Source organism: Kribbella orskensis (assembly GCF_004342085.1).
In the GTDB taxonomy this organism is placed as follows: Bacteria; Actinomycetota; Actinomycetes; order Propionibacteriales; family Kribbellaceae; genus Kribbella; species Kribbella orskensis.
Genome location: NZ_SLWM01000009.1, coordinates 227,855 through 283,208, shown reverse-complemented (window position 1 = coordinate 283,208; position 55,354 = coordinate 227,855). Strand labels below are relative to the sequence as shown.

57 protein-coding genes (2 of these 57 cut by a window edge) are annotated in these 55,354 nt (G+C 69.0%); 30 read left to right on the top strand and 27 right to left on the bottom strand.

Translation table 11 applies throughout. The features are described from left to right. Together EV644_RS24730 and EV644_RS24725 are read right to left on the bottom strand one after the other, a co-directional pair. Positions 1–195 carry the 5' end (the start) of an AMP-binding protein gene (locus EV644_RS24730; RefSeq protein WP_132190873.1) on the bottom strand. It extends 1,248 nt beyond the left edge of the window, so 195 of the gene's 1,443 nt are visible here — the first part of the coding sequence; its start codon is at positions 193–195; its stop codon lies beyond the left edge, outside the window. Then, on the bottom strand, positions 195–1,079 hold the full coding sequence (locus EV644_RS24725; protein WP_132190874.1) for an SDR family NAD(P)-dependent oxidoreductase: 885 nt from the start codon (positions 1,077–1,079) through the stop codon (positions 195–197). Before EV644_RS24725 ends, EV644_RS24730 begins: the two co-directional genes overlap by 1 nt. A gap of 36 nt (positions 1,080–1,115) precedes the next feature. Between EV644_RS24725 and mce the strand changes: the two genes are divergently transcribed. The 5 genes from mce (at position 1,116) to EV644_RS24700 (ending at position 7,531) form a co-directional block, all read left to right on the top strand. Continuing rightward, positions 1,116–1,565 carry a methylmalonyl-CoA epimerase gene (mce, locus tag EV644_RS24720; RefSeq protein ID WP_132190875.1) on the top strand — a complete coding sequence of 150 codons (450 nt, stop codon included), beginning with the start codon at positions 1,116–1,118 and terminating at the stop codon, positions 1,563–1,565. 151 nt (positions 1,566–1,716) lie between these two features. Then, complete coding sequence (locus tag EV644_RS24715; RefSeq protein ID WP_132190876.1) at positions 1,717–2,667, top strand: sensor histidine kinase; 951 nt, start codon at positions 1,717–1,719, stop codon at positions 2,665–2,667. 172 nt (positions 2,668–2,839) lie between these two features. Next, positions 2,840–4,177 carry a crotonyl-CoA carboxylase/reductase gene (gene ccrA / locus EV644_RS24710; protein WP_132190877.1) on the top strand — a complete coding sequence of 446 codons (1,338 nt, stop codon included), beginning with the start codon at positions 2,840–2,842 and terminating at the stop codon, positions 4,175–4,177. A 214-nt stretch (positions 4,178–4,391) separates the two neighbouring features. Further along, the gene (locus EV644_RS24705) at positions 4,392–6,146 is read left to right on the top strand and encodes a coiled-coil domain-containing protein (RefSeq protein ID WP_241998676.1); all 1,755 of its coding nucleotides are present in this window, start codon (positions 4,392–4,394) and stop codon (positions 6,144–6,146) included. After that, positions 6,143–7,531, top strand: a complete 1,389-nt coding sequence (locus EV644_RS24700; protein WP_132190878.1) for an AI-2E family transporter — start codon at positions 6,143–6,145, stop codon at positions 7,529–7,531. The genes EV644_RS24705 and EV644_RS24700 overlap by 4 nt, the downstream gene beginning before the upstream one ends. Before the next feature lie 189 nt (positions 7,532–7,720). Here EV644_RS24700 and EV644_RS24695 read toward each other — a convergent pair whose 3' ends face one another. The 4 genes from EV644_RS24695 to EV644_RS24680 form a co-directional block, all read right to left on the bottom strand. Beyond that, positions 7,721–8,485 (bottom strand): alpha/beta fold hydrolase, encoded by a 765-nt coding sequence (locus EV644_RS24695; protein WP_132190879.1) that lies wholly within the window; start codon positions 8,483–8,485, stop codon positions 7,721–7,723. Between the two features lie 86 nt (positions 8,486–8,571). Continuing rightward, positions 8,572–8,871 carry an Rv1322 family protein gene (locus EV644_RS24690; RefSeq protein ID WP_132190880.1) on the bottom strand — a complete coding sequence of 100 codons (300 nt, stop codon included), beginning with the start codon at positions 8,869–8,871 and terminating at the stop codon, positions 8,572–8,574. Between the two features lie 60 nt (positions 8,872–8,931). After that, positions 8,932–9,156: a hypothetical protein gene (locus tag EV644_RS24685; protein WP_241998678.1), complete on the bottom strand. Its 225-nt coding sequence runs from the start codon at positions 9,154–9,156 to the stop codon at positions 8,932–8,934. A gap of 106 nt (positions 9,157–9,262) precedes the next feature. Then, the gene (locus EV644_RS24680; RefSeq protein WP_132190881.1) at positions 9,263–10,309 is read right to left on the bottom strand and encodes a fatty acid desaturase family protein; all 1,047 of its coding nucleotides are present in this window, start codon (positions 10,307–10,309) and stop codon (positions 9,263–9,265) included. Between the two features lie 247 nt (positions 10,310–10,556). On the opposite strand from EV644_RS24680, the gene EV644_RS24675 reads away from it, so the two are divergent. The 3 genes from EV644_RS24675 to EV644_RS24665 all read left to right on the top strand — a co-directional run bounded on the left by EV644_RS24675 (position 10,557) and on the right by EV644_RS24665 (position 12,948). After that, positions 10,557–11,855, top strand: a complete 1,299-nt coding sequence (locus EV644_RS24675; protein ID WP_132190882.1) for a sensor histidine kinase — start codon at positions 10,557–10,559, stop codon at positions 11,853–11,855. After that, positions 11,807–12,454 carry a response regulator gene (locus EV644_RS24670; protein ID WP_132190883.1) on the top strand — a complete coding sequence of 216 codons (648 nt, stop codon included), beginning with the start codon at positions 11,807–11,809 and terminating at the stop codon, positions 12,452–12,454. Before EV644_RS24675 ends, EV644_RS24670 begins: the two co-directional genes overlap by 49 nt. 77 nt (positions 12,455–12,531) lie before the next feature. After that, positions 12,532–12,948 (top strand): YciI family protein, encoded by a 417-nt coding sequence (locus tag EV644_RS24665; RefSeq protein WP_132190884.1) that lies wholly within the window; start codon positions 12,532–12,534, stop codon positions 12,946–12,948. Between the two features lie 211 nt (positions 12,949–13,159). Here EV644_RS24665 and EV644_RS24660 read toward each other — a convergent pair whose 3' ends face one another. Then, positions 13,160–14,053 carry a helix-turn-helix domain-containing protein gene (locus tag EV644_RS24660; RefSeq protein ID WP_132190885.1) on the bottom strand — a complete coding sequence of 298 codons (894 nt, stop codon included), beginning with the start codon at positions 14,051–14,053 and terminating at the stop codon, positions 13,160–13,162. A 50-nt stretch (positions 14,054–14,103) separates the two neighbouring features. Between EV644_RS24660 and EV644_RS24655 the strand changes: the two genes are divergently transcribed. Further along, positions 14,104–14,892, top strand: coding sequence for a phytanoyl-CoA dioxygenase family protein (locus EV644_RS24655; RefSeq protein WP_132190886.1), 789 nt, complete (start codon positions 14,104–14,106; stop codon positions 14,890–14,892). Here EV644_RS24655 and EV644_RS24650 read toward each other — a convergent pair. After that, positions 14,871–15,956 carry an aminoglycoside phosphotransferase/kinase family protein gene (locus EV644_RS24650; protein ID WP_132190887.1) on the bottom strand — a complete coding sequence of 362 codons (1,086 nt, stop codon included), beginning with the start codon at positions 15,954–15,956 and terminating at the stop codon, positions 14,871–14,873. The two genes, EV644_RS24655 and EV644_RS24650, sit on opposite strands and share 22 nt — an antisense overlap. 93 nt (positions 15,957–16,049) lie before the next feature. Here EV644_RS24650 and EV644_RS24645 point away from each other — a divergent pair, with 93 nt between their 5' ends. Together EV644_RS24645 and EV644_RS24640 are read left to right on the top strand one after the other, a co-directional pair. After that, positions 16,050–17,252, top strand: a complete 1,203-nt coding sequence (locus tag EV644_RS24645) for an NAD(P)/FAD-dependent oxidoreductase (RefSeq protein ID WP_132190888.1) — start codon at positions 16,050–16,052, stop codon at positions 17,250–17,252. A gap of 11 nt (positions 17,253–17,263) precedes the next feature. Then, positions 17,264–18,157, top strand: a complete 894-nt coding sequence (locus EV644_RS24640) for an RNA polymerase sigma-70 factor (protein ID WP_132190889.1) — start codon at positions 17,264–17,266, stop codon at positions 18,155–18,157. Positions 18,158–18,210: 53 nt separating this feature from the next. Here the strand turns inward: EV644_RS24640 and EV644_RS24635 are convergent, their stop codons facing one another. The 4 genes from EV644_RS24635 to EV644_RS24620 form a co-directional block, all read right to left on the bottom strand. Further along, entirely contained in the window at positions 18,211–19,989 is a 1,779-nt protein-coding gene (locus EV644_RS24635) for a 3-hydroxyacyl-CoA dehydrogenase family protein (protein ID WP_132190890.1), read from the bottom strand. 64 nt (positions 19,990–20,053) lie between these two features. Then, positions 20,054–20,506 (bottom strand): NUDIX domain-containing protein, encoded by a 453-nt coding sequence (locus EV644_RS24630; RefSeq protein ID WP_158292918.1) that lies wholly within the window; start codon positions 20,504–20,506, stop codon positions 20,054–20,056. Then, positions 20,503–21,399 (bottom strand): class I SAM-dependent methyltransferase, encoded by an 897-nt coding sequence (locus tag EV644_RS24625; protein ID WP_132190892.1) that lies wholly within the window; start codon positions 21,397–21,399, stop codon positions 20,503–20,505. The genes EV644_RS24630 and EV644_RS24625 overlap by 4 nt, the downstream gene beginning before the upstream one ends. Then, positions 21,396–21,719 carry a hypothetical protein gene (locus EV644_RS24620; RefSeq protein ID WP_132190893.1) on the bottom strand — a complete coding sequence of 108 codons (324 nt, stop codon included), beginning with the start codon at positions 21,717–21,719 and terminating at the stop codon, positions 21,396–21,398. Before EV644_RS24620 ends, EV644_RS24625 begins: the two co-directional genes overlap by 4 nt. Positions 21,720–21,791: 72 nt before the next feature. Here EV644_RS24620 and nucS point away from each other — a divergent pair, with 72 nt between their 5' ends. Beyond that, the gene (gene nucS / locus EV644_RS24615) at positions 21,792–22,451 is read left to right on the top strand and encodes an endonuclease NucS (protein WP_132190894.1); all 660 of its coding nucleotides are present in this window, start codon (positions 21,792–21,794) and stop codon (positions 22,449–22,451) included. Positions 22,452–22,559: 108 nt separating this feature from the next. On the opposite strand, the gene EV644_RS24610 is transcribed toward nucS, so the two are convergent. Beyond that, a complete protein-coding gene (locus tag EV644_RS24610; protein WP_132190895.1) occupies positions 22,560–24,428 on the bottom strand; it encodes a M4 family metallopeptidase in 1,869 nt (622 codons plus the stop codon). A 253-nt stretch (positions 24,429–24,681) separates the two neighbouring features. Here EV644_RS24610 and EV644_RS24605 point away from each other — a divergent pair, with 253 nt between their 5' ends. Beyond that, complete coding sequence (locus EV644_RS24605) at positions 24,682–24,963, top strand: hypothetical protein (protein ID WP_241998679.1); 282 nt, start codon at positions 24,682–24,684, stop codon at positions 24,961–24,963. Between the two features lie 71 nt (positions 24,964–25,034). After that, positions 25,035–26,855: a glutamine--fructose-6-phosphate transaminase (isomerizing) gene (glmS, locus tag EV644_RS24600; protein ID WP_132190896.1), complete on the top strand. Its 1,821-nt coding sequence runs from the start codon at positions 25,035–25,037 to the stop codon at positions 26,853–26,855. A gap of 96 nt (positions 26,856–26,951) precedes the next feature. Here the strand turns inward: glmS and glsA are convergent, their stop codons facing one another. After that, positions 26,952–28,367 (bottom strand): glutaminase A, encoded by a 1,416-nt coding sequence (gene glsA, locus EV644_RS24595; protein WP_132190897.1) that lies wholly within the window; start codon positions 28,365–28,367, stop codon positions 26,952–26,954. Positions 28,368–28,564: 197 nt separating this feature from the next. Here glsA and EV644_RS24590 point away from each other — a divergent pair, with 197 nt between their 5' ends. From EV644_RS24590 to mmuM, 4 genes are read left to right on the top strand one after another with little or no spacing between them, the layout of a single operon-like run. Then, complete coding sequence (locus EV644_RS24590) at positions 28,565–29,689, top strand: L-talarate/galactarate dehydratase (RefSeq protein WP_132190898.1); 1,125 nt, start codon at positions 28,565–28,567, stop codon at positions 29,687–29,689. After that, positions 29,686–30,417: a FadR/GntR family transcriptional regulator gene (locus tag EV644_RS24585; RefSeq protein ID WP_132190899.1), complete on the top strand. Its 732-nt coding sequence runs from the start codon at positions 29,686–29,688 to the stop codon at positions 30,415–30,417. Before EV644_RS24590 ends, EV644_RS24585 begins: the two co-directional genes overlap by 4 nt. A gap of 25 nt (positions 30,418–30,442) precedes the next feature. Continuing rightward, positions 30,443–31,369, top strand: coding sequence for an FAD-dependent oxidoreductase (locus EV644_RS24580; protein WP_132190900.1), 927 nt, complete (start codon positions 30,443–30,445; stop codon positions 31,367–31,369). A gap of 5 nt (positions 31,370–31,374) precedes the next feature. Further along, positions 31,375–32,262 (top strand): homocysteine S-methyltransferase, encoded by an 888-nt coding sequence (gene mmuM / locus EV644_RS24575; RefSeq protein ID WP_132190901.1) that lies wholly within the window; start codon positions 31,375–31,377, stop codon positions 32,260–32,262. On the opposite strand, the gene pdxR is transcribed toward mmuM, so the two are convergent. Then, on the bottom strand, positions 32,239–33,732 hold the full coding sequence (gene pdxR, locus EV644_RS24570; protein WP_132190902.1) for a MocR-like pyridoxine biosynthesis transcription factor PdxR: 1,494 nt from the start codon (positions 33,730–33,732) through the stop codon (positions 32,239–32,241). The genes mmuM and pdxR overlap by 24 nt on opposite strands. A 47-nt stretch (positions 33,733–33,779) precedes the next feature. On the opposite strand from pdxR, the gene EV644_RS24565 reads away from it, so the two are divergent. Continuing rightward, on the top strand, positions 33,780–34,244 hold the full coding sequence (locus EV644_RS24565) for a carboxymuconolactone decarboxylase family protein (RefSeq protein WP_132190903.1): 465 nt from the start codon (positions 33,780–33,782) through the stop codon (positions 34,242–34,244). A 5-nt stretch (positions 34,245–34,249) separates the two neighbouring features. After that, complete coding sequence (locus EV644_RS24560; protein WP_132190904.1) at positions 34,250–34,951, top strand: isocitrate lyase/PEP mutase family protein; 702 nt, start codon at positions 34,250–34,252, stop codon at positions 34,949–34,951. 18 nt (positions 34,952–34,969) lie between these two features. Here the strand turns inward: EV644_RS24560 and EV644_RS24555 are convergent, their stop codons facing one another. Together EV644_RS24555 and EV644_RS24550 are read right to left on the bottom strand one after the other, a co-directional pair. Continuing rightward, positions 34,970–35,443 (bottom strand): pyridoxamine 5'-phosphate oxidase family protein, encoded by a 474-nt coding sequence (locus EV644_RS24555; RefSeq protein WP_132190905.1) that lies wholly within the window; start codon positions 35,441–35,443, stop codon positions 34,970–34,972. 9 nt (positions 35,444–35,452) lie between these two features. Then, positions 35,453–36,346: an alpha/beta hydrolase family protein gene (locus EV644_RS24550; protein WP_241998680.1), complete on the bottom strand. Its 894-nt coding sequence runs from the start codon at positions 36,344–36,346 to the stop codon at positions 35,453–35,455. Positions 36,347–36,396: 50 nt separating this feature from the next. Here EV644_RS24550 and EV644_RS24545 point away from each other — a divergent pair, with 50 nt between their 5' ends. Next, positions 36,397–37,305 (top strand): cyclase family protein, encoded by a 909-nt coding sequence (locus EV644_RS24545; protein ID WP_132190906.1) that lies wholly within the window; start codon positions 36,397–36,399, stop codon positions 37,303–37,305. 115 nt (positions 37,306–37,420) lie between these two features. Beyond that, positions 37,421–37,909 (top strand): pyridoxamine 5'-phosphate oxidase family protein, encoded by a 489-nt coding sequence (locus EV644_RS24540; protein ID WP_132190907.1) that lies wholly within the window; start codon positions 37,421–37,423, stop codon positions 37,907–37,909. Here the strand turns inward: EV644_RS24540 and EV644_RS24535 are convergent. Together EV644_RS24535 and EV644_RS24530 are read right to left on the bottom strand one after the other, a co-directional pair. Continuing rightward, the gene (locus EV644_RS24535) at positions 37,906–39,915 is read right to left on the bottom strand and encodes a protein meaA (RefSeq protein WP_132190908.1); all 2,010 of its coding nucleotides are present in this window, start codon (positions 39,913–39,915) and stop codon (positions 37,906–37,908) included. The two genes, EV644_RS24540 and EV644_RS24535, sit on opposite strands and share 4 nt — an antisense overlap. Positions 39,916–40,016: 101 nt before the next feature. Then, a complete protein-coding gene (locus EV644_RS24530) occupies positions 40,017–40,349 on the bottom strand; it encodes an STAS domain-containing protein (protein WP_132190909.1) in 333 nt (110 codons plus the stop codon). Positions 40,350–40,470: 121 nt separating this feature from the next. Between EV644_RS24530 and EV644_RS24525 the strand changes: the two genes are divergently transcribed. The 5 genes from EV644_RS24525 to EV644_RS24505 all read left to right on the top strand — a co-directional run bounded on the left by EV644_RS24525 (position 40,471) and on the right by EV644_RS24505 (position 46,397). Next, positions 40,471–40,803 carry a hypothetical protein gene (locus tag EV644_RS24525; protein ID WP_132190910.1) on the top strand — a complete coding sequence of 111 codons (333 nt, stop codon included), beginning with the start codon at positions 40,471–40,473 and terminating at the stop codon, positions 40,801–40,803. 240 nt (positions 40,804–41,043) lie between these two features. Beyond that, a complete protein-coding gene (locus EV644_RS24520; RefSeq protein ID WP_132190911.1) occupies positions 41,044–41,691 on the top strand; it encodes an RNA polymerase sigma factor in 648 nt (215 codons plus the stop codon). A 1-nt stretch (position 41,692) separates the two neighbouring features. After that, entirely contained in the window at positions 41,693–42,889 is a 1,197-nt protein-coding gene (locus EV644_RS24515) for a CU044_5270 family protein (RefSeq protein ID WP_132190912.1), read from the top strand. Positions 42,890–42,964: 75 nt separating this feature from the next. Beyond that, positions 42,965–43,789 carry an ATP-grasp domain-containing protein gene (locus tag EV644_RS24510; RefSeq protein WP_132190913.1) on the top strand — a complete coding sequence of 275 codons (825 nt, stop codon included), beginning with the start codon at positions 42,965–42,967 and terminating at the stop codon, positions 43,787–43,789. Positions 43,790–43,895: 106 nt separating this feature from the next. Then, positions 43,896–46,397, top strand: coding sequence for a DEAD/DEAH box helicase (locus EV644_RS24505; protein WP_132190914.1), 2,502 nt, complete (start codon positions 43,896–43,898; stop codon positions 46,395–46,397). Positions 46,398–46,475: 78 nt separating this feature from the next. On the opposite strand, the gene EV644_RS24500 is transcribed toward EV644_RS24505, so the two are convergent. Beyond that, positions 46,476–47,696, bottom strand: a complete 1,221-nt coding sequence (locus EV644_RS24500; protein WP_158292917.1) for an MFS transporter — start codon at positions 47,694–47,696, stop codon at positions 46,476–46,478. Between the two features lie 73 nt (positions 47,697–47,769). On the opposite strand from EV644_RS24500, the gene EV644_RS24495 reads away from it, so the two are divergent. Continuing rightward, positions 47,770–48,318, top strand: a complete 549-nt coding sequence (locus tag EV644_RS24495; protein ID WP_132190916.1) for a CGNR zinc finger domain-containing protein — start codon at positions 47,770–47,772, stop codon at positions 48,316–48,318. Here the strand turns inward: EV644_RS24495 and fabV are convergent. The 4 genes from fabV to murA all read right to left on the bottom strand — a co-directional run bounded on the left by fabV (position 48,308) and on the right by murA (position 51,481). Then, positions 48,308–49,492 carry an enoyl-[acyl-carrier-protein] reductase FabV gene (fabV, locus tag EV644_RS24490; protein ID WP_132190917.1) on the bottom strand — a complete coding sequence of 395 codons (1,185 nt, stop codon included), beginning with the start codon at positions 49,490–49,492 and terminating at the stop codon, positions 48,308–48,310. The two genes, EV644_RS24495 and fabV, sit on opposite strands and share 11 nt — an antisense overlap. Before the next feature lie 22 nt (positions 49,493–49,514). Further along, complete coding sequence (locus tag EV644_RS24485; RefSeq protein WP_199239983.1) at positions 49,515–49,814, bottom strand: ArsR/SmtB family transcription factor; 300 nt, start codon at positions 49,812–49,814, stop codon at positions 49,515–49,517. Positions 49,815–49,817: 3 nt separating this feature from the next. Further along, positions 49,818–50,129, bottom strand: a complete 312-nt coding sequence (locus EV644_RS24480; RefSeq protein ID WP_132190918.1) for a hypothetical protein — start codon at positions 50,127–50,129, stop codon at positions 49,818–49,820. A gap of 65 nt (positions 50,130–50,194) precedes the next feature. Then, positions 50,195–51,481, bottom strand: a complete 1,287-nt coding sequence (murA, locus tag EV644_RS24475) for a UDP-N-acetylglucosamine 1-carboxyvinyltransferase (protein ID WP_132190919.1) — start codon at positions 51,479–51,481, stop codon at positions 50,195–50,197. Between the two features lie 51 nt (positions 51,482–51,532). Here murA and EV644_RS24470 point away from each other — a divergent pair, with 51 nt between their 5' ends. Together EV644_RS24470 and EV644_RS24465 are read left to right on the top strand one after the other, a co-directional pair. Then, positions 51,533–52,117, top strand: a complete 585-nt coding sequence (locus EV644_RS24470; protein WP_132190920.1) for a cob(I)yrinic acid a,c-diamide adenosyltransferase — start codon at positions 51,533–51,535, stop codon at positions 52,115–52,117. 113 nt (positions 52,118–52,230) lie between these two features. Further along, positions 52,231–53,466 (top strand): SGNH/GDSL hydrolase family protein, encoded by a 1,236-nt coding sequence (locus tag EV644_RS24465; protein WP_132190921.1) that lies wholly within the window; start codon positions 52,231–52,233, stop codon positions 53,464–53,466. Between the two features lie 6 nt (positions 53,467–53,472). Here EV644_RS24465 and EV644_RS24460 read toward each other — a convergent pair whose 3' ends face one another. The 3 genes in view from EV644_RS24460 to EV644_RS24450 are tightly spaced (at most 3 nt apart) and all read right to left on the bottom strand, a layout consistent with a single transcriptional unit that may run on beyond the window. After that, on the bottom strand, positions 53,473–54,414 hold the full coding sequence (locus EV644_RS24460) for an MBL fold metallo-hydrolase (protein WP_132190922.1): 942 nt from the start codon (positions 54,412–54,414) through the stop codon (positions 53,473–53,475). 3 nt (positions 54,415–54,417) lie between these two features. Next, positions 54,418–55,191 carry an enoyl-CoA hydratase/isomerase family protein gene (locus EV644_RS24455; protein WP_132190923.1) on the bottom strand — a complete coding sequence of 258 codons (774 nt, stop codon included), beginning with the start codon at positions 55,189–55,191 and terminating at the stop codon, positions 54,418–54,420. A gap of 3 nt (positions 55,192–55,194) precedes the next feature. Then, on the bottom strand, positions 55,195–55,354 hold the 3' end of the coding sequence (locus EV644_RS24450) for a type 2 periplasmic-binding domain-containing protein (protein ID WP_132190924.1). Its footprint extends 974 nt past the window's final position; 160 of the gene's 1,134 nt are visible here — the last part of the coding sequence; the start codon falls outside the window, past its right edge; the stop codon is at positions 55,195–55,197.

The following is a 55,354-nucleotide window of genomic DNA, read 5'->3' as shown; positions in this document are numbered from 1 at the left end:
TTTGACCGCGGCGATCGAGACGAGCGCGCTGATCGTCAGGCCGTCCCGCCAGATGATCCGGTAGGTGCTCGGCCGCCCGAGCGGGATCGCCCGGACCAACCGCACCAGCCCGATCGTCACCTCGGCAGCTACCCGACCCCACCGCGCCAGACGCCCGATCGCCGGAACGAAGGCTCGGGACCGGGCGGCGGCCATCACCTGCTCCGGGCGATCCGCAGTACCGCCGCGGTGGCCGCTTCATAGGGGCCTTGGGCAAGCGTTGTGAGGAGGGCTGCGCCCCTTGTCCACCACGGGATCAGCACTCGTGGACGCGTCACCAGAACGCGCCCGATCACCTCCGCCGCCTGGGCGGCCGTAAGGCCGGGCACCCATGGTCCGTACGTCGGCGCGCTCATCGGCGTGTGCACCAAGGGGAAATGGATCGAGCTGGTCGCCACGCCGTCCACCCGGATCTCCGGCGCGATGCAGCGCAACCACGTCTCGAACGCCGTCTTCGAGGCGCTGTAGACGGCCCAGTGCGCGGCCGGCAGGTCCACGTTCAGCGTGCTCACGTTGATCACCTGGCCGGTCCCCCGAGCCCGCATCTGCGGCAGCAGCCCGGTCAGCAGCCGGACCGGGCCGAGGTAGTTGACCGAGTTCGTCCGGGTCACGTCGTGCCACCGATCGGTGGTGTCCGCCAGCGACCGCCGGATCGACTTGCCGGCGTTGCTGACCACCACGTCGACCCGCCCGTAGTCCACCAGCACGTCCTGGACCAGCCGATCCACCGCGTCGAGATCCGCCAGATCAACCGGGTACGCCGCCGCGTGGCCCCCGACCGCGGTGATCCGATCCCGCACCAACTCCAGGCGATCCGCCCGGCGCGCGGCGAGCAGGACGGTGGCTCCAGCCGCGCCGAGGAGCTCCGCCGTCGCCTCGCCGATCCCCGAGGAAGCACCGGTGACGAGCACGATCCGGTCGTCCGCGGCGCGCTCGAGACGCGCGGTATCCACCCGTGACCAGGACGGTCCGAGCAGCAACCGGTAGATGTCGTGCGTCACATACATCGGACCAACCAGTGTCGCATCGACCACAGTCATTGGATTACTTCTCCGGACTGGGTCACTCTGACGGTTATGGACCACCTCACGGCCACCAAGACCCTGTTCGAGGCGATCGACCACGTCGGCATCGCCGTGGCGGACTTCGACGCGGCGGTGCGGTTCTATGCCGAGACCTTCGGCATGACGGTAGCCCACGAGGAGATCAACGAGGAGCAGGGCGTCCGCGAGGCGATGCTGTCGGTCGGCCAGAGCGGCTCGTCGATCCAGCTGCTGGCCCCACTGTCGGACTCCGCCCCGATCGCGCGGTTCATCGAGCAGCGCGGCCCGGGCATCCAGCAGTTGGCGTACCGGGTGCGCGACCTCGACGCGGTCTCCGCCGTACTGCGGGAGCGCGGCGCGCAACTCCTGTACGACGAGCCGAAGCGAGGCACCGCGGGCTCCCGGGTCAACTTCATCCACCCCAAATCCGCCGGCGGCGTACTGGTGGAACTCGTCGAGCCGGCCGCGTCCGCCGCGCACTGACCCGAACGCCCGGGCCCCACCGGCTCGTGGACAACACAGCGTCACGTCGACTCCGCCACGGAACGGAGTTGGCCGATCACCGTCGCAGAACGTGACATTCTTCCGGTGTTCTCGGCACGCCGAGTGGTCCATTGCGGATTACCCTGTTGAGGTGCTGATCGACAGCGCTACCGAACGTCAACACCGTGGTCACGCCGGGTTCCAGCACGACGCCTTCGTCTACATCGATGACGAGGAGTTCGTGCGCCAGACGGCGTCCTTCGTCCGCGACGGTCTGGAGTCCGGCGAGGTGGTGCTGGCTGCCCTCCCCCAGTCTCAGATCAAGCTGCTGCGGGACGACCTGGGCACCGACGCGGACGAGGTCACGTTCGTCGACATCACCACCGTCGGCCGGAACCCCGCCCGGATCATCCCGTTGTGGCGCGAGCTGCTGGTGAAGCACCCCGACAGCGCCGTTCGCGGTATCGGCGAACCGGCGTACGTCGGTCGCAACGAAGCCGAGTTCGAGGAGGCGAAGCTGCACGAAGCGCTCCTGAACGTCGCGTTCGAGTACGCCGGCCCCTTTCGCCTCCGCTGCCCGTACGACGCCTCCGTCCTCTCCCGCGATCTGGACCCCACCGACAACCACCCGCTTGTGTTCGAGCACGACGGGGAGTGGCGCCAAAAGGCCAGCTGGGCCGAGGTCGCCCGGGAGATCTTCCGTACGCCACTGCCCGCCGCGCCGCCGTACGCCGAGCGCAAGGAGTTCGGGCTGACGGACCTGACCGGCATCCGGGCCTGGGTGAACCGGACCGCGCAGGCGCAGGGGCTGTCGTTCGACCGGATCGACGACCTGGCGCTGGCGCTGCACGAGATCTGCACCAACACCATCCGCTTCGGCGGCGGCCGCGGCACGCTCTCGCTGTGGATCTGCGACCGCCTGCTGATCTGCGACGTCGAGGACCACGGCCGGATCGACGACCTGCTCGTCGGCCGGGTGCTGCCCCCGCTCGACGGCGTCGGCGGACGCGGCGTCTGGCTCGCCAACCAGCTCTGCGACCTGGTCCAGATCCGCTCCGGCGGCGGCTTCACCCAGGTGCGCCTGCACACCCGGCTCGATTGACATCGAAAGCACTCACCGGGATAAGACCACTGACACCAGTGGACTGAGAAAGTGACAGTCGTCTCAACGGCTGCGACCTCCATCACACAACCCTTCAACACAGGGCATACTCGTCGGTAGTGTCCGGGTCACCGTTTCGCTTCCCACGGCTCCACCTATCCGGAGGTACGACGTGAAGCAGATCCTCGACGCGATCCTGGCCGGCGACACCCCCGCGGAGGAGTTCGCGCGGCTCGAAGTACCGAAGCACTATCGCGGCATCACCGTGCACGCGGACGAGACGGGGATGTTCGAGGGCCTGCCGACCCAGGAGAAGGACCCGCGCAAGAGCCTGCACCTGGACGACGTACCGACTCCCGAGCTCGGCCCGGGTGAGGCGCTGGTCGCGGTGATGGCGAGCGCGATCAACTACAACACCGTCTGGACCTCGATCTTCGAGCCGGTGTCGACCTTCAGCTTCCTCAAGCGGTACGGGAAGTTGTCCCCGCTGACCGCCCGCCACGACCTGCCGTACCACGTGGTCGGCTCGGACCTGGCCGGCGTCGTACTGCGGACCGGGCCCGGGGTGAACGCCTGGAAGCCGGGCGACGAGGTGGTCGCGCACTGCCTGTCGGTCGAGCTGGAATCACCCGACGGGCACAACGACACGATGCTCGACTCGGAGCAGCGGATCTGGGGCTTCGAGACGAACTTCGGCGGACTCGCCGAGCTCGCGCTGGTGAAGTCGAACCAGTTGATGCCCAAGCCGGAACACCTCACCTGGGAAGAGGCCGCGAGCCCGGGACTGGTGAACTCCACGGCGTACCGGCAGTTGGTGTCGGCCAACGGCGCCGACATGAAACAGGGCGACGTCGTCCTGATCTGGGGCGCGTCGGGCGGACTCGGCTCCTACGCGACGCAGTTCGCGCTGAACGGCGGGGCGATCCCGGTGTGCGTGGTGTCGTCGCCGGAGAAGGCGGAGATCTGCCGCGCGATGGGTGCGGAGCTGATCGTCGACCGGTCGGCCGAGGGGTACAAGTTCTGGGCGGACGAGCACACCCAGGACCAGAAGGAGTGGAAGCGGTTCGGCGCCCGGATCCGCGAGCTGACCGGTGGCGACGACCCGGACATCGTCTTCGAGCACCCGGGCCGCGAGACGTTCGGCGCCTCGGTCTACGTCGCGCGACGCGGCGGCACGATCGTCACCTGCGCGTCGACGTCGGGCTTCATGCACGAGTACGACAACCGCTACCTGTGGATGAACCTGAAGCGGATCATCGGCTCGCACTTCGCCAACTACCGCGAGGCCTGGGAGGCCAACCGGCTGATCGCCAAGGGCATGGTGCACCCGACTCTGAGCCGGGCCTACCCGCTCGAGGAGACCGCCCAGGCCGCCTACGACGTGCATCGCAACCTCCACCAGGGCAAGGTCGGCGTCCTCACCCTCGCCCCGACCGAAGGCCTCGGCGTCAGGAACACCGACCTCCGCGAGCAGCACCTCGCCGAGATCAACCGCTTCCGCGACCGCTGATCCGCGGCTCCCGCGCGACCTCTGACCTCTCGCTCCCGACCACGGACAATCGGCAGGCGCTGGTGGTCCGTGTCTTTGTGGGTAACAGTTCGGGGTTCAGTTCGCCGAGCCTCCCCCGGCCGAGCGGCGTGCACCCGGTTGGCGTGGTGTAACCGACCTCTGACAGGCTTTAAGGTGGGGGATTCATCCGCGCCGCCAGAAGGGACTCTTTGGGATGGCTGACGAGTCGAGCCTGCCGTTCTTCGACCGTACGGCGACCGCTGCCGGGGGCTTCCCCGTCGGTCGGCGTGGGTACGACAAACAGGCCGTGGACGACTATGTCCGCGCGCTCGAGATGCAGCTCGCCGACGCACGTGGCCGTCTGGACGATGCGCTGAACAACTCCGCCCCGCTGCAGCGCCAGCTGGACGAGGCGAAGCACCAGCTGGAGGCCAGCGCCAACCCCTCGTACGCCGGACTCGGCGATCGCGCCGCGCAGATCCTGCGGCTCGCCCAGGACCAGGCATCCGAGGCGCTCGAGGAGTCCCGCCGGGAAGCCGACGAGCTGCGCGCCGCCGCGGCCAAGGAGGCCGCGGCCGCCCGGGCGACCGGTGAACGCGAGGCGCAGGACATCCGGACCGTGGCGTTGAACGAGTCCGACAGCATGCGTCGTACCGCCGAAGGCGACGCGGCCGAGATCCGCCGTACCGCGGAGACCGAGGCGGCCGAGGTCCTCGCGGCCGCTCGCCGCAAGGCCGAGACGCTGCAGCTGACCGCCGAGTCCGAGTCCAGCACCATGAAGAACGGCGCGCTGCACGAGGCGGAGAAGATCCGGACCGCGATCCAGCGTGAGTCCGCGGCGCTGCGGGCGCGACTGGCCGACGAGCGCGAGCAGCAGGCCAAGGAGCTCGCCGACAAGCACTCCAAGATCGCTGCCGACACGGACAACCTGACCACCCAGATGCGCGAGGCCGCCGAGGCCTCGGAGCGCCGGGTCGCCGAAGCCACCGAGCAGGCCCGCAAGATCCGGCATGAGGCGGAGGAGTCCGCCGAGCGCACCCTGTCCCGCGCCCGCCGCGAGTCCGAGCAGCTGCTCACCACCGCGCGGACCAGGTCCGAGTCCGAGCTGGCCAGCGCGGCGGACGACGCCGAGCGGTCCCGCACGATCATCGCCCGCGAGACCGAGCGACTGGCCAAGCGCCGCGACGGCATCCTGGCGCAGATCGCCGGGCTGAACGACATCGCCAGCAACATCGCCCGGCAGGCCGCCGAGCTCGACTCCGAGACCGGCGTCCCGTTCAGCAACCCGTTTGCCGCCGGCAACGGACCGGCCAAGAGCAGCCCGTTCTCACCGCCGACCGAGACCACGTACTCCGAGAGCCCGTACTCCGCGACCCCGGCCGGGGACAGCTCGTACAGTGCTCCGGCCCCTTCGTACGATGCGCCGAGCACCTCGTACGAGGCTCCGACGAGCACGTACGGCGAGACGCCGGCCACCGGCTCGTCGTACAGCGCTGACTCGCGGAGCGGTGGTGTCGAGGCGCCTTCGGCCGAGGATGACGGCGATCTCGGACGCGGCAACCCGTTCACCGGCGACAGCCCGTTCGTCGGCACCGGCGCGGGTGAGGCCCGGGTCGACGAGACCCGGATCGACTCCAACCTGCGCGTCGACGCGTCCAGCATCGACGACCTGCGGGCCGACGCGGCGGTCGACGACGAGCCGCGGGACGCGACCAGGATCGACGAGTTCCGGCTCGCGGATCTGGCCGACGAGGAGACCCGGACCACGCCGGTCGACGACAGCCCGTTCAAGGCTCCGGAGGCTCGGACCGGCGACGCTGCCGCCGACAAGACCGCGGACGAGGCCGATGCTGACGCTGACGCCGATGACAAGGCCGACGACTCTGCTGACGACGAGGCTGAAGACGTCGAGGTGGACAGCAAGAACGTGAAGACCGGCGCGGCTCGATCGCCGAAGGACCAGACGTGACGCCAGCCGGCGACGACAACTCCACAAAGACGACTCCCGACATCCGGGAGATCGAGGAAGCCGCTCGCGACGCGAAGGCCGCCGCAGCGGAGGCAGAAGCCGCGGCGGACGACGCCGAGGAGTCCGCGGAACACGCGGACGAGTCCGCCGAGCTCGCGGAGACCTCGGCCACCGAGGCGGGCAAGTCCGCCGAACTGGCCGACCGGTCCGCCGAGGTAGCCGACCGTTCTGCCGAGGCTGCCGAGGTTGCCGAGCGGGCGGACGGCGTGGCGCGCCCGGATGACGGCAACCTGGTCGGCGAGATGCTGATCGAGGAGCGTCACCCGGACGTCGGCATGGGCCGGCCCGGTCCCCCGCTGCAGCGCTCGAACCCGTTCGTCTTCGGGTTCTTCGCGGCGCTCGGCGTCCTGGTCGCGTGGGGGTTGTGGAACGCGCTCGGCCAGGCCAAGTCGGTGCTCATCCTGCTGGTCGTGTCGATGTTCATCGCCGTCGGCCTGAACCCGCTGGTCGAGTGGTTCATGCGCCGCGGCCTGAAGCGCGGGCTCGCGGTCGCGGTGGTCTTCGTGCTGATGATCCTGGCGGTGTCCGGGGTCGGCTTCGCGATCGTGCCGGTCGTCAGCGAGCAGATCAACAACCTGATCAGGAACGCTCCGGACTGGCTCGACCTGCTGACCAAGTCGAGGACGCTGGAGGAACTGAACAACCGCTACGACTTCATCACCAAGGCCAAGGACTACATCCAGGACCCGGCGCTGGCGCAGCGCGCGTTCGGCGGCGTCCTCGGTGTCGGCAAGGTGGTCGCGAACGCGCTGTTCTCCGCGTTCACCATCCTGATCCTGACCCTGTACTTCCTGGCCTCGCTGCCGTCGGTGAAGCGCGCGGCCTACAGCCTGGTACCGAGCAGCCGCCGCCAGCGCGTCGCCATCCTCGGCGACGAGGTGCTCGGCCGGGTCGGCGGCTACGTCAGCGGGCAGTTCCTGGTCGCGGCGTGCGCCGGCTTCTTCATGTTCGTGTTCCTGGAGATCATCGGCCTGAACGACTACGCGCTCGCCCTCGCGATCGTGGTCATGTTCACCGCTTTCATCCCGATGGTCGGTGGCCTGATCGGTGTCGTCCTGGTCGCCGCGATCGGCTTCACCGACAGTCTGTGGACCGGCATCGCGTGCCTGGTGTACGGCGTGATCTACCAGCAGATCGAGAACTACCTGATCGCCCCCCGCATCATGCGCCGAGCCGTCGACATCCCCGGCGCCGTCACGGTGATCGCAGCCCTCCTCGGCGGCGCCCTCCTCGGCGTAGTAGGCGCCCTGCTGGCCATCCCCACCGCCGCCGCCGTACTCCTCATCATCCGAGAAGTCTGGATCCGCAAGGCCGACGCTTCGTAGTACCGCGTAGCAGGAGCGGGTGTACGCCTGTAATGCGTTCGAGTCTGCAGCTCAGGCGGCCTGATGGCGGGCTGTTCGACGGATGGCGTCTTACAAGGCGTCACTGACCGAGCAACCTGCCAGTGGTCCTTCGCGCTGCCCCACCAGGCGAACCTACGGGCGGGAACACCTGGACCGGAGGCCTCGGCCTCAGGGGAGGAAGGGGGTGAGGGTGGCGAGGAAGTCGTCGAGGCGTTCGGCGTGGACCCAGTGGCCGGCTTCGGGGATCTCGGCGAACTGGACCTGCGGGAAATAGCGCTCGATCGTCGCTCGGTGGTTGTGCTGGACGTAGTCCGACTTGCCGCCGTAGATGAAGAGCGTCGGCCCGTCGTACCGGCCGGACTCGTCCTCGGGCCAGGCGGAGATGGCCGGGAGGGCCGCCTCGAGCACGGGGAGGTTCGGCCGCCAGCGAGCGCCCTGGTCGTCGAGGATCAGGTTCTGCAGCAGGAAGGCGCGTGTCCCCGGCGTGGGTACGGCATCGACCAGTTGGGCGTCGACGTCAGCGCGGCGCTGGACCGACGACAGGTCGGCGTTGCGCATCGCCTGGGCGTACTCGACGAAGGCCGGCGGGTAGCTGACCGGCGCTGCGTCGACCACCACCAGTCGTTCCACCACCGCGGCATGCCGGAGCGCGGTGAGCATCGCGGTCTTGCCGCCCATCGAGTGACCGACCAGCGCGACCGGGCCGACACCGAGGGAGGAGATTGTCTCGTAGACGTCCTCGGCCATCTCGGGGTAGCTCATCGTGTCGGTGTGCGGCGAGGTGCCGTGGTTGCGCAGGTCGAACGCGAAGACCCGGTGCTCGGCGGCCAGTCGTCGCGCCGCGGTCATCCAGTTCCGGCTGGACCCGAACAGCCCGTGCATGACCACGACGGGCGACCCGCTCTCGCCGTACGACGTGACCGGAAGCTTCATCAACACACCCCTTGACCAGGCGACAACAGACCAGGCGACAACAGCAACATCGACGGCAAACAGCAACATTGGCAGCACAGGCACGATCAGCGGCGGCGCTGCCAGCAGGCAGTGTGCCAGTGCCGTCTCTCGTCCAGCGACTGACCGCCGCCGATCGCCGCGAGCAGGCTCGGGTTCTCCGGCCAGACCACCACGTGCGGCGTCGCGGGCAGGATCTGCTGGTCGCAGCCCGGGCAGCGGTAGGCCTTGTTGGACGCTGACCCGCTCACCCGGCGGACCATCCACTCGCCGTCCGAACGGCTCTCCCGGACCTGGTGCCCACCCATCAACGGCCGATCACTGACCGGCCGCACGTGCTTCGAGGGCTTCTTCTTCCGGGACGCCATAACGTCACCAAGGCTAGCTGCCGACCCCAGCCCAGCCCCCGCCGGGAGCCCGCCTGTGAGCTAGCTAACCAAGCCGGCCAGGTTGCGCGGGTCACCGATCTGAGCGAGGAACTTGTCCGCCACGGGGAACGGCTCCAACCGGGTCCCGTAGCCGAACCGGTCGAGCTGGCCGGCCAGGTACTCCGCGGCGCGCTTCTCGCTCGCGGTCCCGCCGATCCGCGGGCCGATCTCCTCGGACAGCACCTGCAGATGCCGCAGAGCGCGTTCCGAGGAGAGCGCCGACACGACCGATCCGCCACCGGTTCGCCGCTCCTCACGGAGTGCCGGATTCCCCCTTTCCGCAAAGGAGGATCACCGTCGGCGAGAACGGCTACCGCGAGTGCTGCTCGACTCAACCTTCAGCGCGCAGTTCGGCACCGACGTCGTGCAGGTGACCGAGACCCATCCGGTAGGACTCGATCACGCCGGTGTTCACGTACCGCATCCCGATCCGGTCGCAGTAGGCCTGCACCATCGGCTGGGCCAGCCGCAGGTTGGCGCGCGGCATGCTCGGGAAGAGGTGGTGCTCGATCTGGTAGTTCAGGCCGCCCATCATCCAGTCGACGACCAGGCCGCCGCGGACGTTGCGCGAGGTCAGCACCTGCTTCTCCAGGTGGCCCCAGTCGGTGTCGCTGTCCGGCATCTCCATGCCCTTGTGGTTCGGGGCGAAGACGCTGCCGAGGTGCAGCCCGAAGAGCGCGTGGTGCAGCGCGGCGAAAGCGATTGCCTTGCCGGGCGACATGATGAGGAACAGCGCACCGAAGTACAGGACGAGGTGGGCGGCGATCAGACCGAGCTCGACGCGGGCCTCGCGGCAGCGGCGCTTGCCGATCAGGAAGGACACGCTGGAGACCTTGAGGTTCAGGCCTTCCAGGGTGAGCAGCGGGAAGAAGATCTTCGCCTGGTTGCGGGTGAGCCAGCCGTACAGGCCGGTGCGGCCCTCGGCCTGCTCCAGCGTCCAGACCAGGATGCCCTCGCCGACGTCCGGGTCCTTGTCGGTGTGGTTCGGGTTCGCGTGGTGCCGGTTGTGCTTGTCGTTCCACCAGCCGTAGCTCATCCCGCAGAGCAGGTTGCCGTGCAGCATGCCGAGCACGTCGTGCAGCTTGCGGGAGCTGCTGATCTGCTGGTGACCGGCGTCGTGGCCGAAGAACGCGGCGCGGGTGGTGAGGATCGCCAGCGGGATCGCGAGCAGCAGTTGCAGCCACGAGTTGCCGAGCAGGATGACGCCGGCCCAGGTCGCGGCGAGCAGGATCACGTTGAGGGTGATGGCGATCACATACGACGCGGTACGCCGCTCCAGCAGTCCTGCTTCCTTGACCTCCCGCAGTAACGGGGCGAAGTCGCTGCCCTTACCGGCTGGGCGTTTACGGGTAGGCGCAAGGGCAATGGGCTGTGCCATCGGTTCCTCATCTCATCAGCGGTGGGGAGGCCTAGGCGTACAGCCGCGGCCACCATAGTGCATCCAGCCTCGATGCCCCAGTCGGCGAAAACATGAGTGCAACTACCCGGGTATGCCGGGGTGCAGGGTCCCGCGGGTGGTAGGCCTAACACCACTGAGCCCGGACTGACTCTCCGTCATGATGGTGATCACCGGGCCGCGGTGTCCGGTGAGCGGCTCATACTGAGCTCAGAACGGGAGAGAGAGCATGACGATGGCGCAAGCGGCCCCGAGGCCGCCGATGCGGTTCCCACGGCTGGCGCAGCCTTTCATCGCGCTCGGCCTGGCGATCCTGGCCGAGCTCGGCATCGCCTTCTTCGTGCTGAACGTGGTCGCGGTCCCGCTGATCGCGGTCTGGGTCGGCATCCCGATGCTGCTGGTGTTCGTGCCCTGCACCCGCTGGTTCGCGAACTGCCACCGCACCCTGCTCGCGAGCTTCACCGGTACGCCGATCCAGCGCCCGTACAAGAAGCCGCCGATGCCGGGCGTGCTGATGTGGCTGCGGACCACGCTGAGTGACCCGGCCACCTGGCGGGACATCGCGTGGCTGCTGGTGAACGCAGTGATCGGTTTCACCCTGACCCTGCTGTCCGCGGTGCTCTTCCTGGCCTCGGTCTTCTACCTGATCTACCCGTTCCTCGTCTGGGTGACGCCGGACGGTGTGTTCGACGAGCCGTTCGGTGGGCTGTTCACGCTCAACGTCGCCACCGCGTTCCTGATGGTCCCGTTCGGGTTGCTCGCCTTCCTGATCTGGACGGGTGCCGGCGAGCGGCTGCTCAAGGCGGACGCTTACCTGGCCCAGTCCCTGCTCGGTCCGACCGAGAACGCCAAGCTGGCGATCCGGGTCCGCGAGCTGGCCGAGTCCCGGGCCGAGACCGTCGACACCCAGGCGGCCGAGCTGCGCCGGATCGAGCGCGACCTGCACGACGGCGCCCAGGCCCGGCTGGCCGCCCTGAGCATGAACCTCGGCATGGCCGAGGAGATGGTCAACCGCGACCCCGCCCAGGCGGCCGCCCTGCTGACCGAGGCCCGCGAATCCGCCAGTACTGCGCTGTCGGAGCTGCGCGATCTGGTCCGTGGGATCCACCCGCCGGTGCTGGCCGACCGTGGGCTCGAGGGGGCCGTGAAGGCGCTCGCGATGAGCCTGCCGTTCAAGGTCGACGTGACGATCGACCTGCCGGGCCGGCCGCCCGCGCCGGTCGAGTCCGCGGCGTACTTCGCGGTGGCCGAGGCGCTGGCGAACGTGCTCAAGCACGCGGCGGCTACCACCGCCTGGGTCCAGCTCAGCCATGAGAAGGAGCGGCTGCACATCCTCGTCGGCGACGACGGTGTGGGCGGCGCCACGGTGCGACCCGGCGGCGGTTTGTACGGAATCGAGCGGCGACTGGCCGCCTTCGACGGTACGTTGACGGTGGCCAGCCCGACCGGCGGGCCGACCACCGTGATCATGGAGTTGCCTTGCGAGTCGTCATCGCTGAAGATCACGCCCTCCTCCGGGACGGCCTGATCCGGCTGCTGGAAGCCCACGACTTCGAAGTCGTCGAAGCCGTCGACAACGGCCCCCGGCTGGTCCCGGCGCTCGTCGAGCACCGGCCGGACGTGGCCGTCGTCGACGTCCGGCTCCCCCCGACCTTCACCGACGAGGGTCTGAAGGCGGCCATCGAGGCCCGCCGCCAGGTCCCCGGCCTGCCGATCCTCGTGCTGTCGCAGTACGTCGAACAGCTCTACGCCCGGGAACTCCTGACCGGAGGCGGCGGCGCGGTCGGGTACCTGCTCAAGGATCGGGTGTCCAACGTCGCCGAGTTCCTGGACTCGGTCCGCCGGGTGGCAGCCGGTGGCACCGCGATGGACCCGGAAGTGATCGGCCAGCTCCTGGCCCGCAACACCCGCGACGAGCCGATCGGCCGGCTGACCCCGCGCGAGTCCGAAGTACTGGGTCTGATGGCCGAAGGCCGCTCGAACGCCGCGATCGCCGGCGCCCTCTTCGTCACCGAGAAAGCAGTCAGCAAACACACCAACAACATCTTCGCCAAGCTCGACCTACCGCCGTCCGAGGACGACAACCGCCGCGTGATGGCGGTGCTCACCTATTTGTCTTCCCGGTGATGTAGAGGACGGCCGACGGGCTTCGTCCCCCGGATGAGAGCTCGCCGGATGGCGGGCAGGATTGATGGGAGTCAGGGATGACCAAGTTTTTGCTGATTGTGGACTACAACCCTGGGGCGATCGACACGCCGATGACTGAGTGGGCGCCGGAGGAGATCAAGGCGCACATGGATTACTACGGTGCGTTGAACGACGAGCTGCGGGCCAGCGGTGAGCTGGTGGATCTGCAGGCGCTGACGGGGCCGGAGCTGGCCAAGGTGGTGACGTCGAACGGGGTGAACGCGCCCGTGGTGACGGACGGGCCGTTCGTGGAGTTCAAGGAGATGCTCGCGGGGTTCCAGGTGGTGGACGTCGAGTCCGAGGAGCGGGCGATCGAGATCGCGGCCAGGGTCTCGCAGGTCCCCGGCCCGGGTGGCGTACCGCTGGAGCAGCCGATCACCGTACGCCGGGTGATGGGCGACGCCGATTTCGAGGAACTCAACCCCCTGGGCTGAACGCCGTACCGAACGACAGGTAGCGGTTCCCGTACTGCAGGGCTGGTCCCCGTACTGCGGGGCGCCACCGCCTCGGCCGGCGACGACTCACGCCGCGTCGACGACCACTACCTGTCGTTCGGTACGGGCTCCCTGTCAGAGCCAGATCCGGCGGAGGAATTCCTGCGTGCGGTTTCCGCCGGGTTCTCCAGGAGCTGCGCGGGCAGAAAAGTCAACGACGCCTGTACTCCGTGGGGCTGAGCCCTGTGTGGCGGCGGAAGCGGGTGGAGAAGTAGAGCGGGTTCGTGAAGCCCGTCTCGGCGGCTACGGAGGCGACGGGACGGGTGGTCAGTTCGAGCAGGCGGCAGGCTGCGTCGAGCCGGCGGCGTTCGACGAACTGCTGCGGGGCGACGCCTAGTTGGGTGCGGAACAAGTGGGCGAAGCGGGAGACGGACAGGTTGCTCGCGCGGGCCAGGGTCGCGACGGTCAGGTCTCCGCGCAGGTTGCGGTCGACGAACTCGATGGCACGGAGCAGCCGGTCGTCGAGCCGGGCGGCCTTGGGGTTCTGGGTATCGCACCACAGGAGCGCCGCTTCGAGGGCGTTGAAGGCGAGCGGTTCGCCCTGCGGGAGGACGCTGTCCTGATGCCGGACCGCATCGGACAGGGCGTGGGCGATGCGGTCCGCGACGGTGAGGCTGGGGAAGAGCCGAAGGATGCCCGGGGCAACAGGCGGCCAGTCGAGCAGCGGCAGCCAGTCGGGCCTGGGATGGAAATGCGCGAAGAGAAAGTGCCAGCGCCCTTCCGAGGACCGGCCCGGGTCAGGCATCCCGGCGTACTGCGGACCGCGCCGTGCTGCCTGCGGGGATGTGCCATGAGTGGAGGTGGCTGTGCCATAGTCCTGGCGGGTTCCCGGCTGGATCAGGATCGTGGTGCCCGGTCGGGCGATCACGTCTTCACCAGGCGCACCGATGCGGCCCTTGCCGTCAACGGTGTGGAACAGGAGCCAGTCGGTGGTCCCGCGGCGCCGGTAGGTCGCGTACCCCGGGCCCTCGTCGAACTCGCCGGCCAGCAACCGGCGTACGGTCGGGATGAAGGAGTCCGGCGTAGCAGGATCTCGAAGGTTCACAGCTCGATAGACTATCCACACGCCCGCGGGCTTGGCGGATGCTTTCAGGTATGACGAGCACTGTTGCAGAGGTGTACGAGCGGGACGGGATCGTGCAGGTCCCCGGCCTGCTCAGCCAGATCGAGGTCGAGCAGATCAAGTCCGCCTACATGACACAGGTCGCCGCGGACCACTCGCTGGCGATCGACGACGGGGTGCCGGCAGAGGACCCGCTCGCGCAGTACCCGCGATTCGTCCACCCGCACCGCAGGACCGACGTGGAGGCTGGCCGGCTAGCGCTTGAGCTGATCCTCGACAACCGGATCCTCGATGTGGTGACCACCTTGATCGGCCCTGCCCTGGGCGCCCAGTCGATGTTCTACTTCAAGCCACCGGGCGCTCGTGGTCAGGCGATGCACCAGGACAACACCTTCCTCCGCGCCCACCCCGAGACCTGCCTGGCCGCCTGGATCGCGATCGACGACGTGGACGCCGAGAACGGCGGCCTGGCCGTCGTTCCCGGCTCCCACCAGGTCGAACTCGTCTGCCCGGAGCCGGCCGACCTGACCGAGTCCTTCACCGACGTGGAAGTACCGATCCCCGACGGCATGCAGAAGGTGCAGACCCGGATGCGCGCAGGCGACGTCCTCTTCTTCCACGGCAGCGTGGTCCACGGCTCCCGCCCGAACACCAGCCCCGACCGCTTCCGCCGCTCGCTGATCTTCCACTACATCCCCGAGGCGAGTACTGAGATCGCCGCCTTCTACGACCCGTTGGTCCGCCCGGACCGGCGTACCGTCTCCATCCCTGCCGCCATCGGAGGCGGTCCTTGCGGCGACTATGCCGACGCCGAGCCGTGAGCGGCGAAGAGGCGGATCACCTCGTCCAGCCAGAACCGGGGTGACTCGGCCCAGGCTGCCGCTTCGAGTTCGTCGGCATGCACCAGCAACCGGTGCCAGGACACCGTTCGATGCACCGCGTGCAACGGACCAGCGACCGCCAGCTCCGCTCGCAGGACGTCGAGCGGTGCCAGGTCCGACCACTCCCCCAGGTAGGCGTCGGTGAGTTGGTCCAACCTCGGATCGTCCTCCGCCCAGGTGTCGCTGTCGTCGGGGCCGACCATTGCGGCTCGCACAGATGCCACCGTCGCGAAGGGGTGACCCCAGACCGCGTCGGCGAAGTCGAAGAACCGGAACGGCGCCGTGGGATGCGCGCCGAAGACGTTGTGGACGTGCAGGTCGTTCTGGTCCAGCGCCATCGGGACCGCGCCGGTCAGCCTCGCACCCCATCCGGCGAGGGTGTCACCAGCCTGCCGTACGCCGCCCAGCGTGGCCCGGTCCAGTCGCAGCGGGTGATCGTTGCCGAGCGCATCGAACCAGTCGGCCACGCCATGCACCGCATCGGCCAGCCGCGACGGGGCCAGCGACGTCAACCCGCTGGCGAGCAAGCGTTCCTCGACCCCGATCGTGGCGCGCTGCAGCCCGGCGTACTCGGTGACGAGCCGGCGCCACAGCGGCAGGCGGTCCGCGTCCGGCACCTGGTCGTCGAGTGTCGGACCCTGGTCCGCCGTCAGCATCCAGCCGTACCCCGGCTCGATCGCGAGCGGCGCGACCACGTGTTGCGGAAGTGCCTGGGCCATCGCTGCCACCAGTGCAGCCTCGAACGACTGCCCCGGGTTGTTCTCCTTGAACCAGAACAGGCCGTGATCGGTCGAGTAACACCAGACCGCCGCCCAGAAGCGGATCTTGTACGGCACCGGAGCACCGATCACGACGATCCCCGCGTCCGTCAGGCGTCCCCGCACCCAGGCATCCGCTGCCGCGAACCAGTCGTCACCGGTCCAGCGCCGGACCCACTGTCCACCGGCGTCGTCCTTGAGTGACCGCGGTTGCGGCGGACTCCGACGCTCTACTCGCAACTCCACTCCCGGGAGTTTGTCAGCTCCGGGGATCAGCTCTGTCACAACCGCCGGAGAACCGGTGTCTTAAATGTCGCACCTTGGAACGAAGGAGTTGCCATGACCGAGAACACCGATGTCATCGTGGTCGGCGGCGGATACGCCGGCGTGATGGCGGCCAACCGCCTGACGCGGCGCGGCGGCGTGAAAGTGACCCTGATCAACCCTCGTCCGGCCTTTGTCGAACGGATCCGCCTGCACCAGCTCGTCACCGGGTCCGACGACGCGCTGGTGGACTACCAGGAGGTCCTGGCCGGCGGCGTCGGGCTGGTGGTCGACACCGTGACCCGGATCGACGCGGCCGGGCGTCGGGTGACCTTGGCGAGCGGCGGCAGCCTCGACTCCGACTACCTGATCTACGCCGTCGGCAGCGGCAGCGCCGTCCCCACTGTGCCCGGCGCGGCGGAGTACGCGTACCTGATCGCCACCCTGGAAGAAGCACAGCGGCTGCAGCCGGTCCTCGACGCCGCGCCCGCATCGGCCGCGCTGACGGTGGTGGGAGCCGGGCCGACCGGCCTTGAAACCGCTTCCGAGCTGGCGGAGCAGGGCCGGAAGGTGACGCTCGTTTGCGGAGAGGTCCTCGGGCCCTACCTGCATCCGCGTGCTCGGCGCTCGGTGGCCCGGCGGCTCGCCAAGCTCGGAGTGACCGTGCTCGAAGGCCCCGGCGCGACGGTGACGGCCGTGACCCCTGATGCGGTCGAGCTCGCCGATGGCCGCGAGTTGCCCGGCGCTGTGACCATCTGGACCGCCGGATTCGGCGTACCCGATCTGGCCGCCCGCAGCGGGCTGAGCACAGATGACTTGGGGCGGCTGCTCACCGACGAGACGCTCACGAGCGTCGACGACGCACGCGTCATCGCCACCGGGGACTCGGCGGCACCATCGGACCTGCCGGTGCGGATGAGCTGCCAGTCCGCGATGCAGCTGGGCCCACAGGCCGCCGAGACCGTGCTGAGCCGGATCGCCGGCAAGCAGCCGAAGAACTTCAGCGTCGGGTTCTTCGGTGAGTGCATCAGCTTGGGACGCCGCGCCGGAGTCGTCCAGCTCGCCCGGAAGAACGACGCTGTGACAAGGGCGTACTACGAGGGCGGCCGGTCCATGGCGACGCTCAAGGAGGCTGTGTGCTGGAGCACCGTCTGGCAGTTGAAGCAAGAGGCGCGCCGACCGGGCCAGCTCGATCTCTGGTTCAAGGACCGCCAACGCCAGAAGGTACTGCGGGCCAAGGCCGGCAAGGCACCGGCGGACGCCGGTCGACCGTCCTGAGGAGTGCCGAGATGAGCGACCAAGCCGACCCTGCGACCGAGGCCTTCGTTGCCCACCGAAACCTGCTCTTCACCGTCGCCTACGAGATCCTCGGATCGGCGGCCGACGCGGAGGACGTGCTGCAGGAGACCTGGCTGCGCTGGGTCAAGGTCGATCTGGATCAGGTGCGCGATCAGCGCGCATACCTGATCCGCATCACCACCCGCCAGTCGCTCAACCGCCTGCGCACCCTGCAACGGCGCAGGGAGGCGTATGTCGGTCCCTGGCTGCCCGAGCCTCTGCTCACCGCACCGGACGCGGCCGAGGACGTCGAGCTGGCCGAGAGTGTGTCGATGGCGATGATGCTCGTCCTCGAGACGCTCTCGCCGACCGAGCGCGCCGTCTTCGTGCTGCGCGAGGCGTTCGATGTCAGCTATGGCGAGATCGCGGCGGCGGTCGACAAGAGTCCGGCGGCCGTACGTCAGATCGCGCACCGCGCCCGGGCGCACGTCGACGCCCGGCGCCCCCGCAAGGTGGTCTCCTGGAGCGAAGGGAAGGCGGTGCTGGAGGCCTTCCAGCGCGCGGTCGAGGCCAGCGATCTGCAGGGCCTGCTGGACGTGCTCGCGCCCGACGTGGTCGCGGTCAGCGACGGTGGCGGGCTGAAACTGAACGCGCTGCAGCCGATCGTCGGCGTGGAGAAGGTGATCCGCATGTTCGTCGGAAGCATGCAGAAGATCGGCGGCACGCTCACCACCGAACCGACCGTGATCAACGGAAGCCCGGCACTGCTGTTCAGCTTCGACGGAGAGCTCGACGGCGTTGTCGCGCTGCGGATCGAGGACAACCGCGTCACCGGCATCTACTACGTCCGAAACCCGGAGAAGCTGTCCCGCCTCGAGTGCGAAACCTCGCTCACCCTGCACTGAGCTGAGCACCAGGCCTGCGCGCCGCCGGCCGGCTGGACGGCGCGGGCCCGCCCTCAGCTGGTGTAGTCGCGGAAGCCGCGGGACGTCTTGCGACCGAGGTATCCGGCAGTGACCAGGTGCTCCAGCAGCGGGGCGGGGGCGAAGCCGGGCTCGCGGAACTCCAGGTAGAGGGTGCGCTGGATGGCGAGCGACACGTCCAGGCCGACGACGTCGAGGAGCTCGAACGGGCCCATCGGGAGGCGGCAACCGAGCTTCATCGCGGCGTCGATGTCGTCGACGCCGGCGTAGTGCGCCTCGAGCATCCGGACCGCGTCGTTCAGGTACGGGAAGAGCAGGGCGTTGACGATGAAGCCGGCCCGGTCGCCGCAGCGGACCGGGTGCTTGCCTGCGGCAACTGCCAGCGCGGCCACGCTGTCGGCGACCTGCGGCGAGGTGCTGACCGTGCTGACCACCTCGACCAGCTTCATCACCGGCGCGGGGTTGAAGAAGTGCAGGCCGACCACGTCCGCCGGCCGCTTGGTCGCCATCGCCAGGTCGATCACCGGCAGGCTCGACGTGGTGGTCGCCAGGATCGCGCCCGGCTTGCAGATCTCGTCGAAGGTCTCGAACAGCGCCTGCTTCACGCTGAGCTCCTCGACCACGGCCTCGATCACCAGATCGGCCGACGCGAGGTCGTCGAGCCGGGCGGTCCCGGTGATCCGGGTCAGCGCCGAGTCGCGCTCGTCGGAGGAGAGCTTGCCGCGCTGGACACCCTTCTCCAGCGAGCGTTCGAGCCCGGCCCGGACCCGGTCCACCTTCTCGGTCCCCCGGGCCACGTACAGCACGTCGTACCCGGCCTTGGCGCAGACCTCGATGATGCCGACGGCCATCGTCCCCGAGCCGACCACGCCCACCTGACGGATCGGCCGGATCGGCGTGTCGCCGGCATCGGCGCGCGGGGTCAGATCGTCATCGACGACGACCGGCGAGTCGGGCGCCTCGTAGGTGTAGAAGCCGCGCCCCGCCTTCCGGCCGAGCAGCCCGGCGGTGACCATCTGCTTGAGGATCGGGGACGGTGCGTGCAGCCGGTTCCGCCCCTGCTTGTACATCGTGTCGAGGATCTCGTACGCCGTGTCGAGGCCGATCAGGTCCAGCAGCGCCAGCGGGCCCATCGGGTAACCGCAGCCCAGCCGCATCGCCGCGTCCACGTCCTCGCGGGTGGCGTAGTGCGACTCGACCATCGAGACGGCGTGGTTCAGGTAGCCGAAGAGCAGGGCGTTCGCGATGAAGCCGGCCCGGTCGGCCGCGACCACCGGCACCTTGTCCAGCCGGCGGGCCAGCGCGAGCACGTCCTCGACCACGTCCGGCTCGGTGACGACGGTCCTGATCACCTCGACGAACTCCTGCACCGGCGCCGGGTTGAAGAAGTGCATGCCGACCACGCGGCGCGGGCGCTGGGTGGCGACGGAGATCTCGGTGACCGACAGCGAGGAGGTGTTGGTGGCCAGGATCGCGTCGTCGCGGACCACCTTGTCCAGCGCGGAGAAGATCTCCCGCTTCAGCTCGAGCCGCTCGATCACGGCCTCGATCACCAGGTCGCAGTCGGCCAGCGCCTCGATCTCGGTGGCGAAGGTGACCCGGTCGAACAGCGCCTGCTGGTCCTCGACCGACAGCTTGCCGCGCTTCACCGCCCGGTCGGTCGAGTGCTGGATGTGCCCGCGGCCGCGCTCGACCGCCTCCTCGTCGCGCTCCACGCCGACGACGCTCAGCCCGTGCCGGGCGAACACCTCCGCGATACCGGCACCCATCGTGCCGAGACCGACAACTCCCACCGTCTTCAGATCGCGCGCCATGGCTCGAAGTGTGCCAGTCGCCACAGTGGTCTGGACATGAGGTGTGTCACCAGCGAGGGCAACCTCACACCTCTTCGAAGACCGCCGGAGTGTTCTCCCAGGCGTCCAGGAGCCGCTCCGGGTCCGGCGCCGCCTCCAACGCGGCGGCGATCAGCTTTGGCCGCACGTCCTGTACTGCGAGCTGCCGCGGCTCGATCCACACGGCCCGGTAGCTGCCGCTCTCCGACTCGGCCGGGCTCGACATCTCCTCTCCCGTGCCGGACCCGAAGTCGCCGCTGAGAATCTCGGCCCGGTAATACAGCTGCGTACTCAGCCCGAAGTGCACCACTGCGACAAGCCCTCGGATCTTCACGATCACCCCGAGCTCCTCGTAGGCCTCCCGGGCGGCGGCCTCCACCGGATTCTCGTCCTCCTCGACCTGCCCGCCCGGCAGTACGTAGTACGTCCTCCCCTCCCGGACGCGCTCGATCGCCGCGACGCCCAGCTCGGTGCACAGCAGGATCCCCGCCCGGATCACGCGGTCGCCAGGACGTAGAACCAGCCGCCGACCCGCGACTGGTGGCGCTCCAGGTGCAGCACGGTCCAGCCGGTGTCGGTGAGCAACTGCCGCAACGGTTCCTCCTGCCACATCGTGAAGTGCCGTGGGAGATCGAGATACCGGTTCGACCACTCGTCGCCATCACCTTCGCGCGTGGTGAACGCGAGCAGACCCGCCGCCTCCCGCGCCTTCCGCAGTACGACGGCCAGCTGGTCGGGGTCGAAGTGCAGGAAAACGGCATCGGCGAAGACCACGTCATAAGGCCCGCCGAAGTCGTCCACCAACGCGTTCAGCCGGCCTGCCTCGAACCCGTCCGCCCGCATCATCTCGACGAACGACCAGGCCGCGTCGGTACGCCGTACGCGATAGCCGCGCTCCTCCAGCTCCACGGCATCCCGTCCGGTCCCGCTCCCCAGCTCCAGGACGGTCGCGCCCGGGCGGAGCCGGTCACCGGCCAGGTCGAGCAGCTCGAGCAGCGGGCCGTTGGGATCACGCGGGATCGACTCCCGGAACCGGTCCGCCGCCTGCTCATAGGTGGCCAGGGTGACCTCGTTGGCGCTCGGCAGGATCGACCACCCGTCGCCGTCGTGCTCGATCACCACCCGGCCCGCCGGCAGCGCGATCGGCAGGTCCAGGGTCGGCGCGATCACCGCGACCGTCTCACCGCGATGCTGGTCCGCGATCTCTCGGAGCACCTCGTCGCCCGGCCCGGACGGCAGCGCCACCAGCTGGACCCCCAGGTTCGCGGCCAGCAGCCCGGCCGGCGCCCCCACATCCGCGCTCGCGTAGACCCGGGCGATCCGCTCGCCCGTCAGGCTGCCTCGGTAGGCGGGCGGCAGGACGATGAGCCGCGCCGGGCACATCAGGTTCATCCGCGGACGAACTCCAGTGCCTGCTCCGCGAACCTGGGCCAGCTGGCCGCGTGCTCGAGCGGAACGACCACCCACTCCTTCATCGGCCGGCCCATGCCGGGGTCGAAGTGCTCGGCGCCGGCCAGCGCGAGTGCCTCCTCGCGCGGTTCGGGCGGCAGCTTGAACGTCATCGCGTCGCCGTACAGCCCGGCGAGCATCTTCTTCTCGATCTTCAGGCACGGCATCCCGAACATGCTGCCCTGCACCACCCCGGCGGGCTCCAGCCCCACCGCGACCGCCTCGTACTCCGTTCTGGCCTGCAGGCTGATCTTCGGCTTCATACCGGCAGCTTCTCAGCAACACACCCCACGCGCCATCAACCCCGCCCGCCGAGTGCACTACCGTGCTTCTTCGTGCGCCTGGTGATTGCTCGTTGCTCAGTGGACTACTCCGGCCGGTTGACCGCCCATCTGCCGATGGCGCCGCGGCTGTTGATGGTGAAGGCGGACGGGTCCGTGCTGATCCACGCCGACGGCGGGTCGTACAAGCCGCTCAACTGGATGTCTCCCCCGTGCAGGCTGACGGAGGAGGAAGGCGTCTGGAGCGTCACCAACAAGGCCGGCGAGGAACTGCGGATCACCTTCGAGGAGGTGCTCAGCGATTCGTCGTACGAGCTCGGGCTCGACCCCGGCCTGATCAAGGACGGCGTCGAGGCGCACCTGCAGGAGTTGCTGGCCGAGCACGTGCACACGTTCGGCGAGGGGTTCACCCTGGTCCGGCGCGAGTACCCGACCGCGATCGGCCCGGTCGACCTGCTCTGCCGTGACGCGGACGGCAGGCACGTCGCCGTCGAGATCAAGCGCCGCGGTGAGATCGACGGCGTGGAACAACTCACCCGGTACGTCGAACTGCTGAACCGCGACCCGCTGCTCGCCCCGGTCCGCGGCATCTTCGCCGCCCAGCTGATCAAGCCCCAGGCCCAGTTCCTCGCCACCGACCGCGGCCTGGAATGCGTCACCGTCGACTACGACGCCCTCCGCGGGATGGAATCCGACGTACTGCGCCTGTTCTGACCCGCCCGGCCCGTTGACAGGAACGGTTCAGCGTCGGTGACACGTGGCTGCACGGGTCCCGGTGAGGACGGTGGGTCGGCCGTCCTCACCGGACTTGACGAAAGGTGCTCAGCAGGCGACCACCGCGTCCACGGTGAAGCCTTGCGCCACCACGGATTGGTCGGTCACGAGGCGGACCGAGCCGGTCGGGGTGGTGATGCACGGTGAGGTCGCACCGTTGCGATCCTGGCCTGTGTAGCGGGCCAGTTCGTTACCGGCGCCGTCGGACACGATGACGAAGTCGAAGTTCTTCTCCGTGTCGAGCAGGCTGAAGTGGAACGCGAACCCACCGGTGCCGTTGTCATAGGTCCAGGTGCAGTCGCCGTTGTTGCCGTACGGGTGCGGCGACCCGAACGGGACGGTGGCATCTGGGTCGCTGAGGCAGGGCGGAGGCGGCGGAGTGGCAGGCGTGCAACCGGAGTGGACGCCGACTGCTGCCCAGGCGGCGCTGACCGCGGCCCGGCTCGATCCCGCTACTGCGACCGGGGAGTTGCGGGCGTCGCAGAAGTTCGCGAACTCCGGCAGGCTGGTGAATCCGTCGTAGAAGACCTGCGCGGCTCGGTCCAGTCCAATCGCCGGCACCGTGACGTCGCAGTCCGCCGTGTGCGTGTGACCGCTCAGGCTCCCGCCACAGCCGACGTTCTTGCCGCCGTTGACGGCCAGGTAGTAGGCATGGTTCGGGATGCCGCTGTTGGAGTGCACACCACCGTTGTCTGCCGTCGTCACGATGAATTCGCTGAAGTGGTCCGGATCGGCGTCCTCCTGCGGATCGCCCATGTTCCGGAAGGCCAGTACGATGTCCGGTGCTTTGATGACGTCCTCGCCGATCAGCCAATCCGGCGACCCGGCCGGGTCCCGGCGGTTCTGGGCCGCGTAGAACTCGATCGTGTTGCCCATCATGTCGCTGAAGGACTCGTTCAGCGCCCCGGACTGGTTCTCGTAGATGAGGTTCGAGGTGAACTCGGTGACGCCGTGGGTGAGTTCGTGCCCGACCACGTCGAGGCCGCCGGACAGCGGCAGGCAACTGGTTCCGTCGCCGTCGCCGTACGTCATCTGCACGCCGTTCCAGAACGCGTTGCAGTAGCGGTTCGCGAAGTGCACGGTCGAGATCAGCGGCATGCCCTTGTCGTCGACGCTGTTCCGCCCGAAGACATCGGCGTAGAAGTCGTCGACCACGGCCGTGTAGTAGTGCGCGTCCACGCCCGGCGCCTGGCTGGGTGACAGGAACTTCGGCTTGTTGAAGTTCCAGTGGTCGTCACTGTCGGTCATGATCGTGCCCCGCACCTGCATGTTCCCGGCGTCGTACGTCTCCTGGCGGCCGTCGGCCGAGCGCAGGAAGGTGCTGCCGACCTGGATGGTGGAGAACGTCTTGGGGTCGCCCTTCACTCCGGTCCCGTCGCCGTGCGCGACTGCGTCGTACTGCTTCTTGACCGCGCCGGAAGTGGCGTCGACCCACTGCACCCAGCGCTGATCCGCGCGCTGGGTCACGACCTGGTGGAAGAGTCGCCCGTCGCTGGGATCGATCCGCAGGGCGGACGACCACTCGCCTGCGGCTCCGACCCGCTTCGCCGCGATACCGCGGGCGCCCGCGGCCGACACCGAGGCACTGTTCTTGGCTTTCAGGCCCGGGAAGTACGCGCCGACCACGGCGGTGGTCCGGCCCGACTTGTCGGCCAGCACGGTCAACTGGCCGCCGAGGACCCTGGCGGCGCCGACCATCTGCTGGTAGCGGGTCTGGGTACCGCCGCCGGCCCGGTCGGCGGTCCAGAGTTTCACCATCCCCGGCGGTATGGCGAAGGTACCGGCGTCAGCTCCGGACAGGGCTATCGACCCGCCCGGGAGTGGAGTGGTGGCCGCCTGCCCGGCGGTAGCGGTGGTGCCGCCGGCGGTGGCCAGTGCGAGGGCCGCGATCGCGACCACGACGGTTGATCGGTGCATGACAGGGCCTTCCCAGTCGAAGGGAACGTCGACGGGTCGGCCGAACTCCTGCCCCGAGAAGTCGCCCGTACAAAGCAGTCGTTCCCCTGGCTCCGGATACCGGGACCGGGCGCGTCGATTTCACTCGGGCGGGGTGACAGGAGTAGCGTCCACGCCCGGTCCCGGTCTGGCCACTTCCTGCCCGAACAGCGAAATTTGCCCGATTTCGGGCAAGACCTTGGCGTTGGCCCCTAAGACACTGCACAGTTGACGGGTGATCAGTGAGGCGGCGGCGGGTCCGGTAGACGAACTCGCGGATCAGATCAGCCGGACGACCGGACTTCCGCCGGACGACGCGCGGCGGGTGGTCGCCGACGTCCTGGCCTACTTCACCGAGACCACCGAAGAGTACGTCCGGCGCCGGCACCGCGAACTGCAGACCTACGGTGCCCGCAACGACGAGATCTTCGCCCGGCTCGGCACCGAGCTGCGGCACTGGCCGGTGCGCTCTCCCGAACTCTCCACCCGGCAGCTACGACGGATCGTCTACGGCTGACGGCGACATCACCCCGTGAGCCCGCCGGCACGGCGGGCCTTTCCACGACAACCTCCGAAAGGCATGAACACATGTGCGGAATCGTCGGGTACGTCGGCACCAAGCCGGCCGCGCCCATCCTGGTGGACGGACTGGCGCGACTGGAGTACCGCGGCTACGACTCGGCCGGTGTCGCCGTACTCGGGTCCAGCGAGCTGAAGGTGCACAAGGACGCCGGCCGGGTTCGTGAGCTGGAGGCCTCGCTGCCGAAGCGGTTCGGCGGCAAGCTCGGCATCGGCCACACCCGGTGGGCGACCCACGGCGGTCCGAGCAAGGACAACGCGCACCCCCATGCCAGCGGCAACGAGCGGATCGCCGTCGTGCACAACGGCATCTTCGACAACGCAGGCGCGTTGCGGGCCCAGCTGGAGGAAGCCGGCGTCAAGCTGCGCTCCGAGACCGACACCGAGGTGCTCGCGCACCTGATCGAGCAGGCCGAGGGCAACACGCTCGAGGAGAAGGTGATGGCCGCCCTGCGCCGGATCGAGGGCACCTACGGCATCGCCGTGATCGACCTGGACTTCCCGGACCGGATCGTGGTCGCCCGCAACGGCAGCCCGCTGATTCTCGGCATCGGCGACGGCGAGATGCACGTCGCCTCCGACGCGGCCGCGCTGATCCGCTACACCCGTCAGGTCGTCTACCTGGACGACGGCGAGCTGGCCACCGTCCGTGCCGACGGCTACCGCACCTTCACCCAGGACGCCGCGCCCACCACCAAGACCGCCAAGACGGTCGAGTGGGAGGCCGACGAGTACGAGCGCGGCCTGCACGAGCACTTCATGATGAAGGAGATCCACGAGCAGCCGGACGCGGTCGGCCGGGCCATCCGCGGCCGGCTGGACGAGCGCTTCCACACCGTCCACCTGGGCGGCCTGAACATGGACGCCCGCGAGGCCCGGGAGATCAAGCGGGTCAAGATCCTCGGTTGCGGTTCGGCGTACTACGCCGGCCAGATGGGCGCGCAGTTCATCGAGGAGGTCGCCCGGATCCCCGCCGACGCCGAGCCTGCCTCGGAGTTCCGCTACCGCAACCCAGTGGTCGAGCGCGACACCCTGTACGTCGCGGTCAGCCAGTCCGGCGAGACCCTGGACACGCTGGTGGCCGTCCAGGAACTCAAGCGCAAGGGTGGCCGGGTGATCGGCCTGGTGAACGCGGTCGGCTCCAGCATCGCCCGCGAGGTCGACGGCGGCGTCTACCTGCACGGCGGTCCCGAGGTCTCGGTGGCGTCCACCAAGGCGCTGACGAACATGGCGGTCGCGTTCGCGATGCTCGGCATCCACCTCGGCCGGATCCGCGACGTCTCCCCCGCCGACGGCCGCCGGCTGATCGAGGGCCTGAAGAAGATTCCCGCGCAGATCCAGGCGATCGTCGACCAGGAGGAGTCGCTGGCCGAGATCGCCGGCCGCCTCTCCAAGCACGAGAGCCTGTTCTTCGTCGGCCGGACCCGCGGCTACCCGGTCGCCCGCGAAGGCGCCCAGAAGCTGAAGGAGATCTCCTACCGGCACGCCGAGGCGTACCAGACCTCCGAGCTGAAGCACGGCCCGCTGGCACTGATCTCGCCGGACGTGCCGAGCGTCGCCATCGTCCCGGACGACGAGCTGCTGGACCGCAACATCGGCGCCCTGCACGAGATCGCCGCCCGCTCGGGCCCGCTGTACGTCGTGACGCACCCGGGCGTGGAGATCCCGGCCGGCGCGGCCGCGGTGATCGTGGTACCGAAGAACGAGCCGGAGCTCGACCCGATCCTGCTCACCATCCCGCTGCAGATCCTCGCGTACTACGCGGCGGTCGCGCTCGGCCACGACGTCGACAAGCCCCGCAACCTGGCCAAGTCCGTCACCGTCGAGTAGCCACCGGACCGCCGGCCCATCACAACGACCATGCGCTTGTCCCCGCCGCGCTCAGCGCCGCGGGGACAAGCGCATTGTTACGGCCTGCGACTCCGCCTATCGGAGCTCCGGTCCGGCACTGCGCTGACTGGCCGCCGGCGAAGCTGTCGTGGCTGCGGCCCGGGAGCCGGTCGTCATGGCACCGCTCGCACTGCCGGCCTTCGCGACGCCACCGAAGGCGTGCCGGGCTGCCTCAGTTGTCGCGTCGTGCTGCCTCCCGCGTTCGCCGCCCAGTTGCGCGTAGGGGTGCAGACCGAAGTCCTGGACCAGCCGGCGGCAGACCTCGCGTCCGCGCACTGAGTTTCCGGCAGCGTCCAACCGCGGCGAGAACGTCACGACCGCGAGCCGCTTCTCCGGCACCACCATCATCACGTTGCCCGATACGCCGCTCTTGGCCGGCAGCCCGACTTGGCCGGAGAACTCGCCCGAGTCGTTGTACATACCGCTGTGCCCCATCACGGACAGGACCCGCCCGGCCGTCTCCTGGGAGAACACCCGCTCACCCGTGTACGGCGCGACGCCGCCGTTGGCCAGGGTGGCCCCCGCCGCCGCCAGCCCTCTGGTGTCGACCTCGAGCGAACAGACCGCGAAGTAGAACTCGGCCGCCTTCTGGGGGGCGTCCCGGTCCGTCGGGTCCACATTGAGCATCTCCTTGGCCGCCATCAGGTTGGCGAGACCACGGTTGCCGTGCCCGGTGTCCCGCTCGGCCAGAAACGTCCGGTGGTCGAACCCTGGCGAGCGGCCCATCATCCGGGTCCAGGTCTGCTCGACCTGGGCGAACCGCTCGGACACCTCGAGCTGAGGTCTGACCAGCGCGAGGGTCGCGATCGCTCCGGCGTTGATCATCGGGTTCTGCGGCTTCCCGGCCGCATCCAGGGACAACCTGGGATCGTTGAAGGTTCCGCCGCTCTGCTCCTGGCCCACCCACTTGTGCACCTCCGCCGAGCCGAACTGCTCCAGCGCCATGGCGTAGCTGAACGGCTTCGAGGTCGACTGCACGCTGAACCCGAGGCCTGTGTCGCCGATCTGGAACAGTTGGCCGTCCGCCGTACAGATCGCGATCGCGAACTTGTCCGGGTCGGCGTCGCGGAGCGTCGGGATGTACTGCGCGACCTCGCCGGACCGGTCCGGCAGCAGGTCCGCATAGATCTGCTCGATGCCGCGGGTGAGTTCCGCGAACTCCGCGGGCGACACCGCCAGCTCGCCCTGCAATGCCCGCCCGATCACCGGCTCCTGCACGGCCCTCGAGAACTGTTCGAAATCGAGCCACTCGGGCTGCCCGGGCTCGAAGCCGGAGCCGTTAGTCAGCGCACCGCTCAGCGCTCCAGTCAGGGCACGCTCGACCCGCGGATCGTCGCTCTGCAGCCCGGACTGTTTCAGCTCCTCGAGCAACTTCCACTTCCAGACCACGTTCGCCCGGTCGGTGTCGAGTGCGTCGAACAGGCTGCGCCGTGCCGTCTCCGACAGGTCCATCGCTGGTTCCTTCCGCTGGTGGCCAGATGAGGCGCGCGCGAAGCGGCCACTGCGCGACGACGGTGTCGGCCGAGCAGCAGCCTTCCCGGCAGATGTTTCCGAAGATGGTCCCTGTTGTTACGCAGATATCAAGGCGACCGCAGTGCCCACTGAGCGGCAAACTCATCACACAAGCTGGCTACTTGTATGATGAGTCGATGAACGATCGGATCCGCCACGTCAGCCTGTCCTCCGTCGTCCTTCCTCTCGATCACCCGGTCAGCGATGCCAAGGTGCTGACCGGGCGCCAGCGGCCGATGACCGAGATCGTGTTGCTGTTCGCCGAGATCGCCACCCGGGACGACCAGCACGGGATCGGGTTCAGCTACTCCAAGCGGGCGGGCGGACCGGCGCAGTACGCCCATGCCAAGGAGGTCGCGGACAACCTGCTCGGCGAGGATCCGTCGGACATCGGCCGCGTGTACGAGAAGGTGCTCTGGGCCGGCGCGTCGGTCGGCCGGTCCGGGGTCGCCACCCAGGCGATCGCCGCCATCGACATCGCCCTGTGGGACCTGAAGGCCAAGCGCGCGAAACTGCCGCTGGCCAAGCTGCTCGGTGCCTATCGCGACTCGGTGCGCACCTACAACACCTCAGGTGGATTCCTGCACGCGCCGATCGAGGAGGTCAAGGAGCGCGCATCGAAGTCCCTGGCCGCCGGCATCGGCGGGATCAAGCTCAAGGTCGGCCAGCCGGACAGCAGGATGGACCTGGCCCGGGTCCGGGCCGTCCGCGATCACCTCGGCGCCGGCGTCCCGCTGATGGTCGACGCGAACCAGCAGTGGGACCGCAGTACTGCGCTCCGGGTCGGGCGCGCGCTCGAGGAGTTCGACCTGGTCTGGATCGAGGAACCCCTCGACGCCTACGACGCCGAAGGGCATGCCCACCTGGCGGCCGACCTGGACACCCCGATCGCGACCGGCGAGATGCTGACCAGCGTTGCCGAGCACGTCCGGCTGATCGACGCGCGGGCCGCGGACATCCTCCAGCCCGATGCACCGCGGATCGGTGGAATCACGCCGTTCCTGCGGCTGGCGGCGCTGGCGGACCACCACGGTCTGCAGGTGGCGCCGCACTTCGCGATGGAGATCCACCTGCACCTGGCGGCGGCGTACCCGCGGGAGCCGTGGGTCGAGCACTTCGAGTGGCTCGACCCGCTGTTCAACGAGCGGCTGGAGACCGTGGACGGGCGGATGCTGGTGCCGGACCGGCCCGGGCTGGGCTTCACCACCAGCGAGCAGCGTGAGGCGTGGACCGTCGACTCCTGCGAGTTCGGGATCCGATGAGCGAGCTGGATCGGGAGACCGGTCGTGGGCTGGCGCACGAGTTGGTCGAGCGGCTGAGGGAGCGGATCCTCGGCGGGGAGATCGAGCCCGGGCAGAAACTGCCGCCCGAGAGTTCGCTCGTGAGCGAGTTCGGGGTCAGCCGCACCGTGGTGCGCGAGGCGATCTCCCGCCTGCAGGCGGCAGGCCTGGTGGAGACGTTCCAGGGCCGCGGCTCGTTCGTTCTCGACCTGCCGGAGCCGGCTCGCGAGTTCTCGCTCGACACGTCCCGGGTCCGCTCGCACCGCGATGTGCTGGACCTGCTCGACTTCCGGATCGGGATCGAGGTCGAGGCTGCCGGGCTCGCGGCGGTACGGCGTACCGAGCATCAGCTCAAGGCGATCGGCCGGGCCTTGGACGACTTTCGCCGTACTCGGCCGGGCAAGGTGGTCGAGGCGGACTTCACCTTCCATCTGAAGGTCGCGGCCGCCTCCGGGAATCGCTTCTACAGCGAACTGCTGGGATCCCTCGGCCCGATGATGATCATGTTGCCGCGCACCCGGCTCGACCAGTCGTACTCGGTGGCCGACCAAGCGCACTTCACCCGGGTGATCGTCGAGCACGAGAACATCCACGACGCGATCGCCCGCTCCGACCCCGAGGGCGCCCGCGCCGCCGCCCGGGTCCACCTCTCGAACACCCGTCACCGTCTCCAGGTGCCTTCGGCAACAACGGCTCCCACTGGCGGGTGAGGCCGGGCCAGGACAGAATGCGGAGATGCGCGTGATCGTGGTGGGTGCCGGCGTGATCGGGCTCAGCTGTGCCGTCCGGCTGGCCGAGTCCGGGTACGACGTCGCCGTGTTCGCGCGGGACCTGCCATTGGAGACGACCTCGGCGGTCGCGGCAGCGATCTGGTACCCGTTCCTGTCCGCGCCTGAGGACCGGGTGGCCGCGTGGTCGCGCGCGTCGTACGAAGAGTTCAGCAAGCTCGCCGAGTCCGAGCCCTCGGTCCGCCTCCGCCAGGGCCGCGAGTACTTGGTCGATCCGAGGCCGACCCCGGTCTGGGCGAGCGCAGTACCGGATCTGGAGCGGGTCGGGTCGCCTCCGCCCGGCTTCAGTGACGGTTGGTCGTTCACGGCGCCGGTGATCGAGATGCCGGTCTACCTGCCCTACCTGGTGAAGCGCCTCGAGTCCGCCGGTGGAACGCTCACCCGCGCCGCACTCTCGGCCCTCCCCACCGCGGCAGACGTGGTCGTCAACGCTGCCGGCCTCGGAGCTCGCCTGACCGCGAGCGACCCGACTGTGACCCCAGTGCGCGGCCAGGTCCTCACGGTCGAGCAGCCCGGTCTCACCGAATGGCTCATCGCCGACCGCAACCCCAGGGACCTCACGTACGTCGTGCCGCGTGAAAACGACGTGGTCGTCGGCGGCACCAACGAACCCGACAGCTGGGATCTCTCCGTCAACCAGCAGACCGCGGAACAACTCCTGGCCCGCGCGACCGACTTGATCCCCCAACTCCGCAAGGCCAAGATCCTTCGCCACCGAGTAGGCCTCCGCCCAGCCCGCCCCGCGGTCCGCTGCGAAGCCGTCCACGCCGGCCCTCAAAGGATCATCCACTGCTACGGCCACGGCGGCGCCGGCGTCACCCTGTCGTGGGGCTGCGCCGACGAGGTCCTCGACCTCGTCCGCGAGGCCGGCTGACCACCATGCAGACTGTCGTCCTGGACGGCGGGATGTCGAACGCCCTCGAGGACCGCGGCCACGATCTGTCCGACGCCCTCTGGTCGGCCCGGTTGCTCAGAGACGCGCCTGGCGAGATCGCGGCCGTGCATCGCTCGTACTACGACGCCGGGGCCGCTGTGGCGACCACCGCCAGCTATCAGGCGAGTGTGAGCGGCTTCGAGCGCGCTGGGGTCCCGCGCGATGAGGCTGAGCGGTTGATCGGGAGCAGCGTGACTCTCGCGCGTGAAGTGCGGGATTCGCTGGCTGACGATGGGGTTCGGCGGCTCGTGGCGGCGTCTGTCGGGCCCTATGGAGCGGTGCTCGCCGACGGGTCGGAGTACCGGGGTCGCTATGGGGTGAGTCGTGCTTTCCTGCGCGAGTTTCATCTGGCGCGGCTCGAACTGCTGGTTGCCGCTGGCCCCGATCTGCTCGCGGTGGAGACGATTCCGGACGTCGACGAGGCGGAGGTACTGGTCGAGCTGTTGAACGAATTGGCCTTTCCTGCTTGGTTTTCCTACTCTATCGAGGGCGACCGCACTCGAGCCGGGCAACCGTTGGAGGATGCCTTCGCGGTTGCTGGGCGGAGTACGGCGGTTGTTGCTGTTGGCATCAACTGCTGCGCGCCGGGCGACGTACAGGCTGCTGTGGAGACCGCGGTCGCGGTGACAGGGAAGCCGGCTGTCGCCTATCCGAACAGCGGGGAGGAGTGGGACGCAGGTGGTCGTCGCTGGACCGGTGGAGCGACATCCAGCGCGACGCTTGCGCACGGTTGGGCGGCTGCCGGCGCGACCTATGTGGGTGGCTGCTGCCGAGTCGGGCCGGGTGACATCAGTGCGTTGGCCCGGGCTCTAGACACCCAGGACCTGGCATAGAAGATCCAGGGCTCCGTTGTAGGAATGGTCTGGCGGGGTGCCGTAGCCGACCACCAGAGCCTGGCGAGCAGACGGGTCCGACTTGAACCGGTAGCTGTCGAGCGAGGCCACCTTCAGACCTTGTCTGGCCGCACGGTCGACCATGTCCTTCGCCTCACCCTTTACGTCGAGCAGCACGTGGAGGCCGGCCGAGATGCCGGCCACTCTGACTGCGGGGGCACGGACGGCCAGGAGTTCGACCAGGTGGTCTCGGCGGCGGCGGTAGTGGAGGCGGGCACGGCGTACGTGGCGGTCGTAGTGGCCGGCGGCTATGAACTCCGCGAGGATCAACTGGTCCAACGTGGCCGTCAGGAGGTCCGCCGTGCGCTTCGCGGCGAGCACCGGCTCCATCAGGTGTTCCGGCAGCACCATCCAGGCGAGACGCAGCCCGGGCGCGAGACTCTTGCTCGCGGTACCGGTGTACGCCACGCGCTCGGGATCCAGCGCCTGCAAGGCGCCGACGGGCTGCCGGTCGTACCGGAACTCCCCGTCGTAGTCGTCCTCGATCAGGATCGCGCCCGTCTCGCGCGCCCACTCGACAGCCGCCGTACGCCGGTCCGGAGCGAGCGGAACTCCGAGAGGCATCTGGTGCGCCGGAGTAAGTAGCGCGGCCTGGCCCGTGAGCAGATCAGCCCGTACTCCTTGCTCATCCACCGGCACCGGGACCGGGTCGAGGCCGCGCGACCGGATCACGTCCCAGTGCAGGTCGTAGCCGAACTCCTCGACGGCAATCGTGGTCGCGCCCTGCGACGCGAGCACCTCGCTCAGCAGATTCAGCGCCTGCACATACCCCGAGCAAATCAGGATGCGCTCCGGATCAGCCCGTACTCCGCGCGCCCGGGCGAGGTAGTCCGCGATCGTCCGCCGCAGCTCGATCCGCCCGCGCGGATCGCCGTACCCGAAAGCCTCGTTGGGTGCCGCCGGCAACGCCTTCCGGGCCGCCGCCAGCCACTCACTGCGCGGAAAGGTGGACACATCCGGCGACCCGGGCGCCAGGTCGTACCGCCACTCGGTTGCCGTCGGCAACTGGCTGGTAGAGGCGCCGTGGTCAGCGGACGTGGCGCGGTCGGCGACGGAGGTGCGGTCCGCGACGGTCGTACGGTTGGCGAAAGTGGTGCGGTCGGCGTAGGTGGTGCGGTCGGCGACTTGGGTGCCGGAGCCCTGGCGGGCGGTCAGCCAGCCTTCGGCGACCAGCTGGCCGTAGGCGTCGGCGACTGTGTTGCGGGCGATCCCGAGGTCCTTCGCCAGGGATCGCGACGACGGCAACCGGGTGCCCGGCGCCAGGCGGCCGCTCCGGATCGACTCGTGCAGGGCCTGGATCAGGTCATTTCGTCCACGCCTCGCTCCGAGGTCCAGATGCAGGTCGGCTCCCGTCCCCACCGCCTCTGCCGCATCAGCCGCCGGCACGGAATTGGCCCCTGGATCTTCCATGGAAGTGGACCATACACCTGGGCCGATTCACGCCTACCGTGGTTGTCATGAGCACAGCGACCCACCGCAGAGTCAAGATCGCCACCCACGCGCCCGACTTCTACCAGGCCCTGATCGCCCTCGACGCGCAGTCCACCACCGGACTGGACCCGCTCCTGGTGAACCTGGTCCGGATCCGCGCGTCCCAGCTGAACGGCTGCGCCTACTGCCTGGACATGCACACCATCGACGCCCGCCACGAGGGCGACTCCGAGCAGCGGCTGTACCTGCTCAGCGCCTGGCGCGAGGCCCGGAAGTTCTACAGCGAGAAGGAGCAGGCCGCGCTGGAGCTGACCGAGGCGATCACCCTGATCAGCGTCGACCATGTCCCGGACGACGTGTACGAGATCGCCGCGAACGCCTTCGAGGAGAAGGAACTCGCCCAGCTGATCGGCCTGATCATCACCATCAACGCCTGGACCCGGGTCGGGGTCACCGGGCGGATGGAGCCCGGCCACTACAACCCGAGCTGACGGCCATGACCGCCGTAGCCTTCCGGGCGATGCACCACGGACCTACTCCCCTGGTGCTGCCGAACGCGTGGGATCCGGTCAGCGCACGGGCGATCGCCGAGGCCGGCTACCCGGCGATCGCCACCAGCAGCGGAGCGGTCGCGCGGGTGATCGGGTACGACGACGGGCAGCTGACTCCGCCGAAGGAGATGTTCGCCGCGGTCGCCCGGATCGCCCGGGCGGTCGAGGTACCCGTGACCGCGGACCTGGAAGCGGGGTACGGGCTGCCTCCGAAGGAGTTCGTCGAGCGGGTGCTCGAGACCGGCGCGGTCGGCTGCAACCTCGAGGACTCGCTCGACCGGGAGATGGTCGAGGTCCAGCGCCAGGCGGACTACCTGGCCGAAGTACGGGCGGTCGCCGGAGCGGATCTGGTGATCAACGCGCGGATCGACACCTTCTTGGTCAACAAGAACCTGGAGGAGGCCATCGCCCGCGGCCGGGCCTACCGGCGTGCCGGAGTGGATTGCGTCTACCCGATCGTCGCTCCGCTGCCGGTCCTCCCGACGCTGGTCGAGGAGATCGGCGGCCCGGTCAACGCCCACGCATTTCCGGACGGCCCGACCGCCGCCGAGCTGATCGCCCTCGGCGCGACCCGGATCTCGTACGGCACCAGCCTCCACACCTACACCACCGAAGCCCTCCGCCAACTCCTGCCGAACCTCACCTAGAGCGGAAGGACTCGGTGCTCAAGGAAGGGTGATGACCAGCCGGGAGTCGTGGCCCTTGCCGAGTTCGGGATCGCCGCCGCGCACAAGGACCGAGTGCTCGTGAACGGTGGCGCGGTAAAGGCGGAAGATCGCCGGAGCGACCAGTTCGGAGGGCGGGAAAGCGCGCGTGTCCGGGAGCTTGCTGTTGTAGATGGCGGCGGCTGCCTCCAGCTCCTCGTCCGGCACCTGCTGAGCGGTGGCCTTGCAGTAGACAGCCTCGGCAGTCCCGACGACGGCATGCGTGTCGAAGATCGCGATGCTCACCTCGGGCCGGCCGGCGATGTTGCGCGAGTGCTGGGTGTCGGGCGAGGAGACCCAGTAGAAGTCCGTGAACTCATGCGGTGTGAAGAAGACCGGACTCACCCACGGAGTACCGCTCTCGTCAGCCGTGCCTAACGCCATGTACAGGTTGTCGGTGATCAACTGGCGGGCGGTCTCGACTCGGTCCGGCATGACTCCTCCTCAGGTCAGTCCGAGCAGCCGTTTCGTCTCCGCCCGGCACGTCAACCATGCCTGGTGGTAGGGGTCGATCAGCTCGAAGTGCCCGATGTCCGGCAGTTCCGTCAGCTTGACGTCGTCCCCGGCCTTCGCGGCGGCCGCGCGGTACCGGCGGCTCTGGTCGAGCGGCACCTGCCCGTCCCGGGTCCCGTGCACCAAGGCGACCGGCACCTTCAACGGCAAGCGCTCGTACGGCGACGCCAGCTCGTAGCGTGCCGGATCCTCCTCGGGCGTCGCACCGACGAACGATGCGATCGCGTCCCCACCAAGCTGGACGTCGTAGGCGTTCACCAGATCCAGTACGCCGGCCTGCGACACCGCACCGACCAGTACTACACGCGGCGAGGCACCCGGTGCTCCCGCAGGAAGGCCCGGGCGACTCGCGGCCCAAACGGCCAGGTGACCACCAGCGGAGTGCCCGACCGCGACAACCTTGTCGAGATCAGCCCGAGGGTGATCCTTCAGAGCATCGATGGCCGCGGCGACATCCTCGAAGGTCGCCGGCCATCCGCCGCCGTTCCCCATCCGCCGGTACTCGATCGCGTACCCCGCGATCCCCACCGTGGCCAGGTCCTTCGCGAGCGGCGTGGCGAGTTCCATCCCGTACCCGCTCATCCAGAACCCGCCATGGATCACCACCGCGACCGGCACCTTGCCATCCCCCGCCGGCCAATGCAGCTCGGCCACCTGCGAGTCGTCGTCGCCGTACCGCACGTCGACCGGCCCTGCCGACGTCGCACCTGACCCCGCGCTCGAGTCTTCTGGATCGGCTCCACACCCAGCGAGTCCGCCGGCACCCGTCAGCCCAGCGAGGCCGGCGAGCGCGCCGGCGGTGAGCAACGTGCGGCGAGTCATCATGAGGAGAGGTCCGGCCCCACGGCAGCCCAGGATCGGTGAGGATGATGACCATGAGCACCTACCGCGCGCGGTTCGACGCAACAGTCACGTTCACCAACGGAGGCGGTCTGCAGGCGCAGGGCTTCTTCGTCGACGTCCCGTCTCCGGACGTCACGCCCGGAGAGGTCGGCACGCTGTTCCTCGACTCGCTCGGGCTGTTGATGGCCGGTGACGTCGTGCTCGACAAACTGGAGATCGTCGAGGCCGCCCACAAGGGCACGCGCGGAGGCCCGGCCGCCGCCGGTACGCCGATCGGCGGGCGGCCGGAGTACGTGGAACTGAGTCACGTGATCCGGGACAGGATGGTGACGCTGCCGAACCTCCCGGGGCCGGAGCTCGGCAAACACCTGACCAGGGAGGCATCGCGGGAGATCTACGCGCCGGGGACCGAGTTCGACATCGGCCGGATCTCGATGGTGACGAACACCGGCACCTACCTGGACAGCCCGTTCCACCGGTATCGCGACGGGCACGACCTCACCGGCTACACGCTCGAGCGAACCATCGACCTGCCGGCGGTCGTCGTGCGGGTGGAGGACAGCGGCCGACTCACGATCGACGCCGTCACGCTCACGCCGTACGAGGTCGAGGGGAAGGCGGTGCTGCTGCACACCGGGGACGACGCGCGCTTCGGCACCGCGCAGTACGTCGAGGACGCGCACTTCCTGACCCGGGACGGCGCCGAGTGGCTGATCGAGCGCGGCGCGGTGCTGGTCGGGATCGACGCGGCCAACATCGACGACATGACCGACGGCACGCGCCCGGCGCACAGCCTGCTGCTGGGCGCGGGTGTCGCGATCGTCGAACATCTGACCAATCTGGCACAGGTCCCGCCCCTCGGCGCCACCTTCACCGCCACCGCTCCCCGGATCGAGGGTCTCGGCACCTTTCCGGTCCGGGCCTTCGCCACGATCCGCTGAAACTCGAATCGCTGAAACTCGAATCGCTGAAAAGGCCTGCCGAGGATGTAGAGATGGTGCGGTCGGCTTCGTCCCCCTGATGTAAGCAAGTCCAGCAGACGAGAGGAAGCACACCGTGAACAGCACCGAGATCGCCGAGATCCTGGCCAAGCCGTACTCCCAGCAGTTGCTGACCGGCGCCATCCCGGCCCGGTTCTCCTACGTCGGCCTGGACGGTGACCCGCGCGTCGTGCCGATCGGCTTCCTCTTCGACGGCGAGCGCCTGCAGATCTTCACCGTGCCGAAGGCCGCCAAGGTCAAGGCCCTGCGCAAGAACCCCCGGGTCGCGCTCACCATCGACACCGAGGGCTTCCCGCCGAAGGTCCTGCTGATCCGCGGCACCACCGAGCTGAAGCTGGAGGACGGCGTACCGGAGGATTACATCATCGCCGGGGCCAAGGTGATGACCGCCGACCAGCACCAGGAATGGACGGCCGGCGTGAAGGCCCTGTACGACCAGATGGTCCGGATCACCGTCACCCCGGACTGGGTCAAGCTGCTCGACTTCGAGACCACCATCCCGAAGGCGGTCGCGGACCTGATCGCGGAGAAGCAGCAGGGTTAGAGATGGTTCGCGTGGCGGATGACTTCGACGACGCTGGACATCATGCCGGTGAGGTCGTAGTCCTTGGGGGTGTAGACGGCGGCTACGCCGGCGCCGAGCAGGGTGCGGGCGTCGGCGTCGGGGACGATGCCGCCGATGACGACCGGGACGTCCTCGAGGCCGGCTTCGCGGAGGCCTGCGACGACCTGGGGCACGAGCTCCATGTGTGAGCCGGACAGGATCGACAGGCCGACGCAGTGCACGTCCTCCGCGACGGCCGCGGCGACGATCTGCTCGGGGGTCAGCCGGATCCCCTGGTAGATCACCTCGAAGCCGACGTCACGAGCCCGTACCGCGACCTGTTCCGCGCCATTCGAGTGGCCGTCCAGACCGGGCTTGCCGACCAGGAACCGCAACCGGCCGCCGAGCTCCTCCGAGGTCGACGTCACCTTCGCCCGCACGGCCGCGATCGCCTCGCCACCACCGGAGACCCCGACCGAGCCGGAAACCCCTGTCGGCGCACGGTATTCGCCGAACATCTCCCGCAGTACTCCGGACCACTCCCCCGTCGTCGCACCGGCCCGGACGCAGGTGAGAGTCGCCTGCATCAGGTTCTCGGTGCCCTTCGCGGCCTCGCGCAACTTCCCGAGCGCCTCCTCGACGGCCTTGTTGTCGCGCTGGGAACGCCACTCCTGCAGCGACTTCAGCGCGGCCGCCTCGGCCTCGGGGTCCACCGCCTGGATGGCGGCGTCCAGGTCGGCGGTCAACGGCGACGGCTCGGTGTTCTCGAACTTGTTGACCCCGACAACCACCTGCTCGCCGGACTCGATCCGCTGCCGCCGCTCGGCGTGCGACGCGACCAGGGCCTGCTTGAGGTAGCCCGACTCCACCGCGACCACGGCGCCGCCCATCGCCCGGACCCGGTCGATCTCTGCCTGCGCGCCGCCGACGAGTTCGTCCACCTTCGCCTCGATCACGTGCGACCCGTCGAAGATGTCGTCGTACTCGAGCAGGTCGGACTCGTAGGCGAGCACCTGCTGCATCCGCAACGACCACTGCTGGTCCCACGGCCTGGGCAACCCGAGCGCCTCGTTCCAGGCCGGCAACTGAACTGCCCGGGCCCGCGCGTTCTTGGACAGCGTCACGCCGAGCATCTCCAGCACGATCCGCTGCACGTTGTTCTCGGGCTGCGCCTCGGTGAGCCCGAGCGAGTTCACCTGTACTCCGTAGCGAAGGCGGCGCGCCTTGGCGTCCGTCACGCCGTACCGGTTGAGGCAGACGTCGTCCCAGAGCCGGACGAACGCGCGCATCTTGCAGGTCTCCTCGATGAACCGCACCCCGGCGTTCACGAAGAACGAGATCCGCTGCACCACGTCACCGAACCGCTCGGCCGGCACCTGTCCGCCGTCCCGCACCCGGTCCAGTACTGCGATCGCCGTCGACAGGGCGAACGCCAACTCCTGCACGGGGGTCGCGCCGGCCTCCTGCAGGTGGTAGCTGCAGATGTTGATCGGGTTCCACTTCGGCACGTTCGAGACCGTGTAGGCGATCAGGTCCGTCGACAGCCGCAGCGACGCGTCCGGCGGGAAGGCGTACGTACCGCGGGACAGGTACTCCTTGACGATGTCGTTCTGGGTCGTTCCGGTGAGCTCGTCCGGCAGCGCGCCCTGCTCCTGCGCGGCGACCTGGTAGAGCGCGAGCAACCACATCGCGGTCGCGTTGATCGTCATCGAGGTGTTCATCTGCGCGAGCGGGATCTGGTCGAACAGCGCGCGCACGTCACCCAGATGCGCGACCGGTACGCCGACCTTGCCGACCTCGCCCTTGGCCAGCGGGTGGTCCGCGTCGTACCCGGTCTGGGTGGGCAGGTCGAACGCCACCGAGAGCCCCGTCTGGCCCTTGGCCAGGTTCCGCCGGAAGAGTGCGTTCGACTCCGCGGCCGACGAGTGGCCGGCATACGTCCGCATCACCCAGGGGCGATCAAATGCCCTCCCCGCCCCACCACCCCGGTCCTTCTCGGTCGTCATGTACCCGAGAGTAGGACTGTGTGCCCTTGTGAGTCCCTACCTCGTGACGGGTGTCACCAGCGGCCTAGGTCACAACGAAGACTCCGCCCCGGGAGGGGCTGTCAGGCGGAGATGGGAAGGGGCAGCCGCTCCACGTTGAGGATCCGGTGCAGGCGGGTGACCGCGAGGATGCGGACGACTGACGGGACCGGGTGGCGGAGGACCAGTTGGCGGCCGAGGAGTTGGGTGCGGCGGTGGGTGGCGACCAGCAGGCCGAGGCCGGTGGCGTCCATCGCGTCGACGGCACCCAGGTCGACGATCACGTCGCCCGCGGAGTTGTCGATCAGGTCGTTCAGGAGTTGGCGGACGTCGCCGACCGAGCGGACGTCCAGCAGTCCGGACAGCCGGACGATGTTCTCCTGGCTTCGTACTGCGTCATGGGTCGGTGCAAGCATGTCCGCGCCCTCCGCTCTTCCGGCGACCCCCGAATGTCGGCCGCTGCAGCGTGTGTTGGTAAAGACTCCCTGGCGACCCGAAAGGTTGCCAAGGGGTCGAGACCTTCCATTTCGCGAGACAATGGTGTCTGTGTTCGCCGACCAGTACTTCCTCTTCCCGCTGGTGGCCATCGCGTTCGCCGGCGGCATGGTGCTGCTGACCCGCTGGGCCTTCTCCAAGGCCAAGGGCGGCTCCTTGGTGCGCCGTACTGATTACTCACCGGCTGAACGCGACACTTTCGGACTGCTGGTCGACGTCCACACCGTCCGGACCTACAACGAGGCGCGGGTCAGCGTGTCGATGCTGAAGGATTTCGGTGTCAAGGCGACCGCGGCCCGGACCAAGGACGGCTGGTCCGTCTACGTCTGGCCGGCCGACGAAGCCGCCGCCCGCGGCTTCCTGAAGGCTCGCTGAGCCCGGTTTGCTCACATGCTGGGCGTGATCGCGCCCACTTCGTGAGCTGACCGCACTTTTTTCGTCACAACGCTCCCCGGGCGTGTCATCCGGAGAGCGCTCCCGCGCGTCTTGACCCCGGGGATCGAGGGGTACGAGAAGGGGTCTGGGGACATCGGACAAGAACAAGGTGAACCGGAGGGTGGCACCGCCGCCACCGGATCGGGAGGTCCCGCCGGAGGCACCAGCGTGAGGAGTTCGATGACGCCCGACCTCGCCCTGGCGACGCTCGCGTTGCCCGGCCGGTCCCTGGCGACCCCGACTGCGCCTGCCACGGCGGCGCCGTACGAGGATGCATCCATCCTGGAGGCCTCGGCCCGCGAACCGGATCGCTTCACGCTGATCTTCGACCGCTACTTCCCGCAGGTCCACTCGTACGTCGCTCGCCGGCTGGGCACGGACATCGCCGACGATCTGGCGTCCGAGACGTTCCTGATCGCCTTCCGGCAGCGAGCGAGGTTCGACAGCCGCAGCGGCGTGGTCCGGGCCTGGCTGTACGGCATCGCCACCAACCTGATCCGCCGGCACCGCCGCGACGAAGTACGGGCTTGGCGTGCCACTGCCAGGCTGCCGCTGCCGACGGCGTCGGGGAGCCACGAGGAGCGGGTCGCCCAGCAGGTCACCGCGCAGGCGACAAGTGGGCAACTCGCGGCAGCGCTGGCGAAGGTGTCCGCCAGGGACCGCGAAGTACTGATGCTCGTGGCGCTCGGGGAACTCTCCTACGACGAGGTCGCGGCCGCGCTGGGCATCGCCTACGGGACGGTGTGCTCACGCCTGTCCCGGGCCCGGCGGGTGGTCCGGGAGAACCTCGGCCACACCGACCCGACTGCCGATCGCGACGGGGACTGACATGGACGAGTTGCACAAGATCCGCGCGGCGTACCCCGAGCAGCCCGGCCCATCGGCCGAGGTGACCGCGCAGGCGCGGCAACAGGTCCAGGCGCTGGCCCGCGAGGCGGCGGCAACTCGCCAGACGGCAACGGCGCGCGGGGCGGCGACGGCGCCCGGAGCGGTGATGAGTCGGCGGCGCGATCGGTGGCACGCGGCAGCCCGGTCTGGTCGGGTCGGGGTGGCGCTGACCGCCACGGCGGCGGCCGTGGCGCTCGCCGCGCTGGCGACGCCGTTGATCCTGTCCCCCGGCTCAGGTCCGGACGCCACGCCGGTGCCGAGCACCGTGACGCCGACGCCGCGGCTGATGACGGCCAGCCAGGTGTTGATGGCGGTCGCGGTCAGGCAAGAGGTCGACGCGAAGGTGTCGGGCAAGTACTACCGCGTCCGCAGCCTGCAGATGCGGGCGACCACCGAGGTCGGTGCCCCTGGCAAGAAGTACCACCTCGAGCGGCGGAACATCACCGAGAGCTGGATGCCGATGAAGCAGGGCGTCGAGTCCTGGTTCGGCTGGGTCGACCTCGGCGCGCGCCCGGCAACACCCGCCGACACAGCCAGGTGGAAGGCGCAGGGCTCGCCCAAGTCGTGGCAACTCGACCACGAGGTGGACCCGGTCACGATGGCGGCGGGTGAGCCGACCATCCGCAAGATGACCTTCGCGGAGGTGCCGCCGGGGTACTACCTGAGCGGGATCAAGCCGGTCACCGCCCAGCAGATCCAGGCGTTGCCGACCGATCCGGTCAAGCTGCGCGCGGTGCTCGCCCGCGGCGCCGAGCCGGGTGCTTCGGCGGGCGAGATCGACTACGTGGTGTTCAACGCGGCGGGGCGACTGCTCTTCGAGATGCCGTCGCCCCCGAAGTTGCGGGGTGCCGCGCTGCGGGTGCTGTCCGAGCTACCTGGCACGCAGTACAAGGAGAACGTCAAGGACCCGATCGGCCGGAGCGGCACCCGGATCACCATGGCGTGGCCGTCCTCGGTGAAGGGACCGACCGCCCGCAAGACCGTGTTCGGTGACGGCGGCACCAGCTACATCATCGAACCGACCACCGGCCGGCTGCTCAGCTCCGAGACGACCGGCATCAAGCGCGGCGCGAGCGTGGTCCTCGAATCCGGCTGGACCGACGACTCCCCCAAACCCCCCTCGCCCGCAATCCGCTGACCGGGCTCTTGGCCGTCGCCGGGCAACGCGCGGAAACAGGAGGCGCGGACGGACCGGGCCAGCCACAATTCAGGCATGTTGCTGGTACCGGGGGACCCGCTGAACCCGCGCCGGGTGGATCCGCACTTCGCGCCACAGGCCGCTGCCGCGCGGGAGCTGGGGATCACCGTCGCGCGGATGGACCATGACGCGCTGGACCGGCCGGACGAGGCGGTCGCGGGAGTGCCGATGGGCGACGACGCGGTCTACCGCGGCTGGATGATGTCCGCCGAGGAGTACGAGCGGATGGCCAAAGCGCTCGACGCGCGCGGAGTCACCTTGCGGACCAACGGCGAGGAGTACCGCGTCGCCCACGAGCTCCCCGGTTGGTACCGGGCCTTGCGTCCCCTGACCCCGGAGTCCGCCTGGACCGACGGGCTGGATCTCGCCGGACTCGATGCCGTGGCCGACCACCTCGGCGGCGGCCCCGCAGTACTGCGGGATTTCGTGAAGTCGATGAAGCACTACTGGGACGAGGCCGCGTTCATCCCCGACGTCGCGGATCGGGCCGCCGTACGCCGGGTCGCCGAGCGGTTCCTGGAGCTCCGGGGCGACGCGTTCACCGGCGGGTTCGTGCTGCGGCGGTTCGAGGAGTTCACCGGCGCGGAGGCGCGGACCTGGTGGATCGGCGGTCGCTGCGCCCTGGTCACCCCGCACCCGGACACCCCCGACCAGCTCCCCGGCGGGCTCGACCTGGTCGAGGTCGAACCACTCGTCGCGAACCTGTCGCTCCCCTTCGTGACGGTCGACCTGGTACGGCGTACCGACGGCGCCTGGCGGATCGTCGAGCTCGGCGACGGCCAGGTCAGCGACTGGCCGGCCTCCGGGGACCCCGCGGACCTGATCGGCGCCCTGTTCTGACTCCGCAGCTCTGACTCCGCAGCTCTGACTCCGCAGCTCTGACCGCAGCTCTGCCGCTGCAGCGCCCGGTCCGGCTGCCCTGGCCGCGTACGGGACAATGGAACCGATGACGCTCACCGAGAAGCTGCCGGACTCCACCGATCCCGATGCCCTGTACGACGCCTTCGCCACCTGGGTGGGCGAGCAGGGCATCTCGCTGTACCCGGCGCAGGAGGAGGCGCTGATCGAGGTGATGACCGGGTCGAACGTGATCCTGTCCACCCCGACCGGTTCCGGGAAGAGCCTGGTCGCCACCGGCTCGCACTTCGCGGCCCTCGCCAACGGCCGGCGGACCTTCTACACCGCGCCGATCAAGGCGCTGGTGTCGGAGAAGTTCTTCGCCCTCTGTGACATCTTCGGCGCCGACAAGGTCGGCATGCTCACCGGCGACGCGTCGGTGAACGCCGGCGCCCCGATCATCTGCTGCACCGCCGAGGTGCTCGCGAACGTCGCGCTGCGGGAGGGTTCCGCCGCCGACGTCGGCCAGGTGGTGATGGACGAGTTCCACTTCTACTCCGAGCCGGACCGCGGCTGGGCCTGGCAGGTGCCGCTGCTGGAACTGCCGGACGCCCAGTTCGTTCTGATGTCGGCGACGCTCGGGGACGTCGAGCGGTTCAAGATCGACCTGAACCGGCGGACCGGCCGGTCGACGGCGATCGTCTCGTCGGCCGAGCGACCGGTGCCGCTGGTCTACAAGTACGTCACCACGCCACTGCACGAGACGCTCGCCGAACTCCTGATGACGCACCAGTCTCCCGTGTACGTCGTCCACTTCACGCAGGCCTCTGCCCTGGAACGCGCCCAGGCGCTGACCAGCATCAACGTCTGTACGAAGGAAGAGAAGGACAAGATCAAGGAGCTGATCGGGCACTTCCGCTTCAGCCCGGGCTTCGGCAGGACGCTGCAGCGGCTGATCATGCACGGAATCGGCGTCCACCACGCCGGCATGCTGCCGAAGTACCGGCGGTTGGTCGAGCAGCTCGCGCAGGCGGGGTTGCTGAAGGTCATCTGCGGCACCGACACCCTCGGCGTCGGGATCAACGTGCCGATCCGCACCGTCCTGCTGACGGCTCTGAGCAAGTACGACGGACGCCGGCAGCGCATCCTCAAGGCGCGCGAGTTCCACCAGATCGCCGGCCGCGCGGGCCGCGCCGGGTACGACACGTCCGGCACGGTCGTCGTCCAGGCGCCGGATCACGTCGTGGAGAACGTCAGGTTGCTCGCAAAGGCCGGCGACGACCCGAAGAAGCAACGCAGGGTCCAGCGCAAGAAGCCGCCGGAGGGTTTCGTCACCTGGGGTGAGGACACCTTCGACCGGCTCGTCGCCGCCGAGCCCGAACCGCTGCAGTCGAGGATGCGGGTCAGCCACGCGATGCTGCTGAACGTGATCGCCCGCGACGGCGATGCGCTCGCGAGCATGCGGCACCTGTTGCAGGACAACCATGAGGACTCGAAGGCGCAGCTCAGGCTGATCCGGCGGGCGATCCAGATCTATCGCACGCTGCTGACGGCGGGCGTCGTCGAGCGGCTGGACGAGCCCGACGAGAACGGCCGCACGCTGCGGCTGACGGTCGACCTGCAGAAGGACTTCTCCCTGAACCAGCCGCTGTCCACCTTCGCGCTGGCCGCGCTGGACCTGCTCGACCCCGAGGACCCGGTGTATGCACTGGACGTGGTGTCGGTGGTCGAGGCGACGCTGGAGGACCCCCGCGCGATCCTGATGGCGCAACTGCACCACGCCAAGGGCGAGGCCGTGAACTCGATGAAGGCCGACGGCATCGAGTACGACGAGCGGATGGAGCTGCTCGAGGAGATCAGCTGGCCGAAGCCGCTCGAAGAGTTGCTCGAGGCAACCTTGGAGATGTACCGGCAGACGCACCCGTGGATCGCCGAGGCCGGGCTGTCCCCGAAGGCCGTGGTCCGGGACATGTTCGAGCGGGCGATGACGTTCGGCGAGTACATCCAGTACTACGGTCTCGCGCGCTCGGAGGGCATCGTCCTGCGGTACCTGAGCGACGCGTACAAGGCGCTCCGGCAGACCGTGCCGCCGGACAAGGTGAACGAGGACCTCACCGACCTGATCGAGTGGCTCGGCGAAGTGGTCCGGCAGACCGACTCCAGTCTGCTCGACGAGTGGGAGGAGCTGACCAACCCGACCACCGCGGAGGTTGTCGCCCCCGTCCCGCAGGGCCCGCGCCGGATCACCTTGAACAGCAGGGCTTTCCGGGTGCTGGTCCGCAACGCGATGTTCCGCCGCGTCGAGCTCGTCTCACTGCACCGCTGGGCCGAGCTGGGCCAGCTGGACGCCGAGTCAGGCTGGGACGCGGGCCGCTGGGCCGAAGCCGGTACTGCGTACTACGCGGAGCACGGCGTACTGAACACCGGCCCGGCAGCCCGTGGTCCGGCGCTGTTCATGGTCGAGGAGCACCCGGGCTACTGGCAGGTCCAGCAGATCATCGACGATCCCGAGGGCAACCACGACTGGCGCATCACCGCCACCGTCGACCTGGACGCCTCCGACGAAGCCGGCGACCTCGTCCTGGAACTGGTGTCGTTCAAGCCGCTGTAGCCACGGCGTTCAAGCTGATGTAGCCACGGCGTTCAAGCTGATGTAGCCACGGCGTTCAAGCTGATGTAGCCACGGCGTTCAAGCTGCTGTGGCTACAGGCGTCTGCAACCGGCGGATCTCCTTGGCGAACATGGGCAGCGCCGACAGGGCGATGCCGACGCTCCCGATGGCGACTGCGGCGGTGGTCCCGAAGTTGGCGCCCAGGACGCCGCCCAAGGCCGCTCCGATCGGCAGAACGCCGAAGGTGAAGGTGCGGTAGGCGCCGTTGCTTCGCGCCAGCGTGCTGCGCGGGATGAGGAGCTGGCGAATCGTCACGGACAACACGTTCGCGCTGCCGAGACCGATGCCCGCGCCGAACTGCACGGCACCCAGCAGTACTCCGAACAGCACGCCGCGGCCCGGCAGCAGTGCGAGCAGGAGCGGCAGACCAGTCGACAGGACGAGCGAGGCCCCGAAGGCGCGGCCGTAGCCGAGTCTGCCGGCCAGGCGCAGGCCGAGCATCGCCCCGACGAAGGCACCTGCTCCTCCGGCACTCAAGGCCAGGCCGTATCCGCCTGCCGACAATCCACGGTCCTTCACCGCCAGGATCACCAGGTTGACGACCAAGATCTGCGCCGAGGCGTTGTAGACCGCGGCATGCACTGTGAGGGAGCGCAGGAACGGGCTCACCCTGAGCTGTCGCACTCCCTCCCACAGGCTCGCCTTCTGCTCGGCTGCAGCCGGTCGGACCTCCGGCCTCCGGGCACCTGCGACTCCTAGCGCGCTGGCGAGATAGGAGACGGAATCGACGAGTAGGGCCAGGGCAGGCCCCAGCAGCTGCACCAGGAGGCCCGAGATGCCGGGACCACCGACCTGCGAAGCAGTGGTCGACCCCTGGAGTGCTCGATTGGCCGCCGGGAGGTCCTGCTCGGCCACGAAGTCCGGGAGATACGCGAAGGAAGCGATGTCGAAGACGACACTCGCGGCTCCGACGACGAAGCCGACGATCACCAGCAGCGGCAGGCTGAGGCTGTCGAGCGCCCAGGCGATCGGGACTACCGCGACCGCCGCGGCCCGGAGCACGTCAGCCGCGACCATGACGCCTCGCTTGCGCCGGCGCTCCAGCCAATGCCCGGCGAGCAACGGGAGCGCGGCGCTCGGCAGATAGGTCGCCGTCGCGATCGCGCTGACGCCGGCCGCGCCCGCGTCCAGGGTGAGCGCGGCCGTCAGCGGCAGCGCGACAGCCGTCACCTGGGTGCCGACAGCCGAGATCGTGTGCCCTGTCCAGAAACGCCGGAAATCCCGGTCCTTCCTCACCATCGTTACCCCTACCTCCACCTCATCCGGTAACAGCGTTACCGAATCATGCCCCGATGGCGGTAACCTCGCAACCATGATTCAGCCAGGCGCGCGCACCCCGGCCCCCGAGCCGCTGGTGCTCGTGCAGGACCTGGCGAACACGGTCGATCTGGAGCTGGAGCGCGATCAGCTGCGCTCCCCCGCGGACCTGGCGTCCTTCGCGGCCGAGCACGGGTTGCGGCTCACGTTCAACGCAGACGACCTGGCGGAGGTGCTGGAGTTCCGCGAGGCGGTGCGGGATGTATGCCAGGCCCATGCCGGTGTGGACGTGTCGGCGGCGTCGGGCGCAGTACTGGAGCGGCGGTTGGTCAGGGCTCCGCTATGGCTCACTCTGGGCGCTGACGGCAGCGCTGTCGTTCAGCCGGCCGCGGACCTCAGCGGCCTTGATGCGCTCGTCGCGAGGATGGCTGCCGACATCGCCGGGGCCGTGGTGGACGGCACCTGGCGGCGGCTGAAGGCGTGCGCGGCCGACACCTGCCGGTGGGTCTACTACGACCGCAGCCCGGCTGGCCGCAGTCGCTGGTGCACGATGGCGCTCTGCGGCAGCCGGAACAAGATGCGTCAGTACAGGGCTAGGACCTAGCCGGCCACTCCACCTCGACCTCACACGGCTCTTCATAGTCCACACCGGCGACGTCGAACCCGTAGAGCCGACGGACCTCGCTGTAGAACCACTCAGTGTCGGCGACGTCCGCGATCGTCTCCTGGGTCGCGGCGTCCCACTGGGCCCGTACTGCGGCCTGCACGTCGTCGGCCAACTCCCAGCGGTCCAGGCGGATGCGGCCGTCCTCGTCGAGGTCCAGCGGCTTCTCACCGGTCAGCTGGTCCCACAACGCGATGGACTGCTGCATAGGCGTCTGCATCTGCTCACCGAGAACCTTGTGCAGCAGGCTCACGTACAGCCCGATCCCCGGGATAGCGGACGACGCCTGCGTGACTGCGGCGCCATTCACCGACGTACGGGCCTCCACATCGTCCCGCTTGCTGAGCGCCAGGGCTGTCTGCTCCAGGTGGGCCTTGGCCGCGCCGATCGAGCCCTGGCGGTAGATCGGCCCGGTCAACTCCGAACCGATGTAAGTCAGAGCCACCGTGCTGAACCCGTCCTTGAGCAGCTTGCGCTCCTCCAGCGCGTCCACCCAGCGGGCCCAGTCCTCACCGCCCATCACGGCCACCGTCTCGGCCACCTCCTCGTCGGTGGCCACCTCGATCCCGACCTCCTGCAGTACCGGCTGGCCATCGTCGTACGCGAGGCTCTTGGTCTGCGCGGACTGCCCGATCGCCTTGATCGCCGACTGGTACGTCGTGTCGGTGCGCGGGTCGACCCGCCGGGGCGCGGCGACGCTGTAGATCAGGTAGTCGACTCCCCCGAACTTCTCCTGCAGCAGGTCGAGCACCTCCGACTTGGTCGTGTCGGCGAACGCGTCCGCGTTGACGAAGTGGAAGTCGCTGCCCTGGTCCTCGGCGTAGGCCGCAGTGGCTGCCGTGCGATACCAGCCGGCAGTGGCGGTACGACGTACGGTCGGGGCCTTCTCGAAGGAGACACCGATCCCGTCGATCCCATACCGAGCCAGCCCGGCCAGAGTCGCCGCCAGGCCGTACCCGGAGCTGGAACCGATCACCAGCGCAACCGGCCGCTGCTCAGGCTTACGAGCCTCGACGTGCTCTGTCAGGCCCTTGACCAGCTCGGCACAGCCGACCGGATGCGAGTCGAGAAAGAGGAAACCACGGCCGACGGGCTTGATCAGGCGGTCAGTCATGCGACCGACCCTAGACCACCACCTAGTGGAACCGCTCCAGCCAGGAACCGGCGACCGCGTTCAGGCGGTCCTTGTCCAGGCGGTAGGCCCGTTCGCGGCCGCGGAGTTCGACTGCGAGCAGGCCGGCCTCCTGCAATACCCCCAGATGCCGACTGGTGGTGGGCCAGGCACAGTCGAACCGGGAGGCGATCTCGCCGGACGTCATCACCCCACCGCGGGTGTGCAACACCAGCAGAATCGTGCGCCGCGTCTGGTGCGCAAGGGCAGCGAAGACCAGATCCAGGTCCCGGAGATCCTGAGCCCCCCGAGAAGGTTTGACCACCGGCTAGAACCGGACCGGCTCGAAGTGCGGGAACTCCCACTTCGGCCGTCCGTCCCGGTCCTCGAGCAGCGGATCCATCGCTTCCCAGAGGGCCAGCACGTCGGGATGTTCGTGCGCCTGGTCGAACCCGCCGTCGACCCAGGTGAACATCTCGACGTAGGTCGGCTGCCCGAGCTCGCGGAGCACCACCGGCTCGACCTCGGTGACGAACCCCAGCTCGCGCAGCGTTGCCCAGTGCCTGCTCAGCAAGGCCTTGAACTCCGGCTCCTTGTCCGGCCGGGTCCGGTAGGTGCAGAGCACGATTTCATTAGCCATATCGCTAACAATTAGCAAGCTGGCTCAGCTTGTCAAGGCGTCGGATCATCGGGAAACGGGGTGGTTCAGTTCCAGTAGAGCTCGGCGTCGTCCGGCTCGACGGTGACGTCGGCGCCGAGGCGGCGCAGGTTTCCCGCGAAGTCGGTGTAGCCGCGGTGCACGTGGTGCGCGGCGGAGACGAGCGTCTCCCCCTCGGCCGCCAGGCCCGCGATCACCAACGCGGCACCCGCGCGGATGTCGCTGGCGACCACCGGCGCGCCCGACAGCCGCGGTATGCCGCGGACCACCGCGTGATGGCCGTCGGTCTGGATCTGCGCGCCGAGCCGGGTCAACTCCTGGGCGAAGGTGAAACGGCCCTCGAACAGGTTCTCCGTCACCATCGCGGCGCCGTCGCTGAGGGCGTTCATCGCGATCACGAACGCCTGCAGGTCGGTCGCGAAGCCCGGGTACGGCAGGGTGACCACGTCGACCGGCTTCGGGCGGTCGTGCATCACGACCCGGAAGCCGGGGTTCAGCACGGTGATCTCGGCGCCGGCCTTGTGCAGCTTGTCCAGCGGCAGTTCGAGATGCTCGGCGTGACCGTTCGCGATCGTCACGTCGCCCTTGGTGATCGCGGCCGCGAACGCCCAACTCCCGGCCACGATCCGGTCCGGCACCGTGACGTGGTCGACCGGCTTGAGCAGACCCTGCACGCCGGTCACCTCGATCCGCGAGCTGCCGGCGCCGTCGATCTGCGCGCCCATCTCGACCAGCATCGCGGCGATGTCCTGGATCTCAGGCTCCCGCGCCGCGTTCTCGATCACTGTGATGCCCTTGGCCAGCACCGCTGCCATCATGATCGTCTCGGTCGCGCCGACGCTCGGGAAGTCCAGCCAGACCTCGGCGCCGTGCAGTCCCTGCGGCGCCTCGGCGATCACGAAGCCGTGCTCGATGTGCACCTTCGCGCCCATCGCCTCCAGCCCGCCGACGTGCATGTTCAGCCCGCGGGAGCCGATGTTGTCGCCGCCCGGCAGGGCCACCTCGGCGCGGCCGCAGCGGCCGAGCAGCGGTCCGAGCACCGAGATCGACGCGCGCAGCTTACGAACCAGCTCGTAGTCGCACTGGTAGCCGATCTCGGCCGGTACGGCGATCGTGGCGCTCGTCTCGTCGGCATCCACCTTGACCGAGCAGCCCAGGGTGTCCAGCAACTGAGCCATGAAGGTGACGTCCAGAATGCTCGGCACCTGCCGCAGCGTCGTCGTCCCCTCGGCCAGCAACGCCGCCGCCATCAGCTTCAGCACGCTGTTCTTCGCGCCTGCCACCTCGACCGAGCCCTCGAGCCGTGCCTCACCCGCAATCCGAAACCGTTCCACCCGGCGACTGTATCCGCTCCGAGATCTGGGCTTTGCGTAGAGTGCCGTGACATGGCTGTGAACTTGACGCGGATCTATACCCGGACCGGTGACGCCGGCGAGACCCGCCTGGGCGACATGAGCAAGACCACGAAGACCGATCCGCGGCTGGCGGCGTACGGCGAGGTGGACGAGGCGAACTCCTCGATCGGCGTCGCGATCGCGGCCGGGCACCTGAACAGCAGCCTGGTGGTGCTGCTCACGAGGATCCAGAACGACCTGTTCGACGTCGGCGCGGACCTGTGCAACCCGATCGCGGCGAACCCGGAGTACCCGCCGCTGCGCATCACCCAGGACTACATCGACCGGCTCGAAGGCTGGTGCGACGAGTACAACGGCCGCCTGACCAAGCTCCGCTCGTTCATCCTCCCCGGGGGTACGCCGGGCGCCGCCTACCTGAACGTCGCCCGGACCGTCGTCCGCCGCGCGGAACGAGCCGGCTGGGTCGCCGTCGAGGCGCACGGCCCGAGCGTCAATCTGCTCGCCCTGACCTACCTCAACCGGCTGTCCGACCTGCTGTTCATCCTCGGTCGGGTGGCCAACCTCTCCTCCGGCGGCGACGTCCTCTGGGTCCCGGGCGGTGACCGCGGCAAGTGACGGCGCGGCCCCTGTCGGTGTGACGCGACCGCTCGGCTCGGCAATCAAGCCGTTCGTCGCAACGGCTTCGGTCAGGCATTGCGGTGATATCTATTCACTCTTGACTGGTCACCATGACTACTTCCTCCCTGCGCCGGATCGGCGCAAGCATCCTGGTGACGGCGACGGCGGCGGCCGGGTACGTCGCCGCGCCGGACTCGGCGGGACCGGCCGACCTCGCGGCTTCCGGCGGTACGCATCTGGTGACCACGTGGGGCGCCGGCGACGACGTCGCCGGCGGCACTCTCAGCGACGTCACCGTGCGGAACATCCTGCGGACCAGCGTCGGCGGCGACGACCTGCGGATCCGGCTTTCCAACGCGAACGGCGACCAGCCGCTGGTGCTGGACTCGATCTATGTCGGCCGACAGCAGTCCGGTGCTGCCGTGGTCCCTGGATCCAGCCGCCAGTTGACGTTCGGCGGTAAGACGTCGGTCCGGATCCCTCCCGGCTCGATGGCCGTCAGCGACCCGCTGCGAGGCAAGGTCTCGCCGAAGCAGAGCCTGACGGTGAGCGCACACGTGGTCGGGACGAGCGGGATCATCACCGCGCACAACCGCGCCATGCAGCACAGCTACAAGTCGGCTTCCGGTGACCACGCGGCCGACGAGTCGGCGACCGCGTACCAGACGGAGTCCTCGGCCTGGTTCTTCCTCAACGCCGCGATCGTCCGCGCACCAGAGCAGGTCCAGACCGTCGCGACGCTCGGCGACTCGATCACCTCGTCGGTCGGAACCACGATCGACGAGAACCGCCGCTGGCCCGACGTCCTCGCCGACCGGTACAGCAGCCTCCCCGAGCACCGCAGGCTGGCAGTTTCGAACGAGGGCATCTCCGGCAACCGGGTGCTCAACGGTGTCGCCAAGGCCGGCAGCGCCGGAGCGAACGCGCTGTCCCGGCTGGACAAGGACGTGCTGACCAAGCCCGGCGTACGGACGGTCCTGCTCCTCGAAGGCATCAACGACATCTACGCCGGTACGACCGCGGACGAGTTGATCGACGGCTACCGGCAACTGATCGCCCGGGTGCACGCGAGCGGCCGGTGCATCGTCGGCGGCACCCTCACCCCGGTCGGCGGCTCGTTCGTCTTCACCGAGGAGAAGGAGGCCGAGCGGCAGAAGGTCAACCAGTTCATCCGCACCAGCCGTGAGTTCGACGGGGTGGTCGACTTCGACGCCGCCACCCGCGACCCCGCCGAACCGGCCAGGCTGCAGGCCGCCTACAACGGAGGCGACGGCCTGCACCCCAATGACGCAGGCAACTTCGCGATGGGCAACGCCGCGGATCTCGACACCCTGCGCTGTTCCTGAGCGCGGTCAGCCGGGGTGGTGCCAGCGCGGCTCGGCGCCACCCCGGCGGCCCAGCAGCTCGAGGTGTGCCCGCGCCATCCGGACGGTCTGCAAGCAGATCCCGCCGAAGTCGCCCAGCTCGGTGCCGATCGAACCGGCGAGTTCCCGCACCGTCAAAGATCCCTTCCGGCGCAGCGAAGCGGTCGTGAACTCGTGGACGTCGTGCACCCACTCCAGGCTCTGCTCCACCTTCTGCCGCCCCTGATCCGCCGTCAGCACGTCGCCGTGCGACGGCACCAAGGCGTCGAAGTCCAACTCCAGCAGGCGTTGCAGGCCACCGACGTACCGCTCCACGTCGGTGTAGAGCGGCGCCAGCCAGACGTTGCCGTCGAGATATCGCTGGCCACGTCCCTGCACGTCGTCGAACGAGAACAACGTCCGCGACCGTTCATCCAGTACTGCGATGTGGCCGGGGCTGTGTCCGCTGGTGGTGATCACCCGCATCCGGCGATCACCGCTCGGGAGCAGGTCGCCGTCACGCAGCAGCAGGTCGATCCGTACCCGGTCACCGAGCATCTCGAACAGCTCGGCCCGCTCCCGCTCGTCGAGGTCCATCGCCGCCGGGTCGGATCCCCACAGCTCGGACACCAGGGTCTCGTTGTCCTCCAGCCAACCGGCCTCCGCCGCCGGGGCGGCGAGCCGCGCGCCGCTGCGGTCCTTGAGGATCGCGTTGCCGCCCATGTGGTCGGGATGCGCGTGGCTGTTGACGACCAGGGTCAGGTCGGCGAGGTCGTGGCCCAGCTTCTTCAGCTCGGGACCTGTCGCCGCCTCCGGGGTCGAGGCGATCCCCGCATCGAGCAGGACAAGCTCGTCGCCCGCGTCGATGACGTGCAGCCACAACGGCAGGCCGCAGACGTGGGGATAGTCGGTCGCCAGCCGGTGCACACCGGGTGCGAGCTCAGTGGGCATGGGTCACCGTCCTTCGAAGCTGCCGGTTCGCTTCGCCGCGAAGGCCGCCCGGCCCTCCGCGGCGTCCTGGGTGCCCATCGCCACGGCCTGCAGCTCGCGTTCGTACTGGATGGCGGGCTCGAGGCCCATCGACTGCGCGGCGCGCAGGTTGGCCTTGGCGGCCTGGGCGGCGATCGGCGGCCGGGCCGCGATCCGGTGCGCGAGTTCGGTGGCCGCGGGCAACAACTCGTCGGCCGGCAGCACCCGGCTGACCAGGCCGATCCGCAGCGCCTCCGTGGCGTCGATCGGGTCACCGGTCAGCAGCATCATCGCCACGTCGCTCGCGGCCAGACTCGCGGCGAGCAGCGCCGTCACTCCGCCACCACCGATCCAGCCCAGCTTGATCTCGGCCGCCGCGAAGGTCGCCCGCTCGGCGGCCAGCCGGATGTCGCAGGACAGCGCCAGCTCCAGCCCACCACCGAAGGCGTAGCCGTTGACCGCCGCGATCACCGGTGTCCGCAGCGCCCGCAACGCGTCGCAGTAGTCGCGGCGGTTCCGGAAGTGCCACGGGCCGTCGTACCGGTCGAGCTCGGAGATGTCGCTGCCGACGGAGAAGGCCCGCTTCCCCGCCCCGGTCAGCACCACCGCCCGGACGTCGGGGTCGGCGTCGATCCGCGGGATCAGCTCGAGCAGCTGCTCGCTCATCGCCCGGGTCGCCGCGTTCAGCTTGGCCGGCCGGTCCAGCGTCAGCAGCCCGACGTGACCGTCCTGCTCGAAGAGAACCTGACCGTCATCCATGGCTCATCCCACCTCCAGCGCGTCCGGCACCCGGGCGCGGTAGTCCGCTTCGAGGCCGGCGACCGTGGTTTCGGGGTCGGCATCACTTCGCAGGAACTCCCGCACCCGCTCGGACAGTTCGTCCTGGAACGCGATCCAGCCGTCGAACCGCGGCCGCACGTAC

Bases quoted from the DNA above. Each gene is read 5' to 3' on its own strand.
- EV644_RS24725 (WP_132190874.1), bottom strand. From the start codon at position 1,079: ATGACTGTGGTCGATGCGACACTGGTTGGTCCGATGTATGTGACGCAC.
- mce (WP_132190875.1), top strand. From the start codon at position 1,116: ATGGACCACCTCACGGCCACCAAGACCCTGTTCGAGGCGATCGACCAC.
- EV644_RS24705 (WP_241998676.1), top strand. From the start codon at position 4,392: ATGGCTGACGAGTCGAGCCTGCCGTTCTTCGACCGTACGGCGACCGCT.
- EV644_RS24695 (WP_132190879.1), bottom strand. From the start codon at position 8,485: ATGAAGCTTCCGGTCACGTCGTACGGCGAGAGCGGGTCGCCCGTCGTG.
- EV644_RS24690 (WP_132190880.1), bottom strand. From the start codon at position 8,871: ATGGCGTCCCGGAAGAAGAAGCCCTCGAAGCACGTGCGGCCGGTCAGT.
- EV644_RS24680 (WP_132190881.1), bottom strand. From the start codon at position 10,309: ATGGCACAGCCCATTGCCCTTGCGCCTACCCGTAAACGCCCAGCCGGT.
- EV644_RS24675 (WP_132190882.1), top strand. From the start codon at position 10,557: ATGACGATGGCGCAAGCGGCCCCGAGGCCGCCGATGCGGTTCCCACGG.
- EV644_RS24665 (WP_132190884.1), top strand. From the start codon at position 12,532: ATGACCAAGTTTTTGCTGATTGTGGACTACAACCCTGGGGCGATCGAC.
- EV644_RS24655 (WP_132190886.1), top strand. From the start codon at position 14,104: ATGACGAGCACTGTTGCAGAGGTGTACGAGCGGGACGGGATCGTGCAG.
- EV644_RS24645 (WP_132190888.1), top strand. From the start codon at position 16,050: ATGACCGAGAACACCGATGTCATCGTGGTCGGCGGCGGATACGCCGGC.
- EV644_RS24640 (WP_132190889.1), top strand. From the start codon at position 17,264: ATGAGCGACCAAGCCGACCCTGCGACCGAGGCCTTCGTTGCCCACCGA.
- EV644_RS24635 (WP_132190890.1), bottom strand. From the start codon at position 19,989: ATGGCGCGCGATCTGAAGACGGTGGGAGTTGTCGGTCTCGGCACGATG.
- EV644_RS24625 (WP_132190892.1), bottom strand. From the start codon at position 21,399: ATGAACCTGATGTGCCCGGCGCGGCTCATCGTCCTGCCGCCCGCCTAC.
- EV644_RS24620 (WP_132190893.1), bottom strand. From the start codon at position 21,719: ATGAAGCCGAAGATCAGCCTGCAGGCCAGAACGGAGTACGAGGCGGTC.
- EV644_RS24610 (WP_132190895.1), bottom strand. From the start codon at position 24,428: ATGCACCGATCAACCGTCGTGGTCGCGATCGCGGCCCTCGCACTGGCC.
- glmS (WP_132190896.1), top strand. From the start codon at position 25,035: ATGTGCGGAATCGTCGGGTACGTCGGCACCAAGCCGGCCGCGCCCATC.
- glsA (WP_132190897.1), bottom strand. From the start codon at position 28,367: ATGGACCTGTCGGAGACGGCACGGCGCAGCCTGTTCGACGCACTCGAC.
- EV644_RS24590 (WP_132190898.1), top strand. From the start codon at position 28,565: ATGAACGATCGGATCCGCCACGTCAGCCTGTCCTCCGTCGTCCTTCCT.
- EV644_RS24585 (WP_132190899.1), top strand. From the start codon at position 29,686: ATGAGCGAGCTGGATCGGGAGACCGGTCGTGGGCTGGCGCACGAGTTG.
- EV644_RS24580 (WP_132190900.1), top strand. From the start codon at position 30,443: ATGCGCGTGATCGTGGTGGGTGCCGGCGTGATCGGGCTCAGCTGTGCC.
- mmuM (WP_132190901.1), top strand. From the start codon at position 31,375: ATGCAGACTGTCGTCCTGGACGGCGGGATGTCGAACGCCCTCGAGGAC.
- pdxR (WP_132190902.1), bottom strand. From the start codon at position 33,732: ATGGAAGATCCAGGGGCCAATTCCGTGCCGGCGGCTGATGCGGCAGAG.
- EV644_RS24565 (WP_132190903.1), top strand. From the start codon at position 33,780: ATGAGCACAGCGACCCACCGCAGAGTCAAGATCGCCACCCACGCGCCC.
- EV644_RS24560 (WP_132190904.1), top strand. From the start codon at position 34,250: ATGACCGCCGTAGCCTTCCGGGCGATGCACCACGGACCTACTCCCCTG.
- EV644_RS24555 (WP_132190905.1), bottom strand. From the start codon at position 35,443: ATGCCGGACCGAGTCGAGACCGCCCGCCAGTTGATCACCGACAACCTG.
- EV644_RS24550 (WP_241998680.1), bottom strand. From the start codon at position 36,346: ATGATGACTCGCCGCACGTTGCTCACCGCCGGCGCGCTCGCCGGCCTC.
- EV644_RS24545 (WP_132190906.1), top strand. From the start codon at position 36,397: ATGAGCACCTACCGCGCGCGGTTCGACGCAACAGTCACGTTCACCAAC.
- EV644_RS24535 (WP_132190908.1), bottom strand. From the start codon at position 39,915: ATGACGACCGAGAAGGACCGGGGTGGTGGGGCGGGGAGGGCATTTGAT.
- EV644_RS24530 (WP_132190909.1), bottom strand. From the start codon at position 40,349: ATGCTTGCACCGACCCATGACGCAGTACGAAGCCAGGAGAACATCGTC.
- EV644_RS24525 (WP_132190910.1), top strand. From the start codon at position 40,471: ATGGTGTCTGTGTTCGCCGACCAGTACTTCCTCTTCCCGCTGGTGGCC.
- EV644_RS24520 (WP_132190911.1), top strand. From the start codon at position 41,044: ATGACGCCCGACCTCGCCCTGGCGACGCTCGCGTTGCCCGGCCGGTCC.
- EV644_RS24515 (WP_132190912.1), top strand. From the start codon at position 41,693: ATGGACGAGTTGCACAAGATCCGCGCGGCGTACCCCGAGCAGCCCGGC.
- EV644_RS24510 (WP_132190913.1), top strand. From the start codon at position 42,965: ATGTTGCTGGTACCGGGGGACCCGCTGAACCCGCGCCGGGTGGATCCG.
- EV644_RS24505 (WP_132190914.1), top strand. From the start codon at position 43,896: ATGACGCTCACCGAGAAGCTGCCGGACTCCACCGATCCCGATGCCCTG.
- EV644_RS24500 (WP_158292917.1), bottom strand. From the start codon at position 47,696: ATGGTGAGGAAGGACCGGGATTTCCGGCGTTTCTGGACAGGGCACACG.
- EV644_RS24495 (WP_132190916.1), top strand. From the start codon at position 47,770: ATGATTCAGCCAGGCGCGCGCACCCCGGCCCCCGAGCCGCTGGTGCTC.
- fabV (WP_132190917.1), bottom strand. From the start codon at position 49,492: ATGACTGACCGCCTGATCAAGCCCGTCGGCCGTGGTTTCCTCTTTCTC.
- EV644_RS24480 (WP_132190918.1), bottom strand. From the start codon at position 50,129: ATGGCTAATGAAATCGTGCTCTGCACCTACCGGACCCGGCCGGACAAG.
- EV644_RS24470 (WP_132190920.1), top strand. From the start codon at position 51,533: ATGGCTGTGAACTTGACGCGGATCTATACCCGGACCGGTGACGCCGGC.
- EV644_RS24465 (WP_132190921.1), top strand. From the start codon at position 52,231: ATGACTACTTCCTCCCTGCGCCGGATCGGCGCAAGCATCCTGGTGACG.
- EV644_RS24460 (WP_132190922.1), bottom strand. From the start codon at position 54,414: ATGCCCACTGAGCTCGCACCCGGTGTGCACCGGCTGGCGACCGACTAT.
- EV644_RS24455 (WP_132190923.1), bottom strand. From the start codon at position 55,191: ATGGATGACGGTCAGGTTCTCTTCGAGCAGGACGGTCACGTCGGGCTG.